At 66.2% G+C, this 57,671-nt stretch carries 49 protein-coding genes and 2 riboswitches (2 of these 51 running past the window's edge); of the genes, 16 read left to right on the top strand and 33 right to left on the bottom strand.

Annotated elements, in window-relative coordinates; genetic code table 11:
• The 5 genes from CFB50_RS26195 to CFB50_RS26175 form a co-directional block, all read right to left on the bottom strand.
• A protein-coding gene (locus tag CFB50_RS26195; protein WP_089447686.1) for a hypothetical protein crosses the window boundary here: on the bottom strand, positions 1–99 show its 5' portion. 108 nt of this gene lie to the left of the window's left edge; the window shows 99 of its 207 coding nt (coding positions 1–99); the start codon lies at positions 97–99; the stop codon falls past the left edge of the window.
• A 9-nt stretch (positions 100–108) separates the two neighbouring features.
• The gene (rpsU, locus tag CFB50_RS26190) at positions 109–321 is read right to left on the bottom strand and encodes a 30S ribosomal protein S21 (protein ID WP_083266093.1); all 213 of its coding nucleotides are present in this window, start codon (positions 319–321) and stop codon (positions 109–111) included.
• A gap of 33 nt (positions 322–354) precedes the next feature.
• Positions 355–564, bottom strand: coding sequence for a hypothetical protein (locus tag CFB50_RS26185; RefSeq protein ID WP_069252940.1), 210 nt, complete (start codon positions 562–564; stop codon positions 355–357).
• 47 nt (positions 565–611) lie between these two features.
• On the bottom strand, positions 612–896 hold the full coding sequence (locus CFB50_RS26180) for a hypothetical protein (RefSeq protein ID WP_069252939.1): 285 nt from the start codon (positions 894–896) through the stop codon (positions 612–614).
• Positions 897–1,480: 584 nt separating this feature from the next.
• The gene (locus tag CFB50_RS26175) at positions 1,481–1,765 is read right to left on the bottom strand and encodes a hypothetical protein (protein ID WP_069251621.1); all 285 of its coding nucleotides are present in this window, start codon (positions 1,763–1,765) and stop codon (positions 1,481–1,483) included.
• Between the two features lie 608 nt (positions 1,766–2,373).
• Between CFB50_RS26175 and CFB50_RS26170 the strand changes: the two genes are divergently transcribed.
• Together CFB50_RS26170 and CFB50_RS26165 are read left to right on the top strand one after the other, a co-directional pair.
• The gene (locus CFB50_RS26170) at positions 2,374–2,577 is read left to right on the top strand and encodes a cold-shock protein (protein ID WP_069251620.1); all 204 of its coding nucleotides are present in this window, start codon (positions 2,374–2,376) and stop codon (positions 2,575–2,577) included.
• Positions 2,578–2,844: 267 nt separating this feature from the next.
• Positions 2,845–3,069 carry a hypothetical protein gene (locus CFB50_RS26165; protein WP_083266092.1) on the top strand — a complete coding sequence of 75 codons (225 nt, stop codon included), beginning with the start codon at positions 2,845–2,847 and terminating at the stop codon, positions 3,067–3,069.
• A gap of 60 nt (positions 3,070–3,129) precedes the next feature.
• Here CFB50_RS26165 and CFB50_RS26160 read toward each other — a convergent pair whose 3' ends face one another.
• From CFB50_RS26160 to CFB50_RS26150, 3 genes are all read right to left on the bottom strand, one after another.
• A complete protein-coding gene (locus CFB50_RS26160; RefSeq protein ID WP_089447685.1) occupies positions 3,130–4,164 on the bottom strand; it encodes a succinylglutamate desuccinylase/aspartoacylase family protein in 1,035 nt (344 codons plus the stop codon).
• Between the two features lie 257 nt (positions 4,165–4,421).
• Positions 4,422–4,697: a hypothetical protein gene (locus tag CFB50_RS26155; protein WP_069251618.1), complete on the bottom strand. Its 276-nt coding sequence runs from the start codon at positions 4,695–4,697 to the stop codon at positions 4,422–4,424.
• Between the two features lie 243 nt (positions 4,698–4,940).
• Complete coding sequence (locus CFB50_RS26150) at positions 4,941–6,491, bottom strand: sensor domain-containing diguanylate cyclase (protein WP_089447684.1); 1,551 nt, start codon at positions 6,489–6,491, stop codon at positions 4,941–4,943.
• A 502-nt stretch (positions 6,492–6,993) separates the two neighbouring features.
• Between CFB50_RS26150 and CFB50_RS26145 the strand changes: the two genes are divergently transcribed.
• The 4 genes from CFB50_RS26145 (at position 6,994) to CFB50_RS26130 (ending at position 12,759) form a co-directional block, all read left to right on the top strand.
• Positions 6,994–9,870, top strand: coding sequence for a xanthine dehydrogenase family protein molybdopterin-binding subunit (locus CFB50_RS26145; RefSeq protein ID WP_089447683.1), 2,877 nt, complete (start codon positions 6,994–6,996; stop codon positions 9,868–9,870).
• Positions 9,867–10,568: a (2Fe-2S)-binding protein gene (locus CFB50_RS26140; RefSeq protein WP_089447682.1), complete on the top strand. Its 702-nt coding sequence runs from the start codon at positions 9,867–9,869 to the stop codon at positions 10,566–10,568. Before CFB50_RS26145 ends, CFB50_RS26140 begins: the two co-directional genes overlap by 4 nt.
• Complete coding sequence (locus tag CFB50_RS26135; protein WP_069251614.1) at positions 10,565–11,824, top strand: cytochrome c; 1,260 nt, start codon at positions 10,565–10,567, stop codon at positions 11,822–11,824. The genes CFB50_RS26140 and CFB50_RS26135 overlap by 4 nt, the downstream gene beginning before the upstream one ends.
• A gap of 461 nt (positions 11,825–12,285) precedes the next feature.
• The gene (locus CFB50_RS26130) at positions 12,286–12,759 is read left to right on the top strand and encodes a hypothetical protein (RefSeq protein ID WP_089447681.1); all 474 of its coding nucleotides are present in this window, start codon (positions 12,286–12,288) and stop codon (positions 12,757–12,759) included.
• Between the two features lie 141 nt (positions 12,760–12,900).
• Here the strand turns inward: CFB50_RS26130 and pal are convergent, their stop codons facing one another.
• The 3 genes from pal to CFB50_RS26110 all read right to left on the bottom strand — a co-directional run bounded on the left by pal (position 12,901) and on the right by CFB50_RS26110 (position 16,266).
• Entirely contained in the window at positions 12,901–13,392 is a 492-nt protein-coding gene (gene pal / locus CFB50_RS26125; protein WP_069251612.1) for a peptidoglycan-associated lipoprotein Pal, read from the bottom strand.
• A 405-nt stretch (positions 13,393–13,797) separates the two neighbouring features.
• The gene (locus CFB50_RS26115) at positions 13,798–15,009 is read right to left on the bottom strand and encodes a porin (RefSeq protein ID WP_373452972.1); all 1,212 of its coding nucleotides are present in this window, start codon (positions 15,007–15,009) and stop codon (positions 13,798–13,800) included.
• A 234-nt stretch (positions 15,010–15,243) separates the two neighbouring features.
• Positions 15,244–16,266 (bottom strand): ABC transporter substrate-binding protein, encoded by a 1,023-nt coding sequence (locus tag CFB50_RS26110; protein ID WP_089448420.1) that lies wholly within the window; start codon positions 16,264–16,266, stop codon positions 15,244–15,246.
• 137 nt (positions 16,267–16,403) lie between these two features.
• Positions 16,404–16,525, bottom strand: a riboswitch (guanidine-I (ykkC/yxkD leader).
• 432 nt (positions 16,526–16,957) lie between these two features.
• Positions 16,958–17,091: riboswitch (guanidine-I (ykkC/yxkD leader) on the top strand.
• A 57-nt stretch (positions 17,092–17,148) separates the two neighbouring features.
• On the opposite strand from CFB50_RS26110, the gene CFB50_RS26100 reads away from it, so the two are divergent.
• From CFB50_RS26100 to CFB50_RS26075, 6 genes are all read left to right on the top strand, one after another.
• Positions 17,149–17,904, top strand: coding sequence for an urea amidolyase associated protein UAAP1 (locus CFB50_RS26100; RefSeq protein WP_039357732.1), 756 nt, complete (start codon positions 17,149–17,151; stop codon positions 17,902–17,904).
• Between the two features lie 13 nt (positions 17,905–17,917).
• Positions 17,918–18,574 carry an urea amidolyase associated protein UAAP2 gene (locus CFB50_RS26095; RefSeq protein WP_089447679.1) on the top strand — a complete coding sequence of 219 codons (657 nt, stop codon included), beginning with the start codon at positions 17,918–17,920 and terminating at the stop codon, positions 18,572–18,574.
• A gap of 79 nt (positions 18,575–18,653) precedes the next feature.
• Positions 18,654–22,244 (top strand): urea carboxylase, encoded by a 3,591-nt coding sequence (gene uca / locus CFB50_RS26090; protein WP_089447678.1) that lies wholly within the window; start codon positions 18,654–18,656, stop codon positions 22,242–22,244.
• Positions 22,241–24,151, top strand: a complete 1,911-nt coding sequence (gene atzF, locus CFB50_RS26085) for an allophanate hydrolase (RefSeq protein WP_089447677.1) — start codon at positions 22,241–22,243, stop codon at positions 24,149–24,151. Before uca ends, atzF begins: the two co-directional genes overlap by 4 nt.
• Before the next feature lie 64 nt (positions 24,152–24,215).
• Entirely contained in the window at positions 24,216–25,190 is a 975-nt protein-coding gene (locus tag CFB50_RS26080; protein WP_069251605.1) for an ABC transporter permease, read from the top strand.
• Positions 25,191–25,235: 45 nt separating this feature from the next.
• Complete coding sequence (locus tag CFB50_RS26075; RefSeq protein WP_089447676.1) at positions 25,236–26,144, top strand: ABC transporter ATP-binding protein; 909 nt, start codon at positions 25,236–25,238, stop codon at positions 26,142–26,144.
• Between the two features lie 35 nt (positions 26,145–26,179).
• Here the strand turns inward: CFB50_RS26075 and CFB50_RS40190 are convergent, their stop codons facing one another.
• From CFB50_RS40190 to CFB50_RS26060, 5 genes are all read right to left on the bottom strand, one after another.
• A complete protein-coding gene (locus CFB50_RS40190) occupies positions 26,180–26,482 on the bottom strand; it encodes a hypothetical protein (RefSeq protein ID WP_256979266.1) in 303 nt (100 codons plus the stop codon).
• Between the two features lie 36 nt (positions 26,483–26,518).
• Complete coding sequence (locus CFB50_RS40185; RefSeq protein WP_256979264.1) at positions 26,519–26,758, bottom strand: hypothetical protein; 240 nt, start codon at positions 26,756–26,758, stop codon at positions 26,519–26,521.
• Positions 26,759–26,798: 40 nt separating this feature from the next.
• Positions 26,799–27,254 carry a VOC family protein gene (locus CFB50_RS26065; protein WP_089447675.1) on the bottom strand — a complete coding sequence of 152 codons (456 nt, stop codon included), beginning with the start codon at positions 27,252–27,254 and terminating at the stop codon, positions 26,799–26,801.
• A 191-nt stretch (positions 27,255–27,445) separates the two neighbouring features.
• Positions 27,446–27,799, bottom strand: a complete 354-nt coding sequence (locus tag CFB50_RS38985) for a hypothetical protein (protein WP_144020694.1) — start codon at positions 27,797–27,799, stop codon at positions 27,446–27,448.
• A 159-nt stretch (positions 27,800–27,958) separates the two neighbouring features.
• The gene (locus CFB50_RS26060; RefSeq protein WP_089447674.1) at positions 27,959–28,996 is read right to left on the bottom strand and encodes an MDR family NADP-dependent oxidoreductase; all 1,038 of its coding nucleotides are present in this window, start codon (positions 28,994–28,996) and stop codon (positions 27,959–27,961) included.
• Between the two features lie 129 nt (positions 28,997–29,125).
• Here CFB50_RS26060 and CFB50_RS26055 point away from each other — a divergent pair, with 129 nt between their 5' ends.
• Positions 29,126–30,949 carry an SgrR family transcriptional regulator gene (locus CFB50_RS26055; protein ID WP_089447673.1) on the top strand — a complete coding sequence of 608 codons (1,824 nt, stop codon included), beginning with the start codon at positions 29,126–29,128 and terminating at the stop codon, positions 30,947–30,949.
• 121 nt (positions 30,950–31,070) lie between these two features.
• Here CFB50_RS26055 and CFB50_RS26050 read toward each other — a convergent pair whose 3' ends face one another.
• Positions 31,071–32,069: a GlxA family transcriptional regulator gene (locus CFB50_RS26050; RefSeq protein ID WP_089447672.1), complete on the bottom strand. Its 999-nt coding sequence runs from the start codon at positions 32,067–32,069 to the stop codon at positions 31,071–31,073.
• A 336-nt stretch (positions 32,070–32,405) separates the two neighbouring features.
• Here CFB50_RS26050 and CFB50_RS26045 point away from each other — a divergent pair, with 336 nt between their 5' ends.
• Positions 32,406–33,380, top strand: a complete 975-nt coding sequence (locus CFB50_RS26045) for an NAD(P)H-dependent flavin oxidoreductase (protein WP_089447671.1) — start codon at positions 32,406–32,408, stop codon at positions 33,378–33,380.
• 76 nt (positions 33,381–33,456) lie between these two features.
• On the opposite strand, the gene CFB50_RS26040 is transcribed toward CFB50_RS26045, so the two are convergent.
• From CFB50_RS26040 to CFB50_RS26010, 7 genes are all read right to left on the bottom strand, one after another.
• Positions 33,457–34,326, bottom strand: coding sequence for a 4Fe-4S dicluster domain-containing protein (locus tag CFB50_RS26040; RefSeq protein ID WP_089447670.1), 870 nt, complete (start codon positions 34,324–34,326; stop codon positions 33,457–33,459).
• Between the two features lie 10 nt (positions 34,327–34,336).
• Positions 34,337–37,315: a molybdopterin-dependent oxidoreductase gene (locus CFB50_RS26035; RefSeq protein WP_089447669.1), complete on the bottom strand. Its 2,979-nt coding sequence runs from the start codon at positions 37,313–37,315 to the stop codon at positions 34,337–34,339.
• Positions 37,316–37,369: 54 nt separating this feature from the next.
• A complete protein-coding gene (locus CFB50_RS26030) occupies positions 37,370–38,107 on the bottom strand; it encodes an OmpW/AlkL family protein (RefSeq protein WP_089447668.1) in 738 nt (245 codons plus the stop codon).
• A 138-nt stretch (positions 38,108–38,245) separates the two neighbouring features.
• Positions 38,246–40,216, bottom strand: a complete 1,971-nt coding sequence (locus tag CFB50_RS26025; RefSeq protein ID WP_089447667.1) for an acyl-CoA synthetase — start codon at positions 40,214–40,216, stop codon at positions 38,246–38,248.
• Positions 40,213–41,169: a fumarylacetoacetate hydrolase family protein gene (locus CFB50_RS26020; protein ID WP_069251596.1), complete on the bottom strand. Its 957-nt coding sequence runs from the start codon at positions 41,167–41,169 to the stop codon at positions 40,213–40,215. Before CFB50_RS26020 ends, CFB50_RS26025 begins: the two co-directional genes overlap by 4 nt.
• Before the next feature lie 37 nt (positions 41,170–41,206).
• The gene (locus CFB50_RS26015; RefSeq protein WP_089447666.1) at positions 41,207–42,277 is read right to left on the bottom strand and encodes a VOC family protein; all 1,071 of its coding nucleotides are present in this window, start codon (positions 42,275–42,277) and stop codon (positions 41,207–41,209) included.
• A gap of 12 nt (positions 42,278–42,289) precedes the next feature.
• Positions 42,290–42,610, bottom strand: a complete 321-nt coding sequence (locus CFB50_RS26010; protein ID WP_231937910.1) for a hypothetical protein — start codon at positions 42,608–42,610, stop codon at positions 42,290–42,292.
• A 137-nt stretch (positions 42,611–42,747) separates the two neighbouring features.
• On the opposite strand from CFB50_RS26010, the gene CFB50_RS26005 reads away from it, so the two are divergent.
• Complete coding sequence (locus tag CFB50_RS26005) at positions 42,748–43,506, top strand: TetR/AcrR family transcriptional regulator (RefSeq protein ID WP_089447665.1); 759 nt, start codon at positions 42,748–42,750, stop codon at positions 43,504–43,506.
• A gap of 337 nt (positions 43,507–43,843) precedes the next feature.
• Here CFB50_RS26005 and CFB50_RS26000 read toward each other — a convergent pair whose 3' ends face one another.
• The 7 genes from CFB50_RS26000 to CFB50_RS25970 form a co-directional block, all read right to left on the bottom strand.
• Positions 43,844–44,350 carry a TetR/AcrR family transcriptional regulator gene (locus tag CFB50_RS26000; protein WP_089447664.1) on the bottom strand — a complete coding sequence of 169 codons (507 nt, stop codon included), beginning with the start codon at positions 44,348–44,350 and terminating at the stop codon, positions 43,844–43,846.
• On the bottom strand, positions 44,347–45,006 hold the full coding sequence (locus tag CFB50_RS25995; RefSeq protein ID WP_089447663.1) for a PqiC family protein: 660 nt from the start codon (positions 45,004–45,006) through the stop codon (positions 44,347–44,349). Before CFB50_RS25995 ends, CFB50_RS26000 begins: the two co-directional genes overlap by 4 nt.
• Positions 45,003–46,598, bottom strand: a complete 1,596-nt coding sequence (locus tag CFB50_RS25990) for a PqiB family protein (protein ID WP_089447662.1) — start codon at positions 46,596–46,598, stop codon at positions 45,003–45,005. Before CFB50_RS25990 ends, CFB50_RS25995 begins: the two co-directional genes overlap by 4 nt.
• A gap of 41 nt (positions 46,599–46,639) precedes the next feature.
• Positions 46,640–47,968 (bottom strand): paraquat-inducible protein A, encoded by a 1,329-nt coding sequence (locus tag CFB50_RS25985; RefSeq protein WP_089447661.1) that lies wholly within the window; start codon positions 47,966–47,968, stop codon positions 46,640–46,642.
• Between the two features lie 128 nt (positions 47,969–48,096).
• Complete coding sequence (locus CFB50_RS25980) at positions 48,097–49,569, bottom strand: efflux transporter outer membrane subunit (RefSeq protein WP_373452971.1); 1,473 nt, start codon at positions 49,567–49,569, stop codon at positions 48,097–48,099.
• On the bottom strand, positions 49,563–52,733 hold the full coding sequence (locus tag CFB50_RS25975) for an efflux RND transporter permease subunit (protein ID WP_089447660.1): 3,171 nt from the start codon (positions 52,731–52,733) through the stop codon (positions 49,563–49,565). Before CFB50_RS25975 ends, CFB50_RS25980 begins: the two co-directional genes overlap by 7 nt.
• The gene (locus CFB50_RS25970; protein WP_373452970.1) at positions 52,730–53,896 is read right to left on the bottom strand and encodes an efflux RND transporter periplasmic adaptor subunit; all 1,167 of its coding nucleotides are present in this window, start codon (positions 53,894–53,896) and stop codon (positions 52,730–52,732) included. The genes CFB50_RS25975 and CFB50_RS25970 overlap by 4 nt, the downstream gene beginning before the upstream one ends.
• A gap of 442 nt (positions 53,897–54,338) precedes the next feature.
• On the opposite strand from CFB50_RS25970, the gene CFB50_RS25965 reads away from it, so the two are divergent.
• Entirely contained in the window at positions 54,339–55,064 is a 726-nt protein-coding gene (locus CFB50_RS25965; protein WP_089447659.1) for a TetR/AcrR family transcriptional regulator, read from the top strand.
• Positions 55,065–55,199: 135 nt separating this feature from the next.
• Here the strand turns inward: CFB50_RS25965 and CFB50_RS25960 are convergent, their stop codons facing one another.
• Entirely contained in the window at positions 55,200–56,006 is an 807-nt protein-coding gene (locus tag CFB50_RS25960) for an oxidoreductase (RefSeq protein ID WP_089447658.1), read from the bottom strand.
• Between the two features lie 37 nt (positions 56,007–56,043).
• Positions 56,044–57,671, bottom strand: partial view of an efflux RND transporter permease subunit gene (locus CFB50_RS25955; RefSeq protein WP_089447657.1) — the 3' portion only. The gene runs 1,513 nt beyond the window's last position; only the last 1,628 of its 3,141 coding nucleotides appear in the window; its start codon lies off the right edge, out of view — the gene reads right to left on this strand; the stop codon is at positions 56,044–56,046.

The following is a 57,671-nucleotide window of genomic DNA, read 5'->3' as shown; positions in this document are numbered from 1 at the left end:
GCTCGGCAGTAGCGTCACCATGTCGTTCTCCCGATCGAAATCGACTTCGCACTTCGTCAGCGGGAAAAACGGAGGCGCGTCGGCCGGCATCTTGTACACGATGCGCTCCTAGTACATTTTTCGGGGAGGCAACAGACGCTTCGCCCGCAGGCGCTGCCTGGCAACGGCGCTGGCTTTTTTTCGCTTGCGTTCCGTCGTGGGCTTTTCATAGCCGGTGCGACTGCGCAACTCGCGAATCAGCCCTGTTTTCTCGATATCACGCCGGAATCGCCGCAGCGCGACATCGATCGGTTCGTTGAGCTTCAACGTAATTGTCGTCATGTAGATCCTGTCTGGAAAGGGTCGAACGGAAAGTTAGCCGAGTCGTGTCATGACGGCGCTTGCTATCTCGTCGGATTCGAATTCCGAATATCCTGCTCCGATCGATAGCGCACGTACCGCCACGAACATCTGCAGCTCCTGTTGATGGCACATCGCAGAATCGGCGATTCTGGCGGGCATGACGGTGTTGATCCAGGTGACCTCGTGTCGCCTGATCAGATTGAGCAGTTCGTCGATGATCATTTCGCCCTCCAAAAGATCGCGAAACTGCGCTGCGCTGACGAATCGCGTCAGCGCGCGCTGGAAAAGAACCCCTGTTTGCCGCGATTGTCGTCGATGATGTCCTCGGCATAGCGCACTGAGGCACGACGGGCGTCGCCGGCGTTGTCAAACGGGGAGGTGTCGCGCAATCTGAAAGTCTGGCTCTGTGTCAGCGTATCGGTGGTGCCGCGAAGGCAAATCTTGACTGCCGCGTCGAACCCGGCGTCGTAGTTATGCGGGCAGCCATTCGGCGCCGGCACGTGAGGGTAAATCAGTGGATAAATCTCGAATCCACGGTAGACGTGCATGCTCATGACGTACTCCTGGCGTTCGGCCACGACGAGTCGCATGGGCGAACACATCCGGCCAGTATCCCCGTTACGGGCGGGCCGGTGGGTGAAGGGGACAACGTTGCAGCGCGAAGGAGAGGCGATGCAGTAAGCGGGCGGATGGAGGGAGGGCGGTCAGTCAGAGGACCGATGGTCGCTCGGATGAACCCATCATACGCGCATCGCTTGTTGCGCGTCCAATTTATTCCGCGTGGTGCGCTAGCACGTGCTGGCACACGGCGCGACAGGTGTACGGAATCGGCTTGTGAGGGGCCGCTGGTGACGTCGTCTCGTCGCGAGTCCATGTGATGACGTCCGTGATCCCGCTGGCGTCACACGCATGGCTTTCCCGACGAAGCGGTCGGTGCCCGGTCGTCCTGATGCCGGAAATGAGGGCGGCACCGGGTCGGATCCTGGACGGACAACTTGTAAACCATTGAGCGCATGGAGCTCGCCTGCCAAGGCCGAAGCGCGCGCAGTCGGGGGTGTCAGCGATCCGTCCTGTACCTGACGAATTTCCAGGCGGAGCGCTTAATCGACGATGGTCACGCGCGACCCTGGCGACGACGTCAGAGGGTCGTCAGCAAGCGCAACTGATGTTCGGTTTCGTTTCCGGCGACCAACGAAAAGAATCCGGTCTCACGACGCTCGACTCCCGTCAGGCCCTCGCTGTCGGAGAAGAGGTTCCATGCGATGTCGTCGACATGCGCGATCGTTCCGCGAGTTCGCGCGAACGCCAGTAATAGCGGACTCGCCTGGCGGCGGAGCACTTGACGGTCTGAATTCAGCACATAGGGCGGCCAGCCGGCGCGCAGGACGAGATAGTAAGGAATGGAGCCGGGATCGATTTTCATGGGGGCCGTTTCATGTGCGGGCCTGCGTTGGCTATCGAGCTGCAGCCTGCACGACCTCCGGGAAAGTGTTCGATGGATCGACGGCAGCCTGCCGTGGTGAGCGTTCAGATGATGGGTTGAACCCGCTCGATTCGCAGATACCGACCAGAAGCTGCCACGCGGCAATTGAACTGGAATTGTAGCGCCAAGAACGTCTGCCGTATCAAGATGAACGCGTGCCGTATTCGACTCCGCGAGCGGGTACCGACCAACGTTGATCGATGCCGCGAACTGCAAATTCGCAGGTGGCGAGCGATGTGTCATGACTCCCGCGAGCGACCGGGCAATGCGAGAAGTCTTTGACCGACGCGTGAGCGCGGCAACGTTCCGGGAAGCGGGTGCCGACCATATCGCCCGGCGCTCGAAACGGATCGCCCGGTGACACAGTTACAAGATAGGCATTGACCCTGCCGTTCGTGGAAGTTAGTGTGGTTGCCGAAGTCCAAGAAGTCCGATTGCTGTTCATCAATTTCCCGCCCCTCGGCGGTATTCGTTGTCCTCTCCCTCCTTGACACTTCGATCGCTCTTCAACAGAGCAAATCTTCGTAATTTTTCCTCAAGGATTCGTCATGGATACCGGTACCGTCAAATGGTTCAACGAGAGCAAAGGCTTTGGCTTCATCACGCCGGACAACGGCGGTGACGATCTTTTCGCTCACTTCTCCGAAATCCAAACCGATGGCTTCAAGACGCTCGCTGAAAATCAGAAAGTGAGCTTCGAAACGAAGCAAGGCCCGAAGGGGCTGCAGGCGGCCAACATCAAGCCGCTGTAAGTTTGAAGGGCCCGGCCTGCCGCGACGGACGCCGGGTCGCAGCGCGCCCCGCACCGAGCGTCGCCATCTGAAGCTGGCGCGGCCGCTCTTTGCTGCACCTGTTTATTCAGCAGCGTGCGAAGCGTCACATGCCTCGTTGCACTTCCCTCTGCGCCTCTAGCCGCAACGCCTTTTTGCGCGTGCCGACTGCTTCGGATTCAGCTCGCAATGGCTTTGAGTCGATGCACATTCGCACGGCACGCGCGCACGCGAACATCAAGAATCAAAATGCAAAACAAACGAATTCAACAGTACAACGGCTATGCCGTCCAACCGTCGGCACATCGCTTGCCCGACGGTCGCTTTTCATCCAACCTGCTGCTTCAACGCACCGATAGCTCATGCGACGAAGGTCGTTACCAGTTCTATTCGCTCGATTACTTCCCGAGTGAAAAACAGGCACTGCGACACTCGGCACGCTGGGCACGCAACTGGGTCGATACGCGAGGGTGATGGCAACGTCCTGCAAATGGCGGGGCCGGCGGGATGTCCCGAACGACTCGGTCGCGTTCATTACTCGATGACACGCGGCGGTGTCGACAACTCCGCCAGCTGAAACAAGCAATCCCCGCGCTGCACCTGTGCGGGCACCCGCTTGCATACCACTTCGCCGTCTCCCTTGAAGCGGTGCAGCACCGGTTCGCGCAGCGGCGTATCGGGGAAATGCACCCACGCGGCCGGTTGGCCGGCCTTCACCTGGTCGCCGAGTTCGACGAGCGGCTCGTACAGCCCGCGCTCGTACGCGTAGACGAAATGGCGCTCGCCGTCGACCCGCATGAAGCGCGTGACGGTGGGCGGCGCATCGGGCACGAGCGCGCCGCGCAGCAGGCCGATATAGCCGAGGTAGTGCAGCAACCCGTGGCGGCCCATCCGGATCAGCGACGGGTCGGCCATGCCCGCACCGCCGAGTTCGGTCACGATCGAGATCGCGCCCTGCCGGCGCGCGGCCGACGCCGAATGCACGGGGTTCGGTGCGTGCAGCAGCGCATTGTGCAGCCCGAACGCGACCAGCAGCCCGTTGAGCTTCGCGGCTTCGTCGGCGTCGAGCGGATCGATCGCGAGCATGTTGCCGCCCTGGTACAGCAGCGAGCTGCCGCCCGAGTGCAGGTCGACCAGATACTGCGCGCGCGACAGCAGCGCATGCTCGATGTAGTGGGCGATCATCTGCGTCGGCGTGCCGGTCGGGTTGCCGGGGAAGCTGCGGTTCAGGTTGCCTTCGTCGAGCGGCGACACGCGCAGGCCTGCGTCCGCCGCCGGGAAATTCGCCATCGGCAGCAGGATCAGCTGCCCGCTGACCATCTCGGGCTCGATCTCGCGCATCAGTTGCGACACGATGATCTGGCCTTCGTACTCGTCGCCGTGATTACCGGCCATCACGAGCGCGACCGGGCCGTCGCCATTGCGGATCGACGCGATCGGGATCGGCAGCCAGCCGTACGCCGAGCGGTGCACGGAATGCGGCAGCCGCAGGTAGCCCGCGTGCTTGCCCGGTGCGTCGAGATCGATTTCGCAGTGGATGGGATTGCGGTGCGAGGAAGAGGCGGTCATGGCGGCATCGTTCGATGAACGGAATTCGCCATCTTATCGGGAAACGGCCGCCGCGCGCCGTGCCCGACGCGCGCAACGCCGGACGCCATCAGCCGGTACGCGCATGGATCATGGGTACGGCGAGTTGCAAAGCCGATACGCGAGACCCCGTGCGATGTTGCAGCGATGAACGCATGCCGGCAGGTCGGCCGGCCGCATTCGGGCGCGATGTTTCGCGCCGGCCCCTTGCCACGACAGGGCCGGCGCGCGCAACCGGCTTAACGGCCCGATGTTTCAGCTTCGAGACGTCCTTCTTCCCACAGCGCCCAGAAACGGCTGCCGGCGCGATACGGATTCCCGCGGCGTGCGCCGTGATCGGCGATGCCCTGGCGAAATGCGCCGTACAGCGTCAGCGGCGGATTGTCGACGCATCGGGCCTCGCGTGCGGCCGGCATGCGGCGTTCGGACACGAGCCGGCGGATCAGCGATTCGCCGTCGATCACATCCAGTTCGTCGATGGTTTCGCTGCGGCTGAGGACTTCGACGGTATTCATGTTGAGTCTCCCTGACAACCTGTTTCCCTGGGAGGGAGCAATAAGGGTGCCAGGCTTGAAAAGCCTTGCGCTGCGTCGATCGTGCCGGCTTCTGCGGCCAACGTGACGGGTGGCGGGCGGCGATGTTACGGAACACGTCACGTGACACGCGAACGCGCAACGACACGTGCGGCCACGCAAAGCGTTTCGGAATTGAATCGTCGCGAGGAGGTGGAGGCGGGGAAAGCGGGCGGTGCAGCCGGGTCAGTTCGCGGTGACCGGCGTGACCCGGCTGCTGCCGCTCGAATAGAAGCGATAGATTCCCTTGCCGGCCGACTTCGCTTCGTACAGCGCGCTGTCGGCCTGCCGGATCAGTTCGTCGGGGGAGGCGTGCCCGTCGTCGAGCGCGATGCCGATGCTGATCCCGAGGCTCACCGTCTCGCCGATCGACAGTGCGTACGGCGCCGAGATCTGCCGGATGATGCGCGCGGCGAGGAGCGAGCATGCGTGCATCGTCGTGTCGTCGATGGCGACGATGAACTCGTCGCCGCCAATACGGGCCGCCAGCTCGCCGGACGGCAGCGTCTTGCCGAGCCGCACGGCGACCTGCGTGAGCACGTCGTCGCCGGCCTGGTGGCCGAACCGGTCGTTGATCGCCTTGAAGCCGTCGAGGTCGAGATACATGACGGCGAGCGCGGGGCCCGGCGCGCGCGGCCGGCGCGCGAGCATCCGCTTGAGCTCGGCATGCAGTTCATGACGGTTCGGCAAGCCCGTCAGCGCATCGTGCCGCGCGAGATGCCGGATGTGCTGCTCGGTCCGGCGGCGCGCGGTGACGTCCTCGACGATGATCACCGCGTTGCCGGCGGGCACGCGGTGGCGCGTCAGTTCGAGCTGGCGGCCGTCGGCGAGCACGACGTCGAGCGGCGCGGGTTCGTCGCAGGTCAGCCAGCGCTCGCACTGCGCGGCGAGACTGGCGCCGCCGGGATCGGTCGCGTCGTCCGCGCCGAGCGCCGCGACGACGGCGGGCAGCGGCGTATCGAGCATGGTCTCGCGGGGCGAGCCGAACAGGTGCGCGGTGCGCCGGTTCGCGACGATCACGCGGCGCTCGCCGTCGATCATGCACAGGCCGTGCGGCATGTAGGTGAGCGCGGCGTCGAAGCGCGCGACGAGTTCGGCGTTGCGCTGGCGCGCGGCGATCAGCGCGACGAGCACGCGATAGTGGCGCTGGACGACCGTGCGCATCGCGGCGAGATAGATCGCGAGCGGCGGCAGCAGGAGCCACGCGCCGGACCGGTGGGCCAGCAGCGCACCGACGCCGATCGGCAGCACGCCGAGCGCGACCTGCATCATCGCGAGCCGCGGCAGCGCCGCATTGCGCGACGCGATCCCGCCGAACACGCCGCCCGCGACCATCACCGACAGCGTGCCGAGTTCGACATCGACGGCCTGCACGCAGCCCATCACGCCGAGGCCGAGCACGAAGCACGCGACGAGCGACACGGGCGCATAGCGCATCGCCCAGTATTCGGCACGGTCGTCGCCGGCGTTGCGTCGAACGGTGTACGCGCGCGCGATCGAGAGCCGCGCGATGAGGAGGCCGACGTCGACGATCAGCCACGCGAGGCACCAGAGCGCCTGCAGCCGGATCAGCGCGACGGCCGCGACGAAGCCGCTCGCGAGCCCGGAGAGCGCCATCGGTCGGACGTCTTCGAACAGCGTAACGAGCATCGACGGGCGCAGCGCAGCCGTCACACGGTGGTTGCCGGAGGGGGGAGTGGCGAGAACGGAGTGCAGGAGAGATGCCCTGACTGCCATGGTTGTTAACCTCGACACGATGTCGCGTGATGTCGCGATGGCTGGCGGCGACCGCGCGGCACATGGCGGAAGCCCGGCCAGGCCGGATGCGCACGACATTACCATGAAACACGGGCGGCACCGCTCGCCGCGCCGGCCACGAGTCGTAGTCGTTAACCCCGCCCGCGAATGGCTTGCGCATTCGTGGGCGCCGGGGCAGCATCGTCGCGAACGGAACGCGGCTCGGCGACCGGCAGGAGACCGGTCACCGTGCACGGCGCGCGTGCCTGCCGGGCTCGGTCGACACGATCGAAACCGCTGCAAACGGGCACGCGACGCGGTCGAATCGATACCCGCGACCGGCTGCCGCAGCCCGGCTGAATACCGTTATAAGAAATTCAATAAGTATTTCATGCGAGAAATACTATAGGCGATATATCTAAAACAATGCCAGAATGCGCGCCGCTCCGAACGTCGCGACACCCGATCGCCGTCCGAGCCGCATCAGGAGGTTTCCCCCCCAATGAAAAACCACGGCCTGTCACGGCGGGGTTTTCTGAAAGCCAGCGTGCTGGCGGGCGTCGCAGTGTATGTCGCGCCCCTGGGCAGCCGCGCGTTCGCGGCGCTCTTCGAAGAAAAACTCCTCACCCCCGTCAAATGGGATAGCGTCACCGGCATCCCCCAATTCCGCATCGACGGCATCGCGAAGGTCACGGGCTCGAAAGTGTTCGCCCGTGACGTGCGCGCAGCCGACATGCCTCACTGGCCGCAGCAGCAGTCGCATGCGCTGATCCTGCGCGTCACGCAGGCCGACCGCACCTACGAAGGCTTCGACCTCTCGCTGCTCGGCGACGACCTGAAGCCGGACCGCGTGGTCACGGCCGACGATCTCGTGCGCGACGGCGTCGCGTTCCCGACGTTCTACGGCGACGACATGTTGCTGCCGGCCGGCAAGACGCCCGCGTATCTCGGCCATGCGGTCGCGATCCTCATCTACCACGACTTCGCGCGCTTCCGCTTCGCGAAGAACGCGCTCAAGTTCCGCGACGACGTGATCCGCTACGGCGCGGTCACGGGCCCGCTCGAGCGCGATCCGTGGGGCACCTTCCGCTACGTGCGCGTGGGCGGCAAGACGGCCTACGACGACGACGTCTATTCGAGCCTGAAGGACGCGCCGATCTTTCCGAGCATGATGCGCAAGCACCTGCCGGTGTGGCCGGACGGCAAGGAGCACGGCAAGCTCGACGAGCAGGGCATGTTCCTCGCCGGGCAGATCGCCGGTGAGCTCGATCATCCGCCGGCCGACTGGCTCGTGTTCGACCGCGAGTACAACACGCAGTCGGTCGACACGGCCGCGCTCGAACCGGACAACGCGAACTGCTGGTACGACGCCGCGACGCAGTCGCTGCACCTCGTCGTGCCGACCCAGTCGCCGCTCGAAGTGGCGGAGAACGCGGCCGCGATGGTCGCGAAGTGCCGCTTCCCGGTGAAGAAGCTGTTCGTGCATCCGTGCTACACGGTGGGCTACGGCTCCAAGGATCACTTCAATGTGCCGTTCTACGGCCTCGTCTGCGCGCTGTACGCGGACGGCCGCCCGGTGCGTTTCGCGAACGACCGCTACGAGCAGTTCCAGACGTCGCTGAAGCGTCACGCGTTCAAGATGCACTACCGAATCGCGGTGGACCGCAACACGGGCCTGCTGCAGTCGTTCAAGGGCGACTTCGAGGCGAACGGCGGCGGGCGCTCGAACTTCTCGCCGTCGGTGGCGATGGTGGGGGCGACGGCCGCGCAATCGATCTACTACTTCCCGAAGAGCGACCTGGCCGCGGTGGCGATCGCGTCGCGCGCGATCGATGCCGGCTCCGCACGTGGGTACGGCACGCTGCAGAGCATGGCGGCGACCGAGATGGCGGTCGACGAGATCGCCGCGCAGCTGAACATCGACCCGATCGAGTTCCGCCTGCGCAACGCGCTGCGTTCGGGGATGAAGAACACGCAGGGGGCGATTCCCGCCGGCGCGCTGCGCGTCGACGAGGTGCTCGAGCGCTCGAGGCAGCATCCGCTGTGGACGCGCCGCGCCGCACGCAAGGCCGAATACGAGGCCGCGCATCCGGGCAAGCGCTACGGCGTCGGCTTCGCGTGCGTGCAGAAGGACTTCGGCACGGGCGCGGAAGCGTCGTTCGCGAAGGTCGAATTCGACGAGAACGGCAAGGTGTCGCTGCAGCACACGGCGGCCGAGATCGGCACCGGGATGTCGACGTCGCAGGCCGTCGCGGTTGCGAAATGGCTAGGCCGTCCGGCAACGGACGTGCGCGTGGCCGTGACCGAATGGCCGGACCTGCCGGTCGAGACCAGCGGCGATCCGTACCTCATGTCGCAGGCCGACCAGGATCGCCTGAGCGCGAACCCGCGCTGGTCGCCGAGCTATGCGTCGCCGTCGAGCGCGACGAACTCCGCGTACTACTTCACGCACAGCACGCGCGAAGCCGCGCGCGCGGTGTTCCGCTACGGCCTGTGGCCGGCGGCGATGTCGATCTGGACGCGCGGTCTCGGCGGCGGCCAGGCTGCCCCGTACACGATCCGCATCGAGGACGCGCGCTGGGTCGACGGCAAGCTGACCGCCGACGGCCTCGAGCCGCTGTCGTTCGAACAGCTCGCGAAGCAGGCCCATGCGCTCGGCCTGCCGACCGGCGCCGTCGTGCACGTGTTCAACCGCTGGCAGTGGACCGACGCCGAGTTCGAAGTGGGCGGCTCGGTCGAGCGTCTGCCGATCGACGGGCTGTCGCTGCGCGTCGGCGCGCCGAAGACGGGCGACAACGGCCCGGTGCCCGGCACGACCGCACCGGCCGGCGCGACCGCGATGCACGGCACGCTCGCGCCGACCGCGAACGGCTACCGCGTGCTGGACCGCAAGCGCGTGTTCATCCCGCCGACGAGCCGCAACAACGCGGCCGTCACGTACTACACGGCAGTCGGCACGCTCGTCGAGCTGGCCGTGCACGAAGCGACCGGCAAGGTCGAGCTGCTCACGCACCACTCGATCATGGAATGCGGCAACCAGATTTCGCCGCAGCTCGTGTCGGGCCAGTTGCAGGGCGGTCTCGCGATGGGTATCGGCCATGCGTTGCACGAGTATCTGCCGCTGTATGAAGACGGCCCCGGCAACGGCACGTGGAACTTCAACCGTTACCAGCTGCCGCGCGCGTCCGACGTCGCTGTGTGGACGCAGACGGGCGACGTGCTGCCGCCGCTGTCCGAGACCGATCCGCCGAAGGGCGTCGCCGAAGTGGTGATGATTCCCGTCGTCGGCGCGATCGTGAACGGCATCGCGCACGCGATCGGCCATCGTTTCACCGACCTGCCGGTGACCCCGCAAAAGATTCAGGAGGTGCTCGCATGACGACCGCCCAAACCGCGGCTTCGGCCGCGAGCGCCAGCGCCGCTGCGACCGGCGCTTCCGCGCCGAGCGCGGCTTCGGCCGCCCCGGCATCGGCTCCGGCCGCGGCTGTGCCGGCTTCGGCACCGGCTGCCGTCGAGCGTCCGCTCATCCGGTTCCAGTCGAAACCACTGTCGATCAATATCAACGGCAAGTCCGTCGGCCCGATGCAGGTGCCGGAAGGGCTGATGATGATCGAGTTCCTGCACGAGTACGCGGGCCTCACCGGTTCGCGGCTCGGCTGCGGGCAGGGCGTCTGCCACGCGTGCGTCGTGATCGTCGACAAGCCGGACGGCACGAGCGAGGAAATGCGCACCTGCATCACCGGCGCGCACTTCTTCCACGGCCGCTCGATCCGCACGATCGAAGGCCACGCGAAGCGTAACGAAGCGGGCGAAGTGGTCGAGCTGTCGCCGATCCAGCAGAAGTTCCTCGAGCACTTCAGCTTCCAGTGCGGCTATTGCACGCCGGGCTTCGTCAACGCGGCGACCGTGCTGATCGAACGCCTGAAGCGCGAGCCGGTTGCGAAGGTCGACGTCGAGCGCACGATCACCGAGGCGCTCGATGCGCACCTCTGCCGCTGCACGGGCTATGTCCGCTACTACGAAGCCGTCAAGGACGTGGTGCTGACGACGCCGGGACTCGTGAAGGACGCCGCATGAAACGCACATTCGCTCATCGTGTCGCGCGGGCTGCGGGCTTCCCCGCGCTCGCGGCCGCCTGCGCGCTGCTGCTCGCCGCATGCGGCGGCCATGACGCACCGGCCTCGAACGCGGCTTCCGGCGCGCCGGGTGCCGACCAGATCGCGCGCGGCCGCTACCTCGTCAAGGCCGCCGATTGTGCGGCGTGCCACACCGCGAAGGACGGCGCACCGTTCGCCGGCGGCGCGCCCCTCGAATCGCCGTTCGGCACGTTCTACGGCTCGAACATCACGCCCGACAAGGATCACGGGATCGGCAGCTGGAGCGCGGACGATTTCTACGCCGCGCTGCATGACGGCAAGGCGCCGGGCAAGCGCCTGTATCCGTCGATGCCGTACACGTCGTACCGTCAGCTCACGCGCGCCGATTCCGACGCGATGTACGCATACCTGAAGACCGTCAGGCCGGTCGCGCAGGAAAACCGCGAGCACGAGCTGAAGTTCCCGTACAACCTGCGTTTCGGGATGGTCTTCTGGGACATGGTGTTCCTGAAGGACAGCCTGCCCGATGCGTCGACCGGCCAGTCCGCCGACTGGCAGCGCGGCCGCTATCTGGCGGGTGCGCTCGGCCATTGCGCGGAATGCCATACGCCGCGCGCGTTCACGGGCCAGCTCGACAGCGCGAAGCCGTTCGCCGGCGCCGCGCTCGGCCGCGTGGCCGCGCCCGACATCACGCCGGCCGGCCTGGCCGCGCGCGGCTGGACGGGCGCCGACCTGCAGACGTTCTTCGGCGTCGGCATCGCGCCGCAAGGCTCGGCGTTCGGCGAAATGTACCCGGTCGTGCACCTGAGCACGCAGACCATGTCGAAGGACGACCTGCGCGCGCTGTCCGTGTACCTGCTGGGCGATACGCCGCCCGCGCCGCAACCGGTGAAGCCGGTATCGGCCGACGCCGCGCAGCTCGCGGCCGGCCGCTCGGTGTATCTCGCGGTCTGCGCGGGCTGTCACGGCTTCAACGGCGAAGGCAAGCCGCACGTGGCGGTGCCGATGAACGGCAATTCGACGGTGCGCCAGGGCGACCCGCGCAACCTGCTGGTCGCGATGCTCGACGGCATCGACGAGCAGAAGTTTGCCGGGTTCGAGAACCTGCAGCCGATGCCCGGTTTCGCGCACACGCTGAGCGACGACGAACTTGCCCAGCTCGCGAACTACCTGCGTGCGACGTGGGGCGGCCAGCCCGCGAGCGTCACGCCGGCCGACGTGAAGGCCATGCGTTAAGTCGTGCCGCAGGGCGGGGCGTCGCGCGCGATTCAGCCGGTTTCCGGTGCTCGCGCGCGACGCGTCGTCCGACTTTTTCGGCGGCTCTTCAGTAGCCGCTGCCGCCTCCGCCTCCGCTGCCTCCCGAGCCGCCACCGCCATACCGGCTCATGCCCGGTCCCTGCGCAGGGCCACTACCCGACGACATACATCCCGCCGACAGCACGAGCACCAGCGCGGCGATCAGCGCCGCGGCCAACCTTGCCGATTTCATGTCCGCCTCCTTGCCATGCGCGGGCCGCTGGAAAGGCCGGTTCGCGTGAACCGCACGTCTGCGCGCTGACGGAACATGAAACGTTTCGGGCGAGCGGTTTATTCCATGCATATTGGGTATCGTGGCCCGTGACGGGGGCAGACCGGATGCATCCAGCCGTGCCTTGGTACACTCCGGCAGCCGCCATTCCGATTCCAATGACAAAAGCATGAGTGCCATTCCAGAGCGCCCACAGCGCAAATCGTTGCGTGCGTCCAGTCGTGCCGTGTACGGCTGCCTGTCGTTTGGCGTGGGTGGCCCGTTGGTCGCGGCGCTCGTCTGGCCGGCCGTGATGCTGGTCGTGTGGTCGATCCTCGACGGTCCATCGTGGGAGGTCGTGAAGGGCTGCGGGCAGATGGCGGTGCTGGTTTTCGTCGCGTCGTTCGTGTTCGGCTACTTTCTGCCCGCGATGGCCACCGGCGGCATCATGGGCGCGATCGGCACACGGCTCCGGCCGCGCTGGTTCGTGTTGCTGGGAATGGTCGTGGGCACCGCCACGATGATCGGCTACGTGCTGTTCCAGACCTGGCTGATCGACGCAGACAAGGTTGGCGACATCAACGCGATCGCCACGGTCGATGCGATCGTGACGTCGGCGGTGTTGTCGCGCTGGCTGCATCGGCGGCTCGAACGCCGGCGTTGAGCGCGACGCGGGTTGAGGTCGAGTGCCTGAGCGACGACCCGCACGAACGGGACGAACCGAACGGCACACGTGAGCGCAACGGCGGCCAGCGCGCGGTCATGTTTTCCTGGTTGCGGATGCCGCCGTCGCTGCGGCCCGCGATCAACGATAGACGAGATCGGCGCGGCGGTTCTGCGCCCACGAATCCTCGTCGTGGCCGAGCGCAACCGGCTTTTCCTTGCCGAGGCTGACCGCCTCGAGTTGCGTGGCCGGCACACCGAGCGTTTCGAGCCCGCTCATCACGGCCTGCGAGCGGCGTTGGCCGAGCGCGAGGTTGTATTCGGACGTGCCGCGTTCGTCGGTGTTGCCCTGGATCAGCACGTGCCGCGCCGGATGGCTGCGCAGGTAGTCGGCATGCGCCTGCAGCAGCGACTGGAATTCGGGCTTGACGGAGTACTGGTCGAAATCGAAGTAGATGCTGCGCTTCGCGAGCGGGCTGTTCGGATTATTGAGATCATCGGCCGTCACCGTTGCGACGGCTTCGCTCGAGGGTGTCGGCGCCGTGCCGGCATTCTCGGGCGTCTTCGCCGCCTGGTGGCAACCGGCCAGCAGCACGAAGGTTGTCAGGACCGCAAATCGGTTCGTTTTGCTCATCGTTCGTCTCCAGCGGTTGACTGCGTTGAACGCGTAGGGCGTGCGATCGGCACGCCCCTATCCGGCCGGAATGGCGCGAAAGGTCCGGCGCTTACGACGTGAATCATGTTCGTAAGCCGGTGGTGCGCCATATGAAAGAGTGTCGCGACCGGAACGCCAAATCTCGGCGTCGCTGCAAACAGATTAGGAAAAATGTCACAGCGTGACCAGTTTCTCCGCATTTTTTTGCGTCGATACGACAGATCTGGCCGCATTTTTGCCGTCGCGCGGGGCGATGCCATAGCGAAACGGCCGCGCGCGGGCGCGGCCATTCCGGCTCGGGCATGACGATCGGGCGGGGCTGGAAATGCATGCCCGACGCAGTCGGCGCAACGGCGTTGCGCTGCGCCGCGCCGTCTTGCGTCGTCAGAACTTGTGCCGCAGCCCCAGGGCGACGACGACCTGGTTGCTGTTCGCCGACGGCGTCAGCGTCCAGACGGTCGCGTTGAACGCGGGATGGCCGTTGCCGCCGCTCACGCTCTGATAGACGCCTTCGAGATACGCATCGGTGCGCTTCGACAGCGCATAGTCGGCTTGCGCCACGACCTGGTTCCATTTCGGTCGCGTCTGGCCGGTGCGTGTGTCGAAGCGACCCATCGTGTACGTGTAGGCGGCCGAGAGGCTCAACGCCCGCGTGACGACGTAGCGCCCGTCGACCGAGAAGTTGTCGAACACCAGCGATTCACCCTTCAGCGGCGCGATGCCGCCGCCCTGGAGCACGCCGGTCACGCCGTCGGTGGTCGAGTGCGACCACGCGGCGCCGACCGAATGCGGCCCGAATGCATAGCGGCCGGCCGCGGCCCAGATCTGCTGGTTGCCGCCCGTGATCGTCGCCGACCCGTCGACCGTGCTCAGTGCGCCGTTCGGGTTCGGGGCATTCCGGTCGCGGCTGATCTTCAGGTAGCCGGCGCCGAGCTTCAGCGGCCCGGTCGCATACGACACGCCCGCGCTCCACGCCGCGTTGTTGGCGAACTGGCCGGCCGTGTTCGAGAACCCGACCATCGCGCCGAACGTCAGCCCGCGGTACGTCGGGCTCGTGTACTTCACAGCATGGTTGATGCGAAGGTTGCGGTTCGAATCGTCGTTGTCGTACGGATGCACCGCGAGGTTGCCGCCCCAGCCGGGGCCGGACGCGCCGAGCGGCGTCACGAAATCGAGGATCAGGTCGTACTGGCGGCCGAACGTGAGCGTGCCGGCCGTCTTCGAACTCAGGCCGACCCATGCCTGGCGGCCGAACAGGTCGACGCCTTTCTGCGACAGTGCGCCGGTGGTACCCGAGAAGCCGTTCTCGAGCGTGAAGACCGCGGCCGTCCCGCCGCCCAGATCCTCACTGCCGCGCAGCCCCCAGCGCGACGCGTTCAGTGCGCCGCTCGTCATCGCGACGGTGCCGCTGCCCGGCGAGCCGGCGCCGTGCGTGCGCTGGTTGGTCGCATAGGTGATCGACGTGTCGATCAGGCCGTACAGCGTCACGCTGCTCTGCGCGTGTACCCCGCCCGACGCGAGGGCGGTCAGGCAGGTGGCAATGGCGGTCCCCGCGAGTCGAGTGCTGGCGTGCTGGTTCATCTTGTAGGAATGCATAGGAGTTTTTATCGTTTTTCCGGCCTGGGAGGCCGGCGGATCGAGCGGCCATTATTGGAGATCGTGTGGCCGTCGATTAAGGCGTTGCACAGGAAAGGTCCTCTGCGAAATCGCGTGGAATCGCGGCGAGGTGGGGGCGCAGAGTGGGTCAGGCGGCGGCCGCGTATTGACGCGACCGCGGTGTGGGGGGAGTGCGCGCGCGGGGCCGGCGCCCGAAGCCCGGCCCCGAGCCCGTCAATGCGGCATCACCAGGCGCGGATCGATATACGCATCGACGTCCTGTGACTGCTTGTACACGCTGTTGCGCACGTTGAACGCATTCGCGTTGCGCGTCGAGCCGTAGATCGAATCGAGCCCGTCGCCCTTGCGGAACGCGCGCTTCGCGGCGGCTTCGTCGAGCAGGTGCGTCCCCTTCAGCAGCGGAAGGTATTGCTCCGGCGCGAGGCCGACGCGTGCGGACATGATCCGGACCGCGTCGGCCTGCGTCTTCGGATCGTTGATGTAGGCGACGCAGCGGTACCAGACCTTGATCACCTTGGCCCAGTCGGCGCGGCGCGCGGCGAGGCTGGCCGGCGCGACGGTAATGGCGTCGTAGATCAGCCCCGGCGCGTCCGCCGACGTGAAGATCGCGCGTGCGCCCGGTGCGCGCTTCAACGCCTCGCCTGCATTCGGCTGCCAGGCGGCCACCGCGGCGATGTCCGTCGACGAGCCGAGCACCTGCGGCAGTTCGTTGGTTTTCGCGTTCACGAGCGTCACGTCGCCGTCCTTCAGCCCGTGCTTCTGCAGCGCGGTTTCGAGCAGCAGGTGATCGACGAGGCCGAGTTCGACGCCGACCTTCTTGCCCTTCAGCGCCTCGACGGTGCGCAGCGGCGGCTTGGCGACGATCATGTCGTTGCCGGCGGAATAGTCGGTGAGCAGGATCATCACGTTCTTCGCGCCGGCCGAGCCCGTCACGAGTGCGTCGCCGTTCGTCGCCGCGACCGCGTCGAGCTTGCCCGCGGAAAACGCGTCGAGCGATGCCGAGTAATCGAACCATTCGAAATCGACATCGACGCCGGCTTCCTTGAACCAGCCTTTGTCGAGCGCGACCTGGAACGCGACCCAGCCGGGCCAGTCGCTGTAGCCGATCTTGAGCGGCGCTGCCGCGTGCGCGGCGGGCGTCATGAGCAGCGTGGCGGCCGTGGCGGCGGCCCCCAATGCGTGACGGACGGAACGGCGGGACAACAGGCGGCGGAGCGCCAGGGCGGGACGGGTCATCGTTTTCTCCAGGAGACCGGGATCGGGATCGTCGATACGGACCATGCTCGTGCACGGTCCGGCCGCGTGGCCGGTTCCTGCGGAGGCGGAACGAATGAAGCGGCCACGGAGAGGCGCGACGGCCGTTGCCATCGCCAATCTCCCGGGCTTTTGTCCCGCCGTGTAGCGCGTGCGCGTCCGGTCTCGCGATCGGACGAACCCGCGCCGGGCTGCTCTCGGACCAGACGTTCGATGAACCGGAACCCTAGCACCCCTAAGATGCGACGCCGCCGCACCTCTCGGCGTCATGCCGAGCGAGAAGCGTGCCAACGGCACGCGGCGGGGTGGCTCAGCGGCGGCGCGACGTGCGCTGCAGTTCGATGAAGCGGGCGGAGAAGAGTGCGCTCAGCGCGCGCCGGAGCAGGTCGAGCTTGTTCATGAGGTGTCGCGTGTCGGGTGAAGGTGCATGCATCGAGCAATGCCCATGCCATTGCCGATCGTGTCGTGCAGGCGGGCGCGGCGCGCACTGCACCGGTGCGGGCGCGCGTTCGCATGGTGCGCGGCACGCCCGCCGCGAGGGCGGCCATCCGCATCCGGTGCTGTGTCCGTCGACGCGCGCCTGCCGGAAAGCCGCGTGGCACGGCACTTCCACACACGCTGGCACGCAACTCGCTTATTCAGTGCCCGAGAGGTGCGAAGCAATTTGCATCATCTTCAGGATCGCTAGGGTTCCGGTCGTGCGGCGTTCGCGCCGCGCGATGGCTGGTCCGAGAGCAATCCGGTCTTGTCTTCTCCTCGATTCGAGGAAACGGCGAGGCTCCACGGAGGGATAAAAGCCCGGGAGGTCGCGATGTCGTTCGGTCGCCCTCTCACGCCTTTTGTCCAACCGACCACGGAGCCGCCATGTCGCCGAGCCCCCAAGCCGTCCTTGCCCCGCCGCCACACGTCGTGTGGGAAACGCTCATTCCCGCCGGAACCCACTGGTCCGGCATCCTGCGCCGCGGTCTCGCGCTGCGCGTCGTCGATGTCGACGGCGGCGCGAACCTGTCTGCCGTGTTTCACCGTCAGGAGGACCCGCTCGAACGCTACAACATGGCCGACACGCTGAAGGCGCAGCACACCGCGCATCTCACGCGCGGCCATGCGCTGTACACCGACATGGGGCGCGTGATCGCGTCGATCACGGCCGACACGCTCGGCTGGCACGACCCGCTCGGCGGCGTCGGCGATGCGCGGCTGTTCGCGCACAAGTACGGCACGACGTCGTACCAGGCCGATCGCAACGCGATGATCCGCAACGGCCGGGACAGCCTCGTGCTCGAACTCGCGAAATACGGGCTGTCGGCGCGCGACCTCGTCGCGAACGTCAATTTCTTCAGCAAGCTCGACACGCGCGACGACGGCGCGCTCGATTTCGTCGCCGGACATTCGCCGGCCGGCAGCGCGCTCGACCTGCGCTTCGAGATGAACACGCTGGCGGCGTTCTCGACGGCGCCGCATCCGCTCGACCCGCACCCGGACTACGCGCCGAAGGCCGTGAAGCTGATCGCGTACCGCGCGTATCCGGCGGACGGTGCCGCGCCGGAAGACGACCCGTGCCGCCGCGCCTGTGCCGAGAACGTGCGCGGCTTTGCCAACACCGATCGCCTGTTTGCGTAAGGAGAGCCGAGCCATGCCGATCATCGAAAGCCGTCTCGACCCGCGCGACGCCATTCACGACACCACGCTGAACGCGGGCGAACCGTGGCTGCGCGACCTGAAGCGCGGGCAGGTCTTCCGCATTCTCGACCTCGAAGGCAACCAGGCCGTCGACACGCTGTTCTACCGATCCGACGACCCCGAAGAGCGCTACAGCGCGCAGGACACCATCCGCGCCCAGCGCAACCTGTACCTGAGCGCGGGCAGCGTGCTGCTGTCGAGCCGCGGCAACCCGATGGTGACGATCGTCGCCGATACCTGCGGCCGTCACGACACGCTCGGCGGCGCGTGCGCGGCCGAGAGCAACACCGTGCGCTATGCGCTCGACAAGCGGCACATGCACAACTGCCGCGACAGCTTCCTCAACGCAATTGCGCACTGCACGTGCGGCGTGGGGGCGCGGCTCACCAAGCGCGACCTCGTCGGCAACGTCAACTTCTTCATGAACGTGCCCGTCACGCCGCTCGGCGGGCTGACCTTCGAGGACGGCATTTCCGCACCGGGCAAGTACGTCGAGATGCGCGCGGAGATGGACGTCACGGTGCTGATCTCGAACTGCCCGCAGCTCAACAACCCGTGCAACGGGTACAACCCGACGCCCGTACGCCTCACGATCTGGGAGGCGGAATGAACGACCCCCACGCTCACTATCGTTCGCTGCCCCCCAAGGGGGCGGTTGCCTCCCTTGGGACGGCCCGGCGGGAGGCAACATGAGATTCACGAAAGTCCTCGTCGCGAACCGCGGCGAAATTGCGTGCCGCGTGATCCGCACGCTGAAGCGGCTCGGGATCGCGTCGGTCGCGATCTATTCCGACGCCGACCGCGATGCGCGCCATGTCGCGCTCGCCGACGAAGCCGTGCGGGTCGGCCCCGCGCCGGCGGCGGACAGCTACCTGAACGTCGCGGCGATTCTCGACGCCGCACGCGAGACGGGCGCGCAAGCCGTGCATCCCGGCTACGGCTTCCTGTCCGAGCACGCCGGTTTCGCCGACGCATGCGAAGCCGCGGGCCTGCGCTTCATCGGGCCGCGCGGCGACCAGATGCGCGCGTTCGGGCTCAAGCACACCGCGCGCGAACTCGCCGCCGCACAGGGCGTCGCGCTGCTGCCGGGCACGGGCCTGCTCGACGACGCACGGACGGCGCTCGCCGAAGCCGACGCGATCGGCTACCCGGTGATGCTGAAAAGTACCGCGGGCGGCGGCGGAATCGGCATGTCCCTGTGCCGCGACGCCGCCCAGCTCGAAGCGGCGTTCGATTCCGTCGTGCGGCTCGGCGCCGCGAACTTCGCCCATGCGGGCGTGTATCTCGAGAAGTTCGTCGAGCATGCGCGGCACATCGAAGTGCAGATCTTCGGCGACGGCCGCGGCGATGCGATCGCGCTCGGCGAACGCGATTGCTCGGTGCAGCGCCGCAACCAGAAAGTGATCGAGGAAACGCCCGCGCCGGGCCTGACCGACGACGAGCGCGCCGCGTTGCACGCGAGCGCGGTGCGGCTTGCCCGCGCGGTCGGCTATGCGTCGGCCGGCACGGTCGAATTCGTGTTCGACGCGCATACGCGTCAGTTCTATTTCCTCGAGGTGAACACGCGGCTGCAGGTCGAGCATTGCGTGACCGAGGAAGTGACGGGCATCGATCTCGTGGAATGGATGATCCTGCAGGCGGAGGGTGACCTGCCGCCGCTCGACACGCTCGCCGTTGCACCGCGTGGCGCGAGCATCCAGGTGCGGCTCTATGCGGAAGATCCGCACAAGCAGTTCCTGCCGAGCGCGGGGCTGCTGACGCACGTCGCGTTTCCGGACGACGTGCGCGTCGACGGATGGATCGAGGCGGGCACCGAGATCAGCGCGTATTACGATCCGCTGCTCGCGAAGCTGATCGTGCATGGCGAGACGCGTCGCGACGCACTGGCGGCGCTGCAGCGCGCACTGGCGCGCACGGAACTGTACGGCATCGAAACCAACCTCGATTATCTGCGCGCGATTGCCGGTTCGGACACGTTCGCGCGCGGCGCATCGACGACCGCCTTCCTGTCGCGCTTCGCGTTCGCCCCGCATACGATCGACGTGCTCGACGGCGGCGTGCAGACCACCGTGCAGCAGGCGCCCGGGCGCGTCGGCTACTGGAACGTCGGCGTGCCGCCGTCCGGGCCGATGGACGATCGCGCGTTCGCGCTCGCGAACGCGCTGCTCGGCAACGCGCGCGACGCGGCGGGGCTGGAATTCACGATGGTCGGCGCGACGCTGCGCTTCAACGCCGAGACGCTCTTCGTGCTCGGCGGCGCGCCGCTCGCGGCATCGCTCGATGGCGCACCCGCCCCGTTCTGGCGGGTGCTGCGTGCGCGGCCTGGCGCGGTGCTGAAGCTGGGCGGCGTGACGGGTGCCGGCGTGCGCGCGTGCCTGGCCGTGAAAGGCGGCCTGCAGGTGCCCGACTATCTCGGCAGCAAGGCGACCTTCACGCTCGGCCAGTTCGGCGGCCATGCAGGCCGTGCGCTGCGCAAGGGCGACGTGCTGCATCTGGACGCGGAAGCCGGGCGCGGCGACGCGGGCGCCACGCTGGCCGCGGCGGACATCCCCGCGCTGACGCACGCCTGGACGCTCGGCGTGCTCGACGGCCCGCACGGTGCGCCGGATTTCTTCACGCCGGACGACATCGCGATGCTGTACGGCACGCAGTGGACGGTCCATTACAACTCGAGCCGGACCGGCATCCGGCTGATCGGCCCGAAGCCGCAGTGGGCACGCGCGGACGGCGGCGAGGCCGGCCTGCATCCGTCGAACATCCACGACAACGCGTATGCGATCGGCGCGGTCGATTTCACCGGCGACATGCCGGTGATCCTGGGCCCGGACGGCCCGAGCCTCGGCGGCTTCGTGTGTCCGGTGACGGTCGCGCACGACGAGTTGTGGAAGCTCGGACAACTGCGGCCGGGCGATACCGTGCAGTTCGTGCGTGCCCGCGTGTCGCCCGGGCCTGCCGCCGACGCGGTTGCGCGTCCGGCACCCACCGGCGCGCCGGACGACTGCGTGCTGCATCGCGACCCGTCGGCGGGCGGCGGCATCGGCGTCGTCTACCGGCGCTCGGGCGACCGCAACGTGCTGGTGGAATACGGGCCGCTCGTGCTCGACCTGAACCTGCGCTTTCGCGTGCATGCGCTGATGTGCTGGCTCGACGCGCACCGCCTGCCCGGCATGCTCGACCTGACGCCGGGCATCCGTTCGCTGCAGGTGCAGTTCGACGCGCGGACCTTGCCGCTCGACACGCTGCTCGCGCATCTGCAGGCGGCCGAACGCGCATTGCCGGAAGTCGCCGACATGCGCGTGCCGAACCGCATCGTGCATCTGCCGCTGTCGTGGGACGACCCGTCGACGCGGGTGGCGATCGAGCGCTACATGCAGTCGGTGCGGCCCGACGCGCCGTGGTGCCCGAGCAATATCGAGTTCATCCGGCGGATCAACGGCCTGGCCAGCATCGACGACGTGAAGCGCATCGTGTTCGACGCCCGCTATCTCGTGATGGGCCTTGGCGACGTGTACCTCGGTGCGCCGGTCGCGACGCCGATCGATCCGCGCCACCGGCTCGTCACCACGAAGTACAACCCCGCGCGCACCTGGACGCCGGAGAACGCGGTCGGCATCGGCGGCGCGTATCTGTGCGTGTACGGGATGGAGGGGCCGGGCGGGTACCAGTTCGTCGGCCGCACCGTCCAGATGTGGAACCGCCACCGCACCACGCGCGAGTTCGAAGCCGGCAAGCCGTGGCTGCTGCGCTTCTTCGACGAGATTCGCTTCTACGAAGTCAGCGAGGCGGAGCTGGCGGAACTGCGCGCGGATTTCGTCGCGGGGCGCGCCGGGCTGAAGATCGAGGAATCGGTGTTCGATCTCGGCGCGTACAACCGTTTCCTGCACGACGAGGCGGATTCGATCGCCGCGTTCAAGACATCGCAGCAAACGGCGTTCGAGGCAGAGCGCGAACGGTGGCGGGTGGCCGGCCATGCCGAATACGTCGGCGACGCGACGCAGGGCGATGCGGATGCCGCGCGGGAGGCAGGCGCGCTCGCTGATACGCAGCGGGCGATTGCCGCGGACGTATCGGGCAGCGTGTGGAAGGTGCTGGTCGAAGCCGGTGAACGCGTGACTGAAGGGCAGGTCGTCGCGATCGTCGAGTCGATGAAGATGGAGGTCGCGGTGACGGCGACGGAAGACGGCACGATCGAGACGATCGATTGCGCGCCGGGCGCGGCGGTGGTGGCCGGCCAGCGGCTGATGGTGATGAAGGCGGGTGCCGCCGAGGAGGTCGCATGAGCACGACGGAACGTTCGATCCTGCCCGGCGTCCGCTCGATCGCCGCGCTGCATGCGCGCTATGCGGCGGGCGACCTGACGCCGCACGCGCTCGTCGACGCGATCGCCGCGCATTTCGCTGCGGGCGATCCGCATCATGCGTGGATCCGGCCGCTGACGCATGCCGAGATGACGGCTTACGCCGACGCGCTGGCCGGGCGCGACCTCGCGTCGTTGCCGTTGTACGGCGTGCCGTTCGCGATCAAGGACAACATCGACCTCGCCGGCATCCCGACGACGGCGGCTTGCCCGGCCTACGCGTACACGCCGGCGCGCAGCGCGCCCGTCGTCGAACGGCTGATCGCGGCCGGCGCGATCCCGATCGGCAAGACCAACCTGGACCAGTTCGCGACCGGATTGTCGGGCCAGCGCTCGCCTTATGGCGCGTGCCGCAATGCGCTCGATCCGCGTTATGCGTCGGGCGGCTCGAGCTCCGGGTCGGCGGTGGCCGTGGCGCTCGGCGTCGCGTCGTTCTCGCTGGGTACCGACACGGCCGGCTCCGGGCGCGTGCCGGCCGCGTTTCACGGGCTCGTCGGGCTCAAGCCGACCAAGGGCGTGTTGAGCACGCTCGGTGTCGTACCGGCCTGCCGGTCGCTCGATTGCGTGTCGGTGTTCGCGCATTCGGCGGCCGACGCGCGCACGGTGTTCGCCGCCGCGCACGGCGTGACCGACGGCGATCCATACGGACGCGCATGGCAGCCGCTGCTGGGCACGGACGGGCTCCGCGCGCAACCGGCGCGCCCGTTCGGGCAGTTGCGCTTCGGCACGCCGCGCGCCGATCAGCTGCAATTCTTCGGCGACGAATCGTACGGCGCGGCATGGCGTGCCGCGCTCGAACGCCTGCGCGCGACCGGGGCGACGATCGTCGAGATCGATTTCAGTCCGTTACTGGCTGCCGCGCGGCTGCTGTACGAAGGCCCGTGGGTCGCCGAACGGCTCGCCGCGATCGGCGCCTTCGCCGCGCGGGAACCGGACGCGCTGCATCCGGTGATCCGCGAAATCGTCGGGGGCGCGGCGCGCTTCAGCGCGGCCGATGCGTTCGCCGCGTTCGACACGCTCGCGACGCTGCGCGTCGAGGCCGGTCGCGCATGGGACGGACTGGACGCGATCGTCATGCCGACTTCGGCGACGACGGCGACCATCGACGCGCTCGAAGCCGACCCGATCGGCGTCAATTCGCGTTTTGGCTATTACACGAACTTCGTCAACCTGCTCGACCTGTCGGCGATCGCGGTGCCCGCCGGCCTTTGCGAAACCGGGCGGCATGCCGGGTTACCGTTCGGCATCACGTTCGTCGGGCGTGCACACGACGACGCGCGGCTGCTCGATCTTGCGCAGGCGTGGATCGATGCAGACGAACGCGGCGGCGCAGGTGAGGGTGGCGATTTGCAGGCGGACGTCGCCGGCGACGCGTGTGCAACCACGACACCGGTGCCCGGCGCGTCATCCGGCGTCGTGCGCGTGGCGGTCGTCGGTGCGCATCTGAGCGGGGAGCCGCTCAACTGGCAGCTCACCCGGCGAGGCGGACGTTGCGTCGCCTCGACGACGACGGCACCCGCCTATCGTCTCTACGCGCTGTCCGCGGCGGCATCCGGCGGCGTCGCCAAGCCGGGCCTCGTGCGTGTGCCTGAAGGCGGCGGGTCGATCGCGGTCGAGATCTGGGAGATGCCGGTCGACGCATACGGCAGCTTCGTCGCCGGTATTGCCGACCCGCTCGGTATCGGCACGCTGACGCTCGCGGACGGCACTCGGGTGCAGGGATTCCTGTGTGAAAGCGCGGCGCTGGACGGCGCGCAGGACATCACGCACTTCGGCGGCTGGCGTGCCTACCGTGCGAGCGGCGCGACCGGCGCAGGCGCATTGCAATGAACGTCCGGTCGCGCGGCGCCCCGGCAGGCGCGCGACCGGCATCTGAAACGATACGGAGATTGACATGCCAATGACCCGCAACACGACCGGATGGCTCGCCGTGCGCCGCGAGCTGACGACCCGCGGAAAATGGACGCTCGGCGTGGCGTCCTTCCTGCTGCCATTCGCCGTCTGGTGCCTGATCAGCTATGTGCCGTTCATCTGGCATCCGCAAATGCGTATCACGAATCCGGGAAGCGTCGACTACTTCCAGACCGGCATGCAGATCGATCGCGACGTGTTCGACGACGAACTCGCACATGCGCGAGCGACCCGTGCGGCCGTGCCCGAAGGCGTGCGCGCGAACCCGGTTTACCTGCCCGCGCCGCACCAGGTGCTGCGCGCGTTCTACACGGCGTTCACGACCCCGCCGGCATCCCGCGACGGCGTCTGGCTGCACGAGAGCCTGTGGCACAGCATCCGGATCATCTTCTGGGGCTTCGTGATTTCATCCGCGATCGGCGTGCCTCTCGGCATCGTCTGCGGCACCTTCAGTGTGCTCGCGCGGTTGCAGGAGCCGTTCCTGGAGTTCTTCCGCTACCTGCCCGCACCGGCGTTCGGCGCGCTGATGGTCGCGATCCTCGGCATCTACGATGCGCCGAAGGTCGCGATCATCGTGATCGGGACGCTGTTCCAGCAGGTGCTGATCATCGCGAACACGACGCGCAAGCTCGAATACGGGCTGTTCGAGGCCGCGATGACACTCGGCACGAAGAAGCTGAAGCTGCTCACGCACGTCGTGATCCCCGGCGTGCTGCCGGACCTGTATCGCGACCAGCGCATCCTGCTCGGCTGGGCGTGGACCTACCTGATCGTCGCCGAACTGGTCGGCACGAGCTCGGGCATCACGTGGTACATCAGCCAGCAGGCGCGCTACCAGCATTTCGACAACGTGTATGCGGCAATCCTGATGATCGGGATCATCGGCCTCGGCACCGACATCGTGCTCGGGCTGCTCGGCCGCAGGCTGTTTCCGTGGGATCGCACGCTGAACGCGTGACGCCCGTTGACGCCCACCCATCGACCGATTTCCGCAGAGGCCATCATGCAGAACCCGCAAGCCGTTCCCGATTACCTGATGCAGTCCGACGCCGTGCGCGAACGCTTCGCGCGCCTGAAAACCCGCGACGTGATACTCGACGTGCGTCATGTCGGCAAGCGTTTCGCGACGCCGCAGGGCGAGTGCACCGCACTCGACGACATCAGTTTCCGTACCTACCGGCGCGAATTCGTGTGCGTGATCGGACCGTCCGGCTGCGGCAAGTCGACCCTGATCCGCATCCTGGCCGGGCTCGATGCACAGACGAGCGGCGAGGTGCTGCTCGACGGCAAGCCCGTGCAGGGGCCGGGCGCCGATCGCGGGATGGTGTTCCAGGGCTATACGCTGTTTCCGTGGCTTACCGTGAAGAAGAACGTGATGTTCGGACTCCGGATGAACGGCAGCAGCAGCGGCCAGGCCGAACGCGAAGCGCTGCAGTGGCTCGATCTGGTCGGGCTGACGCGGTTCGCGGATGTCTATCCGCACCAGTTGTCGGGCGGGATGAAGCAGCGCGTGGCGATCGCCCGTGCGCTCGCGAACCGTCCGCGCATCCTGCTGATGGACGAGCCGTTCGGTGCGCTCGACGCGCAGACGCGGGCGAGGATGCAGACACACCTGCTCGACATCTGGCGCAACATCGACGTGACGATCCTGTTCATCACGCACGATCTCGACGAGGCGATCTTTCTGGCGGACCGGATTCTCGTGCTGAAGGCGAACCCGGGGGCGGTGCAGGAACTGATCGAGGTGCCCGTACCACGGCCGCGCGACTATTCGCAGGTCAATACGCCCGAGTTCATCGCGACGAAGGCGCGGCTCGAGGCGCTGATCCATCCGAAGGAGGCGGTGGCCATCGACGACGGCGTGAGGCCGCACATGATCCGCATGACCGATGTGTCGGACAACGTCGAGTAAGCCGTGAAGAAAAGGGCCGGACGGTTGCGACGAATCTAGCTGCGGGCGATCGCCAGCGCCTTCGCGACATCGCCACGGCGATACGCGGCCCGGACGGCCGCTGCCGTGGCCGCGACGATTTCCGGCGAGGGTGGCTTCCGCAGGCGCACGGCCACGCGCGGCAGTGACGCGAGCTGAGTCCGGAGGTCGGCGATCAGCCGGCAGCACCGAAAACCGTCGGACGCGGCCTCCGGACGGACGGCGGCGTCGGCAAGCCCGGCCGTCCACTCGACGCCGCGATGGCGCCTGACTGCGTCGAGGTGCGGCAGAAGGCGCGCGTCGCCCGATAACGCGATCAACAGCGCGGCCCACTGCGCGCCGCGCCATCCATGTTCCTAGTCGTGCGTGAGGTCGGCCAGCAGCGCGTCGTCCAGCACGGACAGGCTTTGCTGGCACAGGTAGTGGAAGTCGAGCGGCTGATAGCGGACCTGCGGGTAGTCGCGCAGCACGTGCCTGAGTTCGGCTCCGGTCTCGACGGCAGCGGCCAGAAATTGTTCGGCCGGCGCGGGACGGTTCAGCAGCAGCGTCGGTACGCTTCGGTAGAGCCGGTAGATGTCGTTGGGGTGATAGTGCATCGCGAATGTCGGGGTGATCGACCGGCGCGCGGTGCGCCATTCAGGTTTTCGGCTGGTCGCCGGACAGCAGCGCGGTGTAACGCCGCTGCATTTCATCGGGTTCGACCACTTCGATCGTATGCCCGATCAGCCAATCGTAACCGAACGGGTCGCGAATCTTGCCGGAACGCTCGCCGTAGAACTGGTCCTGAATCGCGCGTGTCAGCTGCGCACCGGCCGCGAGCGCGGCGGCGATCGTCGCGTCGGCGTCGTCGACGTGCAGGTGAAGCGACATCGGCGCCTCGCCGTCCGGGTCGAGCGCGAAGATATCGTATTCGGGGAATTCGTCCGAGATCATCAGCGTGCACGGCCCGAGCTGCAATTCCGCGTGGCCGATGCGTCCCGACGGCTCGACGAGACGGAATTTCTCCTGCGCGCCGAACGCTTTTGCATAGAACGCGATGGCGTCGTCCGCGCGCTTGGCGCGCAAATAGGGAAACACTTCGTGAATCGCCATGGTGCCCTCCGGTTTGGGGGTGGGTGTCGCTCGATCCTGTCGGGCCTCGCGGGGCGGGTCTTGAACAAAATTTGCCGCCGCACCTGGCTCGGAAACGGCTGATACGACGCCCGGACCGAGGCGATGAAGGGCCGCAGGGCGTTGCCGGGACGGCAGTTGAGAAATCGTGTCTTTTGCCGTGTCGTGAACGGTTAACGCGCTGATTCTACAAACGAATCGAGCGTATCGGGGAAGGGCGGCGCGCGCGATCGGTGGCTCGCCGGATGCAAAAATGACAGAGTCGGCCGACGAACGGCGGCTGACGGCAACCGACGACAACGACCCGCATGCCGGAACGACGCAATCACCTTTTCGTGCTGCCCCATGCCCAAGTAGTCATTGCTGCACCACACTTCGATCGTCTTTCCCTGGTAGTTCGCCAACGGGAAATGACCGGCGCTGCGTGAGAAAGTCAGAAAATGGCGATAGGCATCCGTCGATTTGAGTTGATCCAGTACATCGCCGAACACTTCGGCGTAGTTGAGTTTCGCTTCAACCGTAGACATTATTCCCACCCTTGGTTGTATCCAGTACGAAAGCTATGGCCGGCGCTTGGTCGCCGGAATGGAAAATCATTAATTGACCGAATCAAGATGCCTCGACTGGAGTTGGCAATCGTTTTTATTTGAATTACTGATTACTGGCAGTCGATCCCGGCACAAGAATCAGCGCGCACCGGCATCGTCGGTATCGACACTGACAATGGCTTTGCCGAGATTGCCGCCCGAAAGCATCGCGAGAAACGCCTCGACGATATTGTCGAAGCCCTTCGTGATCGTCTCCGGGGCGACGATGTCGCCGCGCTGGAGGTGAGGAATGGCGAATGCCTCGAGTTCCTGCTGCAGGTGGGTGTAGTCCTTCACGAGGAAACCCTGCAGCGTCAGGCTCTTGCCCACCACGTCGAACAGATTGCGTGGCGCGGCGGGCGGCTGCAGCGCGCTGTATTGCGCGACCGCGCCGATCAGTGCCGCGCGCCCGTGGTCTTTCAGGACGGCAATTGCCGCTTCGAGTTGCTCGCCGCCCACGTTGTCCAGGTAGACGTCGACCCCATCGGGAATTCGTTCGCGCAATTGCGCGCCGACTTGCCCCGGCCGATAAACGAACGCATCGGAATAACCGAGGCCGCTCGTCAATTGCCGCGCCTTGTGCTCATTGCTGGTGCTTCCGACGATCCGGCTCGCACCGAGCAGTTTCGCGAACTGGCCTGCCGCGGTACCGACGCCGCCGGCTGCGGCCGATACATACAGGGATTCACCGGCCTGCAGGCGGACGATGCGGGTCAGCGCGACCCAGGCGGTCAATCCGGTGCCGCCCAGGATGCTCAGCCAGGCCGTGAGCGGCACCCCCTCGGCGGGCCGGATCACCCGCAGCGCTTGCGCCGGCACCTGGGCATAGGTGCGCCACCCCTGACGATGGAACACCCAGTCGCCGGGGCGAATCGATGCGTCGGTGCTGTGCAGGACCCGGCCGATGGTCCGTCCTTCCAGCGGCGCATGCAGCGCCCAGTCGCCGTCCATGCATTCGCGCATATACGGGTCGACCGAGAAATGCACGTTTCTCACCAGGACTTCGCCGGGCGCCAACGGCGCCAGCGGCTGCCGGACGAAACGGAAATGCGCTCGGCGTGGTTCTCCATGCGGCCGTTCGACCTGATGGACCAGCGTATTGTGGGACGGTTGATATCCGAAATCCATTTCGCTCATTAACTATCCAGGATGATTGATAACGTCCGTTGGAGCGCCGTGTTAAAGCGGCGATATTTATACGATGGCGATTGAATCGAAAATGAAAGGAATTAAATCGTCGTCAATTCGGCCATTTTTTGCAAATCCATGAAATTCACCAAAACGATGCATGCCGGCATTGGGTGGGTGAATTCGAATCGATTTGTTTTATTTGCGTGGACATTCTGCATAACGGCAAGCACAATAAAAACGGCAAATTCAGAAATTTTTGTTTCCTCTTTTATGCGACTGATCGACCAGTTTCATCGGCTTGGCGAGTTTCTCGACGAGCACGGCAGCCAGCCCGGGTTGCCGGCACTGGCCCGTGCGTTGAACTGCACCGAGCGCAACGCGCGGGGCCTACTGCGCAAGATGGAGGCGCAAGGGTGGTTGCGGTGGGAGGCGGCGCGTGGCCGTGGCCACTTCTCGAGGCTGACGATGCTGGTTGCCCCGCAGCACGCGGTGCTCGATCGCCTTTCCTGCTTGCTCGCGGACGGTGAACTGGAGCAGGCGTTTGCAAGCCTGGGGGACGACCAGCGCCAGCAACTGTTGAGGCGACTTCCGGATTTTCTCGGCATTCATCCGGCCGGCTCGCACGGCCATCGCCTGCGCATTCCGCTCTATCGGGCGGTGGACGAGCTTGATCCCTATCGGGTGATCAGCCGGCTCGAGGCCCATCTGGTGCGGCAGATCTTTTCAAGGCTGACCGAATTCGACAGGCGCACGCAGCGCGTCGTGCCGGCGCTGGCGCATCACTGGGAGCCGGAAGAGGCCGGGCGGGTCTGGCACTTCTGGCTCCGGCCTAACGTCAGTTTCCACGATGGCAGGCTTCTGGAGCCGGAAGACGTGCGATGCACGTTGCTGCGCATGCGCGACGAGCCGAGCTATTTCCAGCGCCTGTACCGGCATCTGCTCGACGTGGAAATCGGTGAGGGCCGGCGGATCGTCTGTCGTCTCGGCGACGTCGATCATCTCTGGCCGCAGCGCCTCGCGGCCGCCAACGCGTCGATCGTGCCCCGTCGCCGGAACGGCGATTTTGCGCGCATGCCGATCGGCACGGGGCCGTTCAAGCTGACGCGCCACAGCGATTACCGGATCACCTTGTCGGCATTCGGCGATCACTATCGCGAACGTGCGCTGCTTGACGAACTGGATCTCTGGTTCCTTCCATCGACCGAGCAGGCGGACGGATTCGATCTCCGATTCGGATACTCCGCGTCTCATGCACCGGAGAACAAGGGCATCGTGCGCGTGCAGGCGGGCTGTACCTACGTGGTCTGCAACGCCACGCGCGAAGCGTTCCGCGAGCGTGCCGACCGACTGGCGCTGGCCGATTGGCTCGCGCCCGCCACGTTGTTCGGTCACGACGATCCCGCGAGGCGGCCCGCGGCCGGGCTGCTACCGGCCTGGCGGCATCGCGTCGCGACGCCGGCCGCCGAACCCTTCGTGCCGAAATGCACCGCGCTCACGCTGGTCACGGGGCAGACCCATGACGAACGCGTCCTGGCCCGTGCGATCGAGGCCAGATTGCACGACGCGGGGATCAGGCTGCGCGTGTTGGCGCTGCCCTATGCGGAGTTGATCCGGCGCGACTGGCTGGACTCGGCCGACCTGGTACTGGGCAGCGAGATCCTGCACGACGACGAGGATTTCGGGTGCTACGAATGGTTTGGGGCCGATAGTGTTTTCCGGCAGTGGATGCCGGAGCATGCCGCGCGCGAACTGGACCACCGGCTGCATGCGGTTCAGGTGCAAGCTGATCCACGCGCGCGCATGGCGGACTACGAGGCCATCGGCAAGGAACTGGTCGATGCGGCGTGGTTGATCCCGATCTCGCACGAACACCAGCATGTCGAGCTGGAATCGCACGTTGCCGGCGTCGAGGCCGCGCCGCTGGGGTTCGTATCGTTCGCCGAGCTGTGGGTGCGGTGATTCGTGCGCCGGGCGGCAGCATGTGCCATCACGTCGCCGGGTAACGCGATTCAGCGCCGATGCAGCTACGTCTCGGCGCCTATGGCGCCGCATCGCGCCAACCGGGTCGTACTTCGACCGGTCATTGTTGCAATCCCGCGGCAGGCCGAAAGCGATCCCGATACGCCCCCGGGCTCAGTCCGACCTTCTCCTTGAACAGTCGGCAGAACGAGCTCGTATCGCTATACCCCACCTGGGCCGTGATCCGCTCGAGGCTGAGATCGCCGGCCTCCAGCAAAGCGCGCGCGGCTTCGATGCGCAGGCTCTGCAAATACCGCAATGGAGACTGATTCAGCGTGGCCTGGAAGCGGCGGATGATCGTGCGCTCGCTCACGCCGAGGTCCTGCGCCATCGCCGACATCTTCACGTCCTTCGTCATGTGCTTCTGCAGCCAATGCTGCGCGCGATGAACCAGCGAATCGCCATGCGTCTTCTCCGTCAGCAACGGGAGATACGGCAATTGCTTCGTCTGGCTGACGTCGATCAGCATCGTCTTGGCGCACTGCGCGGCAATCATCGCCCCGGAGAAACGCTCGATGACATGGATGGTCTGCAGCAGGTAGGACGCTGACGCGCCCGCACAGATCAGCCGGTCCGCTTCGGTGACGACGGGTTCCAGTTGAAGGTCGACCCGGGGAAACCGGCTGCGAAACGGGTCTGCCAGCCACCACGTGGTCGTCGCGGGCCGTCCGTCGAGAAGGCCGGTGTTGGCCAGCACGAAAGTGCCGGTGCAGTTTGCCGCCAGGTAGGCGCCGGCGTTCCATTGCGAAACCAGCCAGTCGCATGCGGCGGACTGTCGTGCCAGCAACTGGTCGAACGCCTTGCCGCTCGCATAGTGCGCACTGGGAATGAAAACCAGGTCGAATTGCTCGTGCGGCCGGATCGGCTCCGTGTTCAGCTGCAGCCCGTTGCTTGCGATGACGGGCTCCCCGCTCGGAGAGACGAACCGCCATTCGAACTGCGCATTGCCGTCGCCTCGCTGTCGCCGCACATGCGCGTTCGCAATCTGCAGGATGTCGGCGAACCCGCTCAGGCTGGAGGCATAGCAATCGTCGTACGCAAGGATGGCGGCGCGGGGCATGATGTGTCGGATATCGCATGCAATGTGTCAGTTTAGCCAATGTACGGCAATTCGAACTGCGAGGAAACTGTCGGTGTCCACCTGGCGCCAGCGTCGGGCGGCGACCCGATCGTCGACGCGGCCGGCCGTGCAGAAGGGGCGCTATCGCAGGCTGTGCGGGCCGCGCGAAGGCGAATCAGGCCGGCGCCCGGGAATCTCCGGCGCCACCGTTGCCTCGCCGCGTGGATTTCCGTCGGCTTCGCGCCGGCGATTCGGCCGTGCTGTGACGCGCGTCGCGGTCGCCACGCGTTCCCGGCATGCGAACGCGCCTTCGTCTCAACCTGAACCGAAAACATCATGAAAACCAGGATCACCGAACTCTTCGGCATCGACTATCCGATCATCCAGGGCGGCATGCATCACGTCGGATACGCGGAGCTGGCGGCGGCCGTCTCCAACGCCGGCGGCCTCGGCATCATTACCGGCCTGACGCAGCGGTCGCCGGCGGATCTGGCTGCCGAAATCCGGCGCTGCCGCGAGATGACCGACAAGCCGTTCGGCGTGAACCTCACCTTCCTGCCGACCGTCACATCCCCCGACTATCCCGGCTATATCCGGGCGATCGTCGAAGGTGGCGTCAAGATCGTCGAAACGGCCGGCAACAACCCGCAGCCCTACCTGCCCGCGCTCAAGGACGCGCACGTCAAGGTGATCCACAAGTGCACGTCGGTTCGCCATGCGCTCAAGGCCGAGGCCATTGGCTGCGATGCGGTGAGCGTCGATGGATTCGAATGCGGTGGCCATCCGGGCGAGGACGACATTCCGAACTTCATCCTGCTGCCGCGCGCCGCCGACGAGCTCAGGATTCCGTTCGTGGCCTCCGGCGGCATGGCGGATGGGCGGTCGCTGGTGGCGGCACTTTCGCTGGGCGCGGACGGCATCAACATGGGGACGCGCTTCATCGCGACCCGCGAGGCGCCGGTGCACGAGAACGTGAAGCAGGCGCTGGTCGCGGCGACCGAACTGGACACGCGCCTGGTCATGCGTCCGTTGCGCAATACCGAACGCGTGCTGCGCAATGCCGCGGTCGATCGCATCCTCGAAAAGGAACGCAGGCTCGGCGCCGATCTCCGGTTCGACGATATCGTCGAAGAGGTCGCCGGCGTGTATCCGCGCATCATGAAGGAGGGCGCGCTCGACGCGGGTGCATGGTCGTGCGGCCTGGTCGTCGGCTTGATCCGCGACATCCCGACCGTGAAGGAACTCGTCGATCGCATCGTGAGCGAGGCGACGGAGATCATCCGCAGTCGGCTGGCACGTGTTGTGGTTTGAGCTGCAAGCTCAGCCGGCGTTTGCGTGAATTTGCAGCCGTGGTCGACCTTCATCCCGACATTCTGCCTTGCTCCGATCATGAGCACTCGATCGCCACGGCGTTTGTCGACCGACTGAGCCTGATCTCGCCGAGATAGGCGCTGTCGCCCAGTTCGCACTCGCGCGAAGCGTTGCCGAGGGCATGTCGAATTTTGACTTTATAGGCGCCGCTGCCCTTGGCCAGGCCATCGAACCGGAAATCGCCGAAGCCGTCCGAGACCGTTTCGGCGACCTGCAGATTACCGACGTACAAGGCGACGACCGCATCCGTGACACACTCGACGACGCCTCCTGCCTCGACACTGACACTTCCGCCGACGAAGCACGTTTCCCAGCGCTCGAGGCCGCTGTACCACACGCGGGGTTTCGTGTCCAGGTTGGGCCGCAATACCTTGAGTCCCTCGCGTCGGGCCTTCTCGGCCATCGCCGTGTCATCGAGCTTGACCGTCTCGAAGACATCGGTCGGGCACGACTGCTGACAACGCGGGCGGGACCAACCCTGGTCGAGCAAATGCGCATCGAAGATCCAGATCTGGGGCAGTTGCAGCGCTTCGTTCCAGACGATTGCCTTGTAAGGACAGGCCTTGACGATGTCCTTGCGGCCTCGTGCCTTGTCGGGATCGATGATGACGATGCCGTCGGCACGCTTGCGTATGGCGCCGCTGCCGACACGCATGCATGGCGCGTCGTCACAGTGGTTGCACATGACCGGTAAATAAGTGGTCTCGACCATATGCGAGGCACCCTGTATACGACGCAGGATGCGGATGGGGCTCTCGGCGTCGGCCGAGGCGGGTGCGGCGTAACCGGGGAAGTCATTGCCGACGTGCTCGTCGCGCGCGGCGATCACGCAGTTCTGGCAGTTCTCGCAACGGCCGACCTTGATAATCAGGTTCCACTTGCTCATTTGAAATTCCTCACGCTGCGCGACCGAGCATGAACGCTTCGGCACCGCGCCATTTCTCGACCTGCACCAGGCAGGAATTCGGGCTCATGCTGCTGGTGCCGGCCGTCTGCGGTCGGTCAGGGGTGAGCATGTTCATGCAACCGCCGATCTCGACTTGCTCGCCGTCGATTTCGATCAGCTGAAATTCGGCACTCGCCTCGTAGGATTTCACGACGCCGGCGTTCACCAGCGGCGAGACATCGGCAGCACAGATCACGGCGCCGCGGTCGTTGTGCACCTTGACGAGATCGCGATGGGCGATGCGTCGCGTGGCGGCGTCAGCCGGATTGAGCCTCAGCAGCCAGAATCGATGCCCTCCGATCAGGGCGCGATGATCGTCGACGCTGTTCACCGCGGAATTCTTGCCGTCACAATGGGTGTGAAAGCTGTAGCGGCTGTGGGTCGCGATCAATTGCAGCGGGTAGTGCCGAGCCAGGTCCGAGCGCAGCCCCTCCCAGGAGGGGAGATATCGATTGAGCGCTGGCCGCTCGGGATTGTCCGCCGTGTGCCGCTTCAACAACTCGGGCACGAACTCCAGCTTGCCGCTTGGCGTCTGCAGGCCCTTGCCGAACGTTTCCGAGAACTGTGACGGCAGCGGGTGGGGCTCCGGCAGGTCTTTCCGCCTGCCTTCCGCATACCAACGCATGTCCACGGGATGACGCAGCTCGGGCTTTTCGGGCGGCACGACGAAGTAGCCCTTGCGGCAGAATTCGCGCCACGAAATGTGATCGGGCAGATCCGACGAATCGAAGACGCGCTTGACCCAGTCGAGATCGCCACAGCCTTCGGTGAATACGCCACCGAGACCCAGTCGAGTCAGGATGGCGGTGAAGATGTCGTAGTCGGAGCGGGATTCGCCCAAAGGCTCGATGCACTTGTGCTGCATGGTCAGCATGCGATGGTTGACCGTGCCATACCCGTGGTGGGCGTAGCCGCCCGAATTCGCCCATTCGCCAATGTCCCAACGCTCCAGCGAAGTGCACGCGGGCAGGATGATGTCGGCGAACTGGGCTTCGCCTTCCATCCAGATCGACTGATTGACGACGAACTCGATGCTCGAGTGCTGGTAGGCGTCCGTCCACCGTCCGGAATTCGTCACGGTACTGAACGCGGATCCGCCATAGCGATAGATCATGTGGATCGGCGAATAGCCGGGCATCGGGTAGGTGAACGGCGCGAACTGGGCTTCCTGAGACATGCCGTCCCACAGATAACCGGTGGCGTGGCCGTTGAGAATCGCATCGGGCATCTGCTGTCGCGGCACCATTTGCTTGACGGGATTCATGGTCAGGATGTGCGGCATGCGCTGATAGTTGTCCACCGCATTGGCCGTCCACGCCAGGTCGCCCGAGATGCCGCCGTCCGCGTAGCCCGGAAAATAGAACTGGAGATCGTGCGGGACGCCGATTTCGAGGCACCCGAAATTCACGCCCGGCTTGCCCCAGCCCTGCATGGCCATCATCATGATCATGCAGCGCGCCCATTGCGCCCCGGTCGCCCCGCGGCCCGCGCCGCCGAATCCCGCGCCGGTCATCCCGACGGCGAGATGAACCTTTTTGTTTCCCCACAGGCGCGCCAGCGCGCGGACGTCCTTGGCCGGCACGCCGGTCTCGCTCTCCTGCCACTCGGGCGTCTTGGGCGTACCGTCGGTTTCGCCCAGGAGGTAGGCTTTCCAATCGTCGAAACCGGTCGTGCGCGTCGCCACATAGTCCTTGTCGTACAGGCCTTCCACGGCCCAGACATACATGATGGCAGTCGCCAGCGCGGCATCGGTCTGCGGCCGGATCGGGATCCAGCGGCCACCCAGCAGCTGTGCGGTCGGATTGCAGTGCGGGTCGATGTGAACGAACTCGATGCCGAGCTCCTTGGCCCACAGACGGCGCGGCGTTCCCTCGAATCCTGCGTAGGCCCCGTTGGTACTTTCGGGGTCGCAGGACCAGAAGACGATCATTTCGGCTTCCTTGAGACCGTCCTCGAGGCCGCCATAGCCGGAGGGAACGCCGATGCGCATCGAGTTGCCGAAATGATGCATGGCGCCCCAGTACCAGCCTTCCCAGCTATCCGGATTCGCGGCGACCCGCGTGAAGCCGATCAGGTTGGCGAAGCGCGTCAGCGCGCTGAGGTAGTAGCCCACGTTGCCCCACTGGTGGTGGGACGACATCGGGAACGTGATGGAACCGGGACCGTGAACGCGCTTCTGCCGGTTGATCTCCTTGGCGACGATGTCCAGGGCTTCGTCCCAGCTGATACGTACGTAGCCGGACTTGCCCCGGTTCTGGGGATTGCGCTCGCCGTCGGGGTCGAAGTCGACCCGTTTCATCGGGTGAAGGATGCGCTTGTCGGAGTAGACCAGCGACTTGAGCGTCAACGCGTGGGGCGCGACCAGGCTGCGTCGTGGCGGGCTGAAGCGACGTCCGCGCGCCTCGATCACCCAGCTTGGCGCATCGGTATCGTCCAGCTCGATCGGGGTCACGCGGACGATGCGACCATCCTTGACGTAAACGAACAGGGGTCCGCCATTGGTGCAGGTCGCGTAGCGTCGGGTGCCGTCGCGCATGGGCGTGCCCATCGGCAGGCCGACGGTGCGCATCATGCTCAGGGTTTGCATGAGCCAGACCAACAGTTCGTCCTCGCCCTCGGTGACCACCTTGAAGTTCTTGGCGGCATGGATGATTTCGCCCTGGTCCGGGCTGGGGGAAAGGAACTTCAGCGCGGTGGCGACATCCTTGAAGGCCATGCGCACGTCGGGTCGCGGATGCTTGCCGGCGCGCGACCGAATGCGGCCATTCCTGAACTCGATGGCGCGACCGATGCTTTGATCCATGAGCCCGATCCATGCGACGAGATTGCGCTCCTTGAGGCGATCACGATAGGCGGGGAAGCGGCGTGCCGTCAGGTCCAGAACCTTGGGCAATGCAAAAAGAATGGTCTTGAGAGCCTGTCGTTTCATCGTTCGATCCAATGGGTTGTCTTGATGCGGGGCGCCGGCATTCGGACGTACCCGTCAGAACGTATAGGCAACGTTCAAGAAAACGCTAAGGGGATTGAGCCGGAGCGTCGATTTGGAAACGATCTGCGTCCCGGTCGCGGTCCGTCCGTATAACGTGAGGTGGGTCTTCACCGGCATGTAGTTGACCGAGGTGCCGACAGACCAGTGTTTTGAAATCGCGTAATTTGCCCCGAACTCGAACACGGGGTTCCACGACGAGCTGAGCGTCGCGCGCGCCGAGCCGCCCGGCCCAAAGCTGTCGGAGACGAACTGGCTGTTGGTTGCCCGAACCTGGGTGAACCACGTATAGTTCGCGCCGATGCCCAGGTACGGCCGGAATGTCGCTGCGGCCGAAAAAAAGTGGTATCGAAGTTCGATGACGGGCGGGATCGGCCTTGTCGTGCCGAGCGTGCCATACTTCTGCAACGTCCCGTCGCCAATCAGATTGACTTTCAGCGGCATGCCCAAAAGCATGGCGACACCGAGATTGTCCGTGACGTAATACTCGGTGGTAATGCCCAGCGTATCCGTCGAACTGGCATGTGCGCCGGTGCCGGCCAGTTGCCGATTCACCGTCACGCCGCCGACGCTTTGCACGATGAGGGGTGTGGCGTCGCCCTGTGGCGCGATGTGTAGCCATCCTACCGATGTTGTAATGCTTCCTGCCGTCTGCGCATCGGCATTGTCGGCAAGCGAAGCCGAGCAGATGCAAACCGCCACGCCCGAGAAACGCATCGTCCGCTTGAAATCCATCTCGTGTCTCCTCTGTCTCGATCAATTTCACGTATAAGAACTAATTTGGATGCCTTATTGATCAGGGCGATCTGCTTTCGGCGTTGATGCTTGCTGGCTAGCCGCGCACCTCCATCGCCGCAGATCTGTCGCGGTCCGTCAGGATGGCGGTATCGGCTGCGCGGCGACCGAGATCGAGAACGCAAACGGAAAACGCCCCAGCACGAAGCGCGCCGCAGTTTCGAACCCGGGGTCGCTCAATTCGACCGAGACCGACATTCCGCCCGAATCGTCGGTCGTGACGTCGATTGATGCACCGGGGGCGCCGCCTTGGGTCAATGCCGTATGGAGCGCGTCACGCGTCTCGCGGCGCTTGAGTTCCGGTTTGAAGATCTTGCCGACGCCGGTGAGCGGGATGGCTTCCACGATTCGGACGTGCTTGGGCAGCGCGGCGCGTTCGGCGATCTCCTGTTGCATGAACGCTGCCAGATCGTGCTCGGTCGCGCTCATACCCGGCTTGAGCTGAACATACGCGACCGGTAGCTCGCCGGCATGCGCATCCGGACGCCCGATTGCAGCGGCGATCTGGACCGCCGGATGGCGATGAAGGGGTTCCTCGATCGCCGCAGGGTCGATGTTGTGCCCGCCCCGAATGATCAATTCTTTCTTGCGACCGGTCAGCCAGAAGTAACCGTCGACGTCGCAGCGGCCGAGGTCGCCCGTGTTGAGCCAGCGCGTGCCGTCGCCGAGATCGAGCCACAGCGACCTGTTTTGATCGGGGCGCAGGTAGCCGGCGAATACGTTCGGCCCGGAGATGACAAGCAGTCCATCCTCGTTCACCGCGCAGTCACGCAGATAACGCCCCGCGTCGTCCACGACGACGGCTTTCATCGCCTGGAAGGGGATGCGAAGCCCGATCGATCCCAGCCGGCGCTCGCCCGTGGTCGGGTTGACGCTGCTCACGCAGGTTCCTTCGGTCAGTCCGTAACCTTCGAGAATCCGGACGCCCGTTTTTTCCTGGAAGGCCCTGAAGACGCCGACCGGCATCGGCGCGGCACCGCACAGGCCGTATTCGAGCGAGTCGATAACATGATCGTCGAGAGGAACGTCGAGCAGCGACGCATACAGTGTCGGGACGGCGCTGAAGAAATTGACGTGATGATGTTCGACGATTTCCCAGAAACGTTTGACGACGCCGTCGCCTCGGTAACCCTGCGGTGTGCCGAGCACGACATGGGCGCCGCGCGAGAAAGGCAGGAGGCCGGTCACCATCGCGGCATTGACGTGAAAGAGCGGCAAGCCGCAAAACGTCGTTTTTCCGGGGCCGATACTGTCGCCGAAGAACCGCGCGGCGCTCCATGCATTCGCCACTTCGTTGCCGTGGCGACGCATCGCGATTTTCGGCAACCCGGTGGTGCCACCGGTACAGAAGTAAGAGGACATGTCGCCAGGTCGAATGCGGCGCGCATTATCGAGCGCCGTGCCGGATTCCTGTGCGATTGCCGTACCGAAGTCGTGGATCCGGATGTGCGCAGGCACAGCGCTGCGCAAACCACCATCGCCGTACAGCTTCGCACACGCGTCGTGATGGAGCGCCCGGGCCGCAGACTGTGCCGTGCCCCGCACGCGATCGGCCGGATTGACCAGCACGAGATGCCGAAGCGACTCGGTCTGGTGGAGGATACTCGCGACTTTTTGCCAGAGATCGGCCCCGGGAAAGGGAGCGAGCGTCACGAGCACGCTGGCGCCGGCCGCATTGAGCAATTTGCCTATCGCGTCGCCTTCGAGCAGCGGATTGATCGCGCATACGATACCCGCCGCTTGCCCACCCCAGATCACGAAGTGCGTTTCGGGAAGATTGGGCAGCACATAAGCGATCACCGAATTCGAGCTCACACCAAGGCGCGTGAACAGGTTGGCCGTGCGCGTGATGTCGCGAACCAGCTCCCGATAGGTCCAGCGCTCGGCGTCGCGGTGCGCGTCGGCGGTCAAGAAGAAGGAGAGGGCGGGCGCGGACGGATCGATGGCCGCACCGGCGCAGATCATCTCGTACGTGCTGGCCGGAAGGTTCGGTGGAACGCCCTGCGCTTCAATCGCCAGCACGTCGTTCTGGGTCGCGATGCCGTTCATGCCGCCTCGTCCACGATCTCGTTACGTTGCACACCCAGATCGATCGTTCCATCGCGGCTCGCGATCCGGGCTTCGACGATATCTCCGGCCTTCAGATACTGCGCGCGTCCTGCCTGCACCTTCATGAACATCTTCCACTTGAAGGATTCGGGAAAAAGCGCGACGGCTCGCTGCTTGAGCGGCGACGGGATGCTGAGTGCGCAGCCGGCCGGCGTACCGGTCGCGAGCAGGTCGCCGGCGCGAAGGTCGTGCACACCCGACAACTCGGTCAACGTTTCCGCCGGACCATAGACGAGGTTCGATGTCGAGTCCTGCTGACGCACCGCGCCGTTGACGGTCAACGTCAGGTCGAGCGCATTCAGCTTCGGGAAGTCGCGCCGTTCGAGCAGGCACAGATACGGGCCGACCGGGCCGAACGTCCGGAAACTCTTGCCCTTGTAGAACTGCATCTGCGGGATCTGGACATCGCGCGCGGAATAGTCGTTGACGATCACGGTGCCGGCGACATAGTCGTGCAGGTTCGCGTCCGTGATCTGCTGGTGAGACGTGATGTCGCGTTTGAGAATGAGGCCGAGCTCGATTTCGTAGTCGAGAAACCGGACATGCCGCGGTTTCACGACCGGTGAGTCGGCCGCGACGATGCAACTCGTCGCCTTCGTGAAGATCATGTTGAACTTCTTCGCGTCCGGATCCATGCCCGATTCGATCATGTGCTGACGATAATTCGCGCCCTGGCAAACGAATTGCTGGTTGGCCGTCACCGGGGAAAGCCACTCCACCTCTTTCTCCGGAATCTTCGATCCGTCGAGCGCGGCGAGTCGTTCAACCGGATTCGCCGCGAGAAAGCTCGCGGTCGTGTCGAAGTCGCCGGGAATCGGCGTGACGGCGCCGTGGGCGGCCACCCCCCATTGGGCGCGGCCGTTATGCCGGAAGTGCAGGACAAGCAGTGACATGGATGGATCTCTCGTGAGTCGAATGGGCGGTTAGGGGTCAGGCGAACAGCTTCGCCAAGGTCAGCAGCTTGCTCAGCGTCAGATCGGGACTGCGGCGCAGGTTGCGAAACAGCGCCGCGAGGCTCGATGGCGTGAACCGGGGCTTCGTGAAGCTGCGCGGCATCGTCGGGCCCCACTGCGCCATCGCTTCGCGGCTGACCGCGTGCACCCCCGTCGGCTCGTCGGCCGTGAACAGGTCGCCGTCGCAATAGTGTTCGTGCTTGTCGCCCCACGGGTCCTGCCAGTAGTCGAAGATCTGGCTGCCGAGAATGTGTCGGCCGATGCCCCACGCATGCGTCCATCCGCTGTCCCGGAGCAGGCGCTGGCCCATGCCGACGGCATCGGCGTCGACCAGTTCGTACGCGCTGTGGCTATAAGTCGGCACGAACCCTTGGGCGAGTGCGAGCGTATGGTGATCGGCCGGCCTGTCACCCAGATCGAGCCGCATGAATGCAACCGCAGGGGAGCCGTCCGGCAGCACCTGGACATCGCTGGGGATGAACCCGAAATGCTGCGTGTACCACGCGCAGGTTTCCTGGTAGTCGGCGAGCTCGAGCACGACGTGCCCGAGCCGAATGACTTCGGGGGTGCTCGCCGGCGGCCGCTGCGTCTCGTTGATTCGCACGGGCGCGTCGACCGAGTTGAACGGGAGCGGAGCGCGATGCGGCAGCGTATCGGCCCGTGTCTGGCCCGCAATCGCGTCGACCCGAAATCCTGACGGATCGGTGAGACGCACCCGGTGGCCGCCACCGGGCCAATCCGATGCCTCGACCTTCGACGCGCCGGGGACGCCGGCGAGCGCGTCCAGATCGGCCCGACTGTCGACCCGCAAGCCGAAGCCGACGAAGCGAGCCTTCGGCGCCTGGCGAACGACATAACAGAAGTGTGCCGTGCCCGTTCCGCGCAGCAGCACCTGCGTGTCATCCCGCCGCACCGTTCGAAGACCGAAGTCGTTGAGAAAGTGCTCGGCCTCGCCGAGGTCCGGACGATCGAAGATCAGATAGGCGAGCGCCGATGCCTTCGTTGTCGGGTGAGGGTGTCGAGCCGGCTGGGTGGTAGTCAGTTTCATGGCGGATGACAGTCAGGCAGATCGAATGGCAATTGCGAAGGCTGGCGCCGTCGCATCGAGGGGCTTTCCGCGCAACGGCAGGCATGCCATCGAACCGTTGCACGAGGTGTCGGGCCGGCCCATGAAAGTCGCGAGATGGATCGTCGATTTCGGATGGGGGCGATGCGCGCCGTCGCGGGTACCGCGACTGGCCGGCACATGGGTCGCCGCGGCGCCGACCGGTCCGAATCCTTCGATCAGTCCATCGAGCGTCGCAGGCAACCCGCCCGCCGCAGAGGAGCGCGAATTGAAGAGGATGGACGCGCTGGCGCCCGTATGCAGATGTGTCTCCACCGTTTCTCCATTCGTTGGTCGATCGGTTCTCGAGGCGTTGTTTAGCCGCCGTTTGTGACATTAAAGTCATGAATGATAGTTTTGTCAATGTAGACATTTGAATCTATACTTCGGTACAAACAAGGATCGGAAACGTCATGCCGAATACACCGAATCGCCGTACACCCAAGCGCTCCGCTCCGGAAGCACCCCATCCCGCGGTCACGGTCACCGAAGAGCGCGAGCCGCGCGGCGCGCGCCGAAAGCGGGAAACCCGTGCCCGCCTGCTGGATGCCGCGCTCAGGCTGATGGCGCAGAAGGGGATGGAAGGCGTCGCCATCAACGAGATTACCGAGGCGGCCGACGTCGGTTTCGGCTCGTTCTACAACCACTTCGAATCGAAGGAGGCGATCTACGCCACCCTCGTGGAATCGGTATTCGAGGAATTCGCGAATTCCCTCGATCGCCTGGCGAGCGGCTTGTCCGACCCGGCGGAAATCATTTCGGTCTCGGTGCGCCATACGCTGATGCGCGCGCGGCGCGAGCCGGTGTGGGGGCACTTCCTGATACGAGAGGGTTTTTCGGCGCGGGTCCTGACGCACGGTCTGGGGCAGCGCCTGTTGCGAGACATCGAGCGCGGCATCGCCGAGAAACGCTTCGTGGTCGCCGACCCGTTCATCGGCTTCCTTTCGCTTGGCGGGACGGTGCTGACCGCCATTGCCGCCGAACTCAACTTCGTCGCTCCCGGCGCGCCGGCGGTGAATGTGCTGAAGGAGCTCGGCTTCAGCGGCGAGCATTTTCCCGAACGCACTGCGGCAACGCTGCTGCATATGCTGGGGCTCAAGCGCGCGGAAGCCGAGAAGATCGCAAGCCGGCCGCTGCCGGTCGTGGAAGCGGTCGAGCCGGCACAGTCGTGAACGAGGTGAGGCAGGCGCCGGCCGGGTCACCCCGTGCGCGTGCGGTACCTGCCGCCTGGTGCAATGCCACCGAAGGACGCGAACCCACGCGCATGCGCGTCGAACAGCATCTTGTGGCTTGGGGCGGGGGGACGTGATCAGCCGGAAGGCTTGGCTGGCGTTCGGCTTCACCTGTGCGGCTGCGCGTCCTCGGTGAAGGCGGCCGATGAAGACGTACTTCTGAACGGGATAGCGCGGCGTGCGCCCATTTGACAGTCAGCCCCTGTGGAACGGTTGGCGTCCGTCATCGCGCGGACACGCGTGGCGACCGCCCGGCCAGCGTGAGCATCGCTGCGTCCTACGTCGGCTCGTTGCGCCGTGGGCACCGTGCGCCAGCACGCAACAGCGCGACACCGAGCACGGTCGCCCATTCGGTCATGCGGTCCGAGGTGCCCGCCGCGTCCGGTGATGCGGCCAGTTCGGCGTGCATGTGATCGATGATCTGCCGGAATCCGGCATCGCGCAGTGCGTACAGGTGCACCTCGACCCACAGCGGGAAACATTCCCAGCCGGCGGCGATGTCCGCGTAGTCGGCGGCGGTGCTGTCACCGCCGCCCTCCGGCGCCGCCAGCCGAATCATCGAGATCATTCGATCACGGTCGCGGCGCAGGATCTCGATCAACGGTTCGCGCTTGTGTTCGAAGTGCGCATAGAACGCGCCGCGCGTGTAACCGGCGCCCTCGGCGATATGTTCGACGCTCGTATCGGCAAAGCCTTTCGCGATGAATAGCGCGCGAGCGGTGGCGATGAGCCGCTCGCGGGTGTCGAGCCTGCGTTGCTCGCGTGTGAGGCGGGTGGGTTTCATCCTGTGTTGTTGTCGAGCGTTCCCGCACGGCATCCGGCGCGCGGCGCCGCGTGTGTCGCTTCGTCACGAATGGCCGCGGCGATGTCGAGCGCGAGCAACGCGAGCGCATGGCGATGGGCATCGACGAGCGCGTCGTAGCCCGCCGACGCGCCGGCCCGGACGACGCTGCGGCACGCCAGCGCCGGCTGTCCGGCCCCGGAACTCACACTCCACGTCGCATCGAGCAGCACGTGCGATGCAGGCCACGACTCGATACGCTGGACGTTGACCGTGACCCTGTAGACGGGTGCATCGGCAGCATGGGCGACGCGGTGAACATCGATCGTGCCGAGCCGGGACGCGACGCGCGTCGACAGACCGTCGCGCATCTCGTCGCCGAGCGGCGCGGCCCAGCGCTCCTGCTCGAGGATATCGACCCGGCCGGGGCCGCTTTGCACGACGAACCGGTTGCCGTCCGCCGGCGCCGTGACGTGCACGGCCTGGATGTCGATCAGCCATGCGGGAGGTGATGCAACAGCGTCGCTGCCGGCACTATCCGTCATCGCGAGGGTATGGAAGTGCACGGGCGGCGACGTGCAGGCGCTCAGCACGGCCAGTGCGACGCACGTCGTGATGCGCAACGGCATGCGAAGCAGGTGAAACGATCGCGCTTTCATTGCTGTTCTCCCTTCTTGCCGAACAGCAGCGATTCGGGATGACGCTGCAGATAGTCGGCGAGCGCGTTCAACGACTGGAGCGTATGCGTGAGCGATTGCATCGCGTCATGTACGTCCGACTGCATCGGCGAATCCTGCCGTAACGTCGACTCCGCCGCGTTGAACGTGCGTTGCGCGGCGGCCAGCGTGTCACGTGCTTGCGGTACCACCTGCTCGTCGAGGTGGCCGAACAACTGGTTCGCATGCGCCAGTGCGCCGTTCAGGTTGTTGCCGATCCGGTCGAACGGAACCTGGTCGAGCTTGTGCGCGATGTCGGCAATCTGCACCTGGAGTTCGTCGAGCGTGTTGGGCACGGTCGGAAGCTCCACCGGCGTATGGCGCACGTCCACGCTGGCGCGCGGCGCCTTCGGGAACATGTCGAGCGCCACGTAAAGCTGGCCGGTCAGCAGGCTGCCGGTACGCAGTTGCCCGCGCAGCCCCTGCACGACCAGGTGTTCGAGCAGTTCGTGGCCACCTGCCGTATCGGGCGCGGGCAGCGCCGTATCGCTGCGCCGGCTCAGTCGCGACGGATACAGCGCCATCGTGACCTTCATGCTGAAGTTGCGCGCGTGCTCGTTGTACTCGATGCCGATGTTCGTGACCTGGCCGAGCGCAATGCCGCGCAGATCGACCGGCGCGCCGACCGCCAGCCCGCGCAGCGACTGGTCGAAGCGCATGACGACCATCAGCGGCGTGCCGTCGGGGTCGCGCATCGCGTCGGCTTCGTCGGATGCGAGCCGGAACGGCGCGTTGTCGGCTGCCTGCGGCGCGTCCGGCTGTCCGGGCGGCGACTGGAATGCGAGGCCGCCGACGATCACCGTCGCCAGCGACTGCGTATTGAGTTTCAGCCCGCTCGAATCGAGCCGCAGATCCACGCCGCTCGCATGCCACCAGCGCGTGTTGGTGCCGACGTACTTGTCGTAGGGCGCCTTCACGAACGCCTGCACGTCGACGCCGGTCCCGTCCTTGTCGAGCGAGAAGCCGACGACCTGGCCGACCTGCACATGCCGATAGAACACCGGCGAGCCGATGTCGACCGAGCCGAGCGAGTCGCCATGCAGCAGATAGCGGCGGCCCTGCTGGTCAGCGGTGACGGCGGGCGGCGTCTCGAGACCGGTGAAGTCGGTCTGCTTCTGCGGGGAGCGGCCGAGATCCGCGCCGATGTATGCACCGGAGAGCAGCGTGCCGAGCCCGGAAATCCCCGTGGCACCGACGCGCGGTCGAACGACCCAGAAGCGCGTGTCGCGGTTCGCGAACCGCGCCGCATCGCGCGTCAGCTGAATGCTCGCGATCACGCGCTTGAAGTCGGGGGTGAGCGTGATGGTCCGGACCGAGCCGATATCGACGTCCTTGTAGCGGACCTTGGTCTTGCCGGCTTCGAGGCCATCGGCGTTGGCGAACGTGACCGTGATCGTCGGGCCGGTCGCGGCGACGGTCCGGATCACGAGCGACAGCCCGATCAGTGCGCATACGAGCGGCACGATCCAGACGAGGGACGGGATCCAGCGGCTGTACGGCCGGATCTCGGGCGGAGGAATATCGAAAGGAGACATCGTTCTGAAATACGAAAGGAGTCGGCGGGCTGGCGCCCGTTTCAGGGTTGGTGGCGGCCGGTAGCCGGGCGTGGCGCGCCGTCCCAGATGAGCCGCGGATCGAACTGCATCGACGCGACCATCGTCAGCACGACCACGGCGCCGAACGCGAGCGCGCCGGGGCCGGGCGTGATGTCGGCGAACGAGCCGAAATGCACGAGCGCGATCGTGAGTGCGACGACGAACACGTCGAGCATCGACCAGCGGCCCACGCACTCGACGAGGCGGTGCAGCCGGGCGCGTTCGAGCGGCCGCCATTGCACGCCGCGGTGGGCGGCGATTGCCTGAAATGCGAGGATCGCGAGCTTGAGCATCGGCACGAGCACGCTTGCAATGAACACGATGACGGCGAGCGCCCAGTCGCCGGACGTCCAGAAGTACGCGACGCCGCCGAGGATCGTGTCGTCCTCGGCCCGGCCGAGCGACGTCGCGTGCATGACGGGCAACAGGTTCGCCGGGACGTAGAGCAGTGCAGCGGCGGCGGCGAGCGCGCCCGTGCGGGCCGCACTGTGCGGGCGGCGCGCGTGCAACCGCGAACCGCAGCGCGTGCAGCGCGGGTCGGACGCATGTGCCGGCTGCACACGCGCGCAGTGGTGACAGGCGATCAATCCCGCCGCGCGAGCCGTCATGCGCGTCGGTCCTTCGGCTAACCGGGACGCGGCGTGATGCGTCATGTCGGGGCGAGGCGGTGTCGTGCGCGCGGCGCCGTCCGGCTGCAGCGCGACGAGTTCGTCGCGCGCTTCCCACAGGCGGACCGGGTCGATCGACGACAGCATGCCGAGCATCACGGTAAGCGCGCCGAACGCGAACAGCGCGGGCTCGGCGAGCACGTGCGCGAGACTCGTCATCTTGACGATCGTGATCAGTACGCCGAGCATCAGCACTTCCACCATGCTCCACGGCTGCAACAGCCGAGTGCCGAGCAGGACCGCCGCGAAGCGCCTCGGTACGCGGCCTGCGCGCAATGGCACGAGCAGGTACAGCCACGCGGCAAGCTCCAGCAGCGGGAACAGCATCGTCGTGCAGAACACCAGCACGGCCACCACCGGCTGGCCGTTCGACCATAGCGCGAGCACCGCGTCGCCGAGCGTCGCGCGGGTCGCCATGCCCGCCGCATCGAGCGCGACGATCGGGAAGGCTTGCGCGATGCAACAGGTCAGCAGCGCGGCAAGCGTCAATGCGCATAGCCGGTCGAGTGAGCGGCGGCCGTGCGCGGCGCCGCTCACGCGGGCGCGGCACCTCGGGCAGCGCGCCGTCAGCGCGCGCAGGCGCGGTGGACGCTGAAGCAGCAGGTCGCATTCGTGACAGGCGACCAGGTTATCGGGTTTCATCGGGAATCGATCATGCGGGTAACGGAGGCCCGACGCCGCGGGACGTGCAATACATCGGGCATCGGGCTTCGAAGTTCGGCCCGGTGCGGCCCGCAGGCACGCGACCGGTCCGTCGACACAAACGGCGGCTATTGCCGGGCCGCGACCGTCGTGCCGGTCTCGGGCGGCAGTTCGCCCATCGCCTGCAGGAGCGCCGCCGTATCGGTCATTCGGCGGCTCGCGGCACGCACCGCATCGAGATCCGCGTTCAGATAGCGCTGCTCGCTCGCCAGTTGCGCAGTCATCGGAACGGCACCCAGCGTGCGGCGCTGCACCGTTTCACGGAAGGCCTCGCCGGCCGCGCGCGCCGCGAGTTCGTTCGCGGCCAGCGCTTGCGCGTCGTTGTCCAGCGCGGCGAGCGAATCCGCGGCATCGCCGAACGCGGACAGCACCGTCGCCTTGTACTGCAGCACCGCCGCGTCGTACGCATCGCGCGACGCCCGCCGGTGAGCCAGCAGGGCGCCACCGTGGAAAATCGGCTGCGACAGCCCGGCGCCGACCGCCCACAGCCCGCCGGCGCCCGACAACAGCGCTGGCCAGCTGAAGCCGCCGCGCCCCATCGTTGCGGTGAGCGACAGACTGGGGAACAACTGCGCGGTCGCTTCGCCGACGTCGGCCGATGCGGCCTTCACGGCTGCCGCGGCCGCGCGAATGTCGGGGCGCGCCTTCAGCAGCTCGGACGGCACGGCGACGGGCACGTGCTCCGGCAGTGACAGCCCGGTGAAAGCGGGGATCGGCGGCGGCGCGTCGGGCGTGCGGCCGAGCAGGATCGCAAGCGCGTGAACGGCACGCGCGCGTTGCTGGCGCAGCGGCGGCAGCGTCGCGGTCAGCGACGCCGCATCTTGGGTCGACGCCAGAGCCTGCACGCGGGACACCGCGCCGAGCGCCTGGCGCTGCTGGTCTTCGAGCGCGGTCGCTTGGGCGACGGCGACCAGGCGTTCGGTCAGCATGATCTGGCGGTCGAGCGCCGCGGCGCCGATGGCCGTGCCGACGATGTTGGCCGCCAGCGCGCGCCGCGCCGCTTCGAGCTCGCAACCGCGTACGTCGACGCGTGCGGCGCTCGCCGCGTTCGCATACCGCGTGGCGCCGAACAGGTCGAAGGTGTAATGCGCCTGCAGTTGCCCGACGAAGACGTTGTAGCGCAGGTTTTGCGCACCTGCGCCGGAAATGTCCGGCGTGCGCGTGCGGGCGACCTGCGCGTTCGCGTCGATCGACGGCAGCGTCGACGCGCCGATCTGCGCGCGCAGTTCCTCCTGCGCGGCGGCGAGCGTCTTTTCCGTCGCGGCCAGTGTCGGGTTCGCGCGCAGGCCTTCGTCGACCAGCGCGTCGAGCGCGCTGGAGCGATACAAGCGCCACCATTGCGGGACGGGGGCGGCGCCGACGTCGAATTGCTGTGTGACACCTGCCGCTTCGACGGTGCGCGGCGCCTGAGGCATCGCGCCGTAGTGTGCCGGCGACGGCATCGCGGGCGGCGTGCTGCTCGGCGCCATGGCACAGCCGCTCAGGCCAAGCGCCGCGCTCGCGGCGAGCACCGATGTGATACGAGGGATTGTCATCAGCATGTCTCCGAGGATGCGACGGTCATTGCGCGCGACTCGCGTTCGTCGCTGCGCACCTTGAAGCAGGTCGCATAGAGGGCCGGCAGGAAAAAGATGGTCAGCACCGTCGCGATCGTGATGCCACCCATCAGCGCCGTGGCCATCGGGCCGAAGAAGCCTGAGCGCAGCAGTGGAATCAGCGCGAGCACGGCTGCGGCGGCGGTCAGCATGATCGGCCGGAAGCGGCGCACGGTTGCGCCCACGATCGCTGCGAAGCGTGGATGCCCGGCCGCGATGTCCTGGTCGATCTGGTCGACCAGGATCACGGAGTTGCGCATGATGATCCCGAACATCGCGATCACGCCGAGCAACGCGACAAAGCCGAACGGCTTGCCGAACAGCAGGAGCGCGGCGACCACGCCGATCAGGCCGAGCGGCGCCGTCAGCACGACGATGAAGGTGCGCGAGAAGCGCTTGAGCTGGATCATCAGCAGCGTCAGCACCGCGATGATCATGATCGGCATCTGCGCATTGATCGAGGTCTGGCCCTTCATGCTTTCCTCGGCCGCGCCGCCGACCTCGATCCGGTAGCCGGCCGGCAGCGACGCGCGCACCGTGGCCAGCGCGGCGTCGATGTCGCGCGTCACGCCGATGCTCGGCGCTTCGCCGCGCACGTCGGCCTGCACGGTGACGGTCGGCTGACGATCGCGTTCCCAGATCACGCCGTACTCGAGCGTGTCGCGCACGTGGCCGATCGCACCGAGCGGCACCGGGCCGTGTGGCGTCGGGATCGCCAGGCCCGAGAGCCTGGACGGATCGATGCGTTCGCTCTTCGGCGCACGCAGGTCGACGTCGATGAGCTTGTCGCGCTCGCGATACTGCGTGACGGTGTAGCCGGACAGGGTCATCGCGAGAAAGCCCGACACGTCTTCCGACGTCACGCCGAGCTGGCGTGCCTTGAGCTGGTCGATCTCGAACGAGACCGACCGCTCGGCCGGCTCGTCCCAGTCGAACTGCACGTTGCGCGTGCGGGCGTCGGCGCGCACCTTGTCCGCCACTTTTTCGGCGATGCCGCGGACGGCGGCGATGTCGTCGCCGCTGACCCGGAACTTGATCGGGAAGCCGACGGGCGGCCCGTTCTCGAGCCGCGCGACGCGGGTGCGCACGGTCGGGAAGCGGCTGGCGAGCGTCGATTCGAGCCAGTGCGACAGCCGGTCGCGCGTCTCGACGTCCTTGGTCGTGATCACGAACTGCGCGAAGTTCGGCTGCTGAAGCTGCTGGTCGAGGGGCAGATAGAAACGCGGCGCGCCGGTGCCGACGAAATCGACCACGTGGTCGATTTCGGGGCGACCGTCGAGCGCCTTTTCGAGCCGTTTCGCCTCGCGCAGGGTCGCCTCTAACGAGGCGCCTTCCGGCAAGCGCATGTCGACGAGCAGTTCGGGCCGCTCCGAATTCGGGAAAAACTGCTGCGGCACGCGCGTGAACGCGGCCATCGCGATCGCGAACAGCACCGCGGTGAGGCCGAGCACCACCCAGCGGCGCTCGATGCAGGCCGAGATCCACCCGGACAGCCGGCGGTAGAAGCCCGTGTCGTACACCTCGTCTCCGTGCGCGTGACCGTCGCGATGCGCCTGCTCGGGCAGCATGTGGTAGCCGAGCAGCGGCACCAGCACGACGGCCGCGAACCACGATACGATCAGCGAGATCGCCGATACCTCGAAAATCGATCGCGTGTATTCGCCGGTGCTCGATTTGGCGAGCGCGATCGGCAGGAAGCCGGATACCGTGACGAGCGTGCCCGTCAGCATCGGGAATGCCGTGCTCGTGTAGGCGAAGGCCGCCGCGCGTGCGCGGCTCCAGCCCTGTTCGAGCTTCACCGCCATCATTTCGACGGCGATGATCGCGTCGTCCACCAGCAGCCCGAGCGCGAGCACCAACGTGCCGAGCGACACCTTGTCCAGACCGATGCCGAACACGTGCATGCACAGTGCCGTCACGGCGAGCACGATCGGAATCGTGATGACGACGACCATCCCGGTACGCAGGCCGAGCGACACGAGGCTGACCACGAGCACGATCGCGACGGCTTCGCCGACCGCTTCGACGAAGTCGTCCACCGAGTGCTTGACGGCATGCGGCATGCTCGACACCGAGGTCAGCTTCAGGCCGGCCGGCAGACCGGCCTGAAGCTCGGCTGCCTTCGCATCGAGCGCCTTGCCGAGGTCGATCACGTCGCCGCCTTTCTGCATCGTGACGCCGATGCCGAGCACGGCATGGCCGTTCGTACGCATCTGCGTGACGGGCGGGTCGTCGTAGCCGCGTGTGATCTTCGCGACGTCGCCGAGCCGAAACGTCCGGTCGTTCACGGTGATCAGCATGTCGGCAAGCGCCTGCGTGTCCTTGAACGCACCGCTCGGCCTCACGAATACGCGATCGTCCGCTGTCGTGATGGTGCCGACCGGCGCGACGGCGTTTTGTGCATCGATGGCCTGCGCGAGCTGCTGCGGCGTGATGGCGAGCCGCGTCAACTGCGCGTTCGAGATCTCGACGAACACGTGCTGGGCCGGGTCGCCGAAGTAGTCGACCTTCGCGACGCCCGGCACGCGCAACAGCGCGGCGCGCAGCCTGTCCGCGTAATCGTGCAACTGCGCCGGCGAGTACCCGTCGCCTTCGAGCGCATAGACGTTGGTATAGACGTCGCCGAATTCGTCGTTGAAGAACGGCCCGACCGTTCCCTTCGGCAGTGTCGAGCGGATATCGCCGACCTTCTTGCGCACCTGATACCAGGTTTCGGGCACCTGGTCGACCGGCGCCGAATCCTTCATCGCGAAGAAAATCATCGATTCGCCGGGGCGCGAGTAGCTCTTGATGTTGTCGACGTACGGCGCGGCCTGGAGCTGGCGGCCGATGCGGTCGGTGATCTGTTCCTGCACTTCGCGCGCCGAGGCGCCCGGCCAGTAGGTCTGGATCACCATGGTGCGGAACGTGAACGGCGGGTCCTCGGATTGCGCGAGCCGCGTATAGCCGATCACGCCGAAGATCGTTGCGAGGCCGATCAGAAAAATCACCAGTTGCTGATGCTTGAGCGCCCACGAGGACAGATTAAAGCGACGGTCGTCGCCCGAGCCGGCTTCGGTTCGCGCATCGTGCGGGCCGTCCGACGGATGTTGACGTTCGGGGGCGTTCATGACGGGAACTCCTCCGGATGCAGCGGTGGCACGGGGCGTACGCGCTCGCCGGAGCTGACCGTATGGACGCCTTGCATCACGACGCGCTCGCCGCTCTCGAGCCCCGACGTAATGGACACCGTGCGCTCGTCGTAGCGTCCGATCGAAACCGGGCGCAGTTCCAGCGTGTCGCTGCCCTTGCGGACGACCCAGACTGCCGGCGTTTCGCCGCGGTGAAAGAGTGCGGTGGCCGGCAGCGTGATCGCGTGGTCGGCGGCGGCTTCGGCGGTACCGTCGAACGTGACGTTGGCGGTCATGCCCGAGCGGACGTCCGGCCCCGGCGCGATCAGCGTCAGCTTCACGCGCCACGTGCGGCTCTGCGGATCGGCCGCTGCCGCGATTTCACGCACGCGTGCGTCGAGGATCTTTCCCGGCAGTGCCGTCAGGCTGACGTGAGCGACGCGGCCGACGGCGAGATCGCGCAGGTCACGCTCCGAGACGTCGCACACGATGTCGAGATCCCCACTCCAGTCGAGGTGAAACACCGCCTGGCCGGACTCGACGTTCTGTCCGGTATTGGCGTCTTCCGACGTGATGACCCCGTCGTGATCGGCGATCAGCGTGGCATAGCGCAGATGATCGTCGGCGAGCGCCATTTGAGCGAGGGCGGAATCGCGTTGCGCGACCGCCGATGCATACGCGTCCTGCGTCGTCTCGAGCTGTGCCGGCGCAATCAGGTTGGCCTGAGCTTGCGCGCGGTCGCGCTCCAGTTGCTGTTTCGCATAGACGGCGCGATGCTCGGCGGCATCGAGCTGCGCACGGGCATTCAGCAGCGTGTTGCGCAGGTCGGCCGGATCGAGCATCGCGAGTGCCTGGCCTGCCTTGACGACGTCGCCGATTCGCACGCGCCGCTCGACGATCTTGCCGCCGACCCGGAACGACAGCGGCGTCGAATATCGTGCCTGGACCTGCGCGGGCAGCACGCGCTGCCCTGCGTCGTTGTCCGCATGAACCGCCAGCGCAACGACCGGTTGCAATTCGGGCGCGGGCGCTTCGTGCGAGTGGCAGGCCGTCAGCAGAATCGCACAGCAGGCGAAAGCGATCGGCGCCCGCTGAACCGGCGGCGCGAGGCGTGTCAGAAACGGGCGCGTTACATTCCGCGCGTCAAGACTGGGTGATTTCACGATGTTTCCAAGACAAGTGAGAGGTCAACTGAAAAAATTCGACGACGATCCTGCTGATAAATCAGTACTCCAATATTTGTGACGCAAATCGTCCGCGTTTCCGGGCTACCGATGCCCATGCACTGCGACGGCCGCCGATCTACCGACGGATCGGTCGCTTCGGCGGCGCGGCCGGTCGACAGAACCGGGCGGCGCCTCACATCGCCGTCGCCTGATGTCCGGACCCGGCGCGCGACGGGATAACGAACCGGCGGCAACGGCTTGCGCAGACCGTGGACGCGCTGGCCTTGCCCGCTGCCGCGCGTCGGACACCGTGTTGGCACAGGAACCCTGCGCTGCGATTTTCGAGATTAGACTCATAACTGATAATATTGTCAAGTATGAGAGGGTGATCTAAGATTGCGGCATGCAGAAAATTCTTACGAACAGGGAAGGCGCGCTCATGGACCGAACGGTCAGGCCCCGTCGTCCGAACGCCTCCGTCGGGGAGGCGGCCCATCGCCAGCCGCGCGGCACGCGCCGCAAGCAGGCGACGCGCATGCGTTTGCTGCAGGCGGCGTTCAGGCTGATGGCGGAAAAGGGGAGGGATAACGTGGCGATCAGCGAGATCACCGAGGCCGCGGATGTGGGGTTCGGCTCGTTCTACTACCACTTCGAATCGAAGGACGGCGTCTTCGCCGCGCTGACGGAGTGGGTGTTCGACGATTTCGCGGACGGGCTCGAGCGTCTCGCGGGCGGCTTGTCGGATCCCGCCGAGGTCGTGTCCGTATGCGTGCGCCACACGCTCATGCGAGCACGCCGGGAGCGCTTATGGGGTCGCTTTCTGATGCGGGAGGGCTTCTCGGCGCGCGCGCTCGATCAAGGGCTGGGCAAGCGTTTGAGGCGGGACAGCGAGCGCGGCATCGCGGCACGCCGTTTTGTTGTCAACGATCCGTTCGTGAGCTTGCTCGCGATGACGGGGACGATTCTCGCGGTGCTCACGGCGGAGGTGTATGCGGCCGACAAGGTCGCGAGCGGAAGCAGGGTGCAGGCGAGCGAGGAGGGTGGTTTTCCGGAGCGTGCCGCTGCGGTGGTATTGCAGACGCTCGGCCTGACGCGCGTCGACGCGCAGGACGTCGCGAATCGCCCGCTACCGCCGGGCGATTTTGCCGCGACGGGCGGCGATTGAGCGGCGGTAGCCGCGGTCGCACGTCGGGACGCCCGGGTGGGGTAACGAGGGCGGCAACGCCACCCTGTTCAGTAGCGAGCATGCCGCCGGACTCCACGCAGCGCGCGGTCCACGATCACATCGTTGCCGACTGCGTCACGCGAGCCGGAATTTTTTCCGCAGGCTCGAATCGACGGGGCCGGCCGGCATGAAGCGCCGCAATTTGCGCAACAGCGACGCCTCACCGGCCGGCGTGCGTCGCATCCGCCATGCGCCGAGCGCTGCGTCGACGATGGTGGCGGCCACCCCGTCGGGATGCGGCGCGGCTTTCACGCTGTCGACGACGGCGCGCGACGCAAGCGTTCGCTCGCGGTCGTACTCGGCGATCGGCGCGCCAGCCTGCGGCGCATTGACGTCCAGGCTGGTCCGCGTAAACGACGGTTCGACCAGCGTCGCGCGAATGCCGAACTGGCGCAGTTCGTGATCCAGCGTTTCGGTCAAACCCTCCACCGCATGTTTGGACGCCGAATAGAGTCCCATATAGGGCGCCGGCAGGAAGCCGAGCACCGAGCTGACATTGACGATCCGGCCGCGCCGTCGTGCCCGCATGTGCGGAAGCACCGCATGGGTCGTACGCAGGATGCTGAAAACGTTGGTGTCGAACAACGCCGCGGCCTCGGTCACGGAGGTTTCCTCCACCGCGCCGATCAGGCTCATGCCCGCATTGTTCACGAGCACGTCGATACGCGCCGCGCGATCGATGATCGCTTGGATACCCGATTGAACGGACGCGTCGTCACGAACGTCCATCTCGATCAACTCGACGCCGGCGACGGGCGCCGTTCGCGCAATGCTGCGCACGGTGCCGAACACGCGGCACCCGCGTTTGGCAAATCGTTCCGCGGCAACGCGCCCGATGCCCGACGACACGCCGGTCACGACGACAACGGTGGAATTCGACATGGCTGCTTCCTTCGATACGGTGAATGGGCTGGCGTAATCAATCGCGCGCGTCCAGCGCGGGCTGAAGTGCGGGCTCGCCCGGCGATGCCGGCTCATGGCCGCCGTGGCGGGCGGCGGCGGAATGCCCGGGCCGGATCCTGAACCAGATCGCGTACATCGCCGGCAGGAACATCAGCGTGAGGACCGTCCCGGCGAACGTGCCGCCGATCAGCGTGTACGCGAGCGTTCCCCAGAACACCGAATGCGTGAGCGGAATGAACGCGAGCACGGCCGCCATGGCGGTCAGGACCACCGGGCGCGCCCGCTGCACGCTCGCTTCGACGACCGCGTGGAACGGATCCAGTCCCGCCTGTTCGTTCTGGTGAATCTGGCCGATCAGGATCAGCGTGTTGCGCATCAGGATCCCTGACAGCGCGATGAGGCCGACCAGCGCATTGATGCCGAACGGCTGCCGGAACAGGATCAGCGTGGGCACCACGCCGATCAAGCCGAGCGGGCTCGTCATGAACACCATCACCATCGCGGAGATCGAGCGCACCTGGAAGATGATGATGACGAGCGTGACCGCCAGCATGATCGGGAACAGCGGCAGCATCGCCTTCGTGGCCTTGCCGGATTCCTCGATGGAGCCGGCTTCCTCGATGCGATAGCCGCCCGGCAGCGCGGCGATGATCGGCTGAAGCTGCTGCGTGATCGCAGCCGACACGTCCGGCGGCTGCAGGCCGTCGGCGATGTCGCCGCGCACCGTGAGCGTCGGCACGCGATCGCGCCAGCGCATGATCGGCTCTTCCATCCGCACGTCGACCTTGCCGACCTGCGACAGCGGGATGCGCTGCCCGTTCGCGCCGGCGAGCGTGAAGTCGTCGAGCCGCGCCGGGTCGAGCCGCGCATCGCCGCCCGACCGCGCGAACACCTGTACGGTTCGGATATCCTCGCGCACCGCGGTGACGGGCACCCCGGTCAGCAGGAACTGCAGCTGCTGCGCGACCGCACTGGACGTCAACCCGACTGCCTGCAGGCGGTCTTGCTGCAACGTAAAGTGCAGCGTCGGCGCGCGCGTGCCCCAGTCGGCATTGACCGTGCGCATCATCGGGCTGCCGTTCATCACACGCTCGACATCGGTCGCGATACCGCGCAGCTTGTCCGGATCGGGGCCCGTGATCCGGTAGGCCACCGGGAACGGCGAATACGGACCGAACACGAGCTGCGTCACGCGCACGCGCGCTTCGGGCGCGAGGCCGTCGGCGATGGCCCGCCGCAGGCGTGCCTTCAACGCGTCGCGCTCGTCCTGGCTGTCGGTGCGCACCACGATCTTCGCGAATGACGGATCGGGCAGTTCCGGCCCCATTGCCAGATAAAAGCGCGGCGCGCCCTGGCCGACGTACGCGGTGACGATCCTCGCTTCCTTCTGCTTCGCGAGCCACGCCTCGACCTTCGACGTGGCGGCGCTCGTTTGCGAAATCGACGTGCCGTACGGCATCTGCACCTCGATCAGCACCTCGGGGCGATCCGAGATCGGGAAAAACTGCTTCTTGACGACCGCCATGCCGAGCATCGCGAGCACGAAGAGGGCGACGACCGAACCGGCGACAAGCCATTTGCGGGCGATCACGCGCGTCAACAATTGCCGGAAGCGGTTGTAGCGGGGCGTGTCGTAGATCGCAT

This window comes from Burkholderia sp. AU33423, from assembly GCF_002223135.1.
GTDB lineage: Bacteria > Pseudomonadota > Gammaproteobacteria > Burkholderiales > Burkholderiaceae > Burkholderia > Burkholderia lata_D.
This window is presented reverse-complemented; position numbering and strand designations above follow the sequence as displayed.

Bases quoted from the DNA above. Each gene is read 5' to 3' on its own strand.
- CFB50_RS26030 (WP_089447668.1), bottom strand. From the start codon at position 38,107: ATGGATTTCAAGCGGACGATGCGTTTCTCGGGCGTGGCGGTTTGCATC.
- CFB50_RS38985 (WP_144020694.1), bottom strand. From the start codon at position 27,799: ATGTCTACGGTTGAAGCGAAACTCAACTACGCCGAAGTGTTCGGCGAT.
- CFB50_RS25975 (WP_089447660.1), bottom strand. From the start codon at position 52,733: ATGAACGCCCCCGAACGTCAACATCCGTCGGACGGCCCGCACGATGCG.
- CFB50_RS26175 (WP_069251621.1), bottom strand. From the start codon at position 1,765: ATGAAAATCGATCCCGGCTCCATTCCTTACTATCTCGTCCTGCGCGCC.
- CFB50_RS26115 (WP_373452972.1), bottom strand. From the start codon at position 15,009: ATGCATTCCTACAAGATGAACCAGCACGCCAGCACTCGACTCGCGGGG.
- CFB50_RS26110 (WP_089448420.1), bottom strand. From the start codon at position 16,266: ATGACCCGTCCCGCCCTGGCGCTCCGCCGCCTGTTGTCCCGCCGTTCC.
- CFB50_RS26135 (WP_069251614.1), top strand. From the start codon at position 10,565: ATGAAACGCACATTCGCTCATCGTGTCGCGCGGGCTGCGGGCTTCCCC.
- CFB50_RS26020 (WP_069251596.1), bottom strand. From the start codon at position 41,169: ATGTCACTGCTTGTCCTGCACTTCCGGCATAACGGCCGCGCCCAATGG.
- CFB50_RS26095 (WP_089447679.1), top strand. From the start codon at position 17,918: ATGCCGATCATCGAAAGCCGTCTCGACCCGCGCGACGCCATTCACGAC.
- CFB50_RS26035 (WP_089447669.1), bottom strand. From the start codon at position 37,315: ATGAAACGACAGGCTCTCAAGACCATTCTTTTTGCATTGCCCAAGGTT.
- CFB50_RS25980 (WP_373452971.1), bottom strand. From the start codon at position 49,569: ATGCTGATGACAATCCCTCGTATCACATCGGTGCTCGCCGCGAGCGCG.
- CFB50_RS26015 (WP_089447666.1), bottom strand. From the start codon at position 42,277: ATGAAACTGACTACCACCCAGCCGGCTCGACACCCTCACCCGACAACG.
- CFB50_RS26060 (WP_089447674.1), bottom strand. From the start codon at position 28,996: ATGAGCGAAATGGATTTCGGATATCAACCGTCCCACAATACGCTGGTC.
- CFB50_RS26145 (WP_089447683.1), top strand. From the start codon at position 6,994: ATGAAAAACCACGGCCTGTCACGGCGGGGTTTTCTGAAAGCCAGCGTG.
- CFB50_RS26045 (WP_089447671.1), top strand. From the start codon at position 32,406: ATGAAAACCAGGATCACCGAACTCTTCGGCATCGACTATCCGATCATC.
- CFB50_RS26100 (WP_039357732.1), top strand. From the start codon at position 17,149: ATGTCGCCGAGCCCCCAAGCCGTCCTTGCCCCGCCGCCACACGTCGTG.
- atzF (WP_089447677.1), top strand. From the start codon at position 22,241: ATGAGCACGACGGAACGTTCGATCCTGCCCGGCGTCCGCTCGATCGCC.
- uca (WP_089447678.1), top strand. From the start codon at position 18,654: ATGAGATTCACGAAAGTCCTCGTCGCGAACCGCGGCGAAATTGCGTGC.
- CFB50_RS26005 (WP_089447665.1), top strand. From the start codon at position 42,748: ATGCCGAATACACCGAATCGCCGTACACCCAAGCGCTCCGCTCCGGAA.
- CFB50_RS26075 (WP_089447676.1), top strand. From the start codon at position 25,236: ATGCAGAACCCGCAAGCCGTTCCCGATTACCTGATGCAGTCCGACGCC.
- CFB50_RS26040 (WP_089447670.1), bottom strand. From the start codon at position 34,326: ATGAGCAAGTGGAACCTGATTATCAAGGTCGGCCGTTGCGAGAACTGC.
- rpsU (WP_083266093.1), bottom strand. From the start codon at position 321: ATGACGACAATTACGTTGAAGCTCAACGAACCGATCGATGTCGCGCTG.
- CFB50_RS26000 (WP_089447664.1), bottom strand. From the start codon at position 44,350: ATGAAACCCACCCGCCTCACACGCGAGCAACGCAGGCTCGACACCCGC.
- CFB50_RS26170 (WP_069251620.1), top strand. From the start codon at position 2,374: ATGGATACCGGTACCGTCAAATGGTTCAACGAGAGCAAAGGCTTTGGC.
- CFB50_RS25965 (WP_089447659.1), top strand. From the start codon at position 54,339: ATGGACCGAACGGTCAGGCCCCGTCGTCCGAACGCCTCCGTCGGGGAG.
- CFB50_RS26055 (WP_089447673.1), top strand. From the start codon at position 29,126: ATGAAATTCACCAAAACGATGCATGCCGGCATTGGGTGGGTGAATTCG.
- CFB50_RS26025 (WP_089447667.1), bottom strand. From the start codon at position 40,216: ATGAACGGCATCGCGACCCAGAACGACGTGCTGGCGATTGAAGCGCAG.
- CFB50_RS26150 (WP_089447684.1), bottom strand. From the start codon at position 6,491: ATGGCAGTCAGGGCATCTCTCCTGCACTCCGTTCTCGCCACTCCCCCC.
- CFB50_RS25985 (WP_089447661.1), bottom strand. From the start codon at position 47,968: ATGAAACCCGATAACCTGGTCGCCTGTCACGAATGCGACCTGCTGCTT.
- CFB50_RS25990 (WP_089447662.1), bottom strand. From the start codon at position 46,598: ATGTCTCCTTTCGATATTCCTCCGCCCGAGATCCGGCCGTACAGCCGC.
- CFB50_RS26080 (WP_069251605.1), top strand. From the start codon at position 24,216: ATGCCAATGACCCGCAACACGACCGGATGGCTCGCCGTGCGCCGCGAG.
- CFB50_RS26160 (WP_089447685.1), bottom strand. From the start codon at position 4,164: ATGACCGCCTCTTCCTCGCACCGCAATCCCATCCACTGCGAAATCGAT.
- CFB50_RS26185 (WP_069252940.1), bottom strand. From the start codon at position 564: ATGATCATCGACGAACTGCTCAATCTGATCAGGCGACACGAGGTCACC.
- CFB50_RS26180 (WP_069252939.1), bottom strand. From the start codon at position 896: ATGAGCATGCACGTCTACCGTGGATTCGAGATTTATCCACTGATTTAC.
- CFB50_RS26065 (WP_089447675.1), bottom strand. From the start codon at position 27,254: ATGGCGATTCACGAAGTGTTTCCCTATTTGCGCGCCAAGCGCGCGGAC.
- pal (WP_069251612.1), bottom strand. From the start codon at position 13,392: ATGAGCAAAACGAACCGATTTGCGGTCCTGACAACCTTCGTGCTGCTG.
- CFB50_RS26155 (WP_069251618.1), bottom strand. From the start codon at position 4,697: ATGAATACCGTCGAAGTCCTCAGCCGCAGCGAAACCATCGACGAACTG.
- CFB50_RS26165 (WP_083266092.1), top strand. From the start codon at position 2,845: ATGCAAAACAAACGAATTCAACAGTACAACGGCTATGCCGTCCAACCG.
- CFB50_RS40185 (WP_256979264.1), bottom strand. From the start codon at position 26,758: ATGCACTATCACCCCAACGACATCTACCGGCTCTACCGAAGCGTACCG.
- CFB50_RS26130 (WP_089447681.1), top strand. From the start codon at position 12,286: ATGAGTGCCATTCCAGAGCGCCCACAGCGCAAATCGTTGCGTGCGTCC.
- CFB50_RS26050 (WP_089447672.1), bottom strand. From the start codon at position 32,069: ATGCCCCGCGCCGCCATCCTTGCGTACGACGATTGCTATGCCTCCAGC.
- CFB50_RS25960 (WP_089447658.1), bottom strand. From the start codon at position 56,006: ATGTCGAATTCCACCGTTGTCGTCGTGACCGGCGTGTCGTCGGGCATC.
- CFB50_RS25995 (WP_089447663.1), bottom strand. From the start codon at position 45,006: ATGAAAGCGCGATCGTTTCACCTGCTTCGCATGCCGTTGCGCATCACG.
- CFB50_RS26140 (WP_089447682.1), top strand. From the start codon at position 9,867: ATGACGACCGCCCAAACCGCGGCTTCGGCCGCGAGCGCCAGCGCCGCT.